We start from the raw sequence: 57,671 nt of genomic DNA on the forward strand, positions 1-57,671 counted from the left end.
GCTCGGGACGCGGGCCGAAGGCGATCAGTCGTGCCGGGATCCGCCGGAAGACGGGCACGTGGCGGCCCAGCCACAGGGCCAGCCGCGGCGCGCCGGAACGCTTGCCGGACAGCGCCGGGACAAAGACCAACCGGTGCAGGAGCCGCTGCCCCCACTGGATGACCACCGTGGGAAGCCATCGGCGCTTCTGCACGGCGGCCAGGTCGCTCTCTGCCAGCGTGCCCGCCAGCAGTGGTAGCGCCACGCGGGCGGCCGCGGCGACGGCGTCCTGGATGGCCAGGTTGATGCCCACGCCGCCGGCCGGGGACATGGCGTGCGCCGCGTCGCCGAGGATCAGCAGCCCGGGCAGGTACCAGCGGTCCAGCCGGTTCAGCTTCACGTCCAGCATGTGGAGGTCGTCCATGGAGCGGATTTCCCCCACCCGGTCGGCCAGGTCCGGACGCATGGCCGCGATCCGCGCCCGGAAGCGCTCCACGCCCTCGGCCCGCAGCCGCGCGTCGTCCCCCTTGGGCGCCAGATAGGCGATCTGGAAATAGCTGGTGCGGGTGAGGCTGAGCAGGATCTCCGCACCGCGGAATTGCGGGATGAGGCTGGCGATCAGGCTGCTGTCCCCGTCGGCCCGGGAGAGCCGGAACCACCAGGTGTCGAAGGGTACGGGGTACTCCCGGGGAGCCAGCCCGGCGGCCGCCCGCAGCGCCGATCCGCGGCCGTCGCAGGCCAGCGTGAGGTCGGCGTGCAGTTCACCCGAGCCGCCCTCGCGCGTGCGGAAGGCGACGCCGGTGACGGCGCCGTCGGCCCCGTGCAGCAGCCCGGTGGCCTCGGTGTCCATTCGGAGGCTGAACCCGCTCTCGCGCTGGCAGGCGGCCACCAGCAAGGTGAGCAGGTCCCACTGCGGGACCAGCGCCACGTAGTTGTAGGGAGCCGGCAGGGTGCCGAAATCGCCCAGCACCACCGTGCCGCCGCTCGGGTCCGGGAGGGCGAAGTTGGCCAGCCGGCTCTGCGGCAGCGCCCGGAATTCCGTCCCCAATCCGAGCTCGTCCAGCAGCCGGATGGTGGAGGCGTGGACGGTGTCGCCGCGGAAATCGCGCAGGAAATCGGAGTGCTTCTCCAGCACAGTGACCTCGACGCCGGCCCGGGCCAGCAGCAGGGCGCACATGATGCCCGCCGGTCCGCCGCCGGCCACCACTGCTGTGGCCATGGCTCCTTCTCCTTCGTTCAAAGGATGTTGGCTCAACACTGGCCCCCGGATGGCGCGCCTGTCCAGAGCCACAGGCACGGAGCCATCGCACTTGCATTATGGATACCGCGTATGTAGCTTGAACATACGCGGTATCCATACCGCCGCCGCGAATGGCCAATTGGGGGACATTCGCGGCCATGACTTCCAGGAGCTGCCATGTCCATCCGCCACTCCCTGCTGGCCCTCCTGCAGGATGCGCCGCGCTACGGCTACCAGCTGCGCAGCGAATTCGAGGAGCGCACCGGGGCCACCTGGCCGCTGAACATCGGGCAGGTCTACACCACGCTGGACCGGCTGGAACGCGACGGCCTGGTGCAAAACGACGGCGACGACGGCGAGGGCCACGTCATCTACTCCATCACCGCAGCCGGCGCCGCGGAGGTGGAGGGCTGGTTCGCCCAGCCCGTGCACCAGAGCCACCCGCCGCGCAATGAACTGGCGATCAAACTGGCCCTGGCCGTGACGCTGCCCGGGGTGGACGTCTCCGCCGTCATCGCGGCCCAGCGCAGCGCCTCGATGACGTCGCTGCAGGACTACACGCGCTCGCGCCGCGCCAGCCCGGCGGCCGAGGCAGGGGTGCGTCCGGCGCCGGGGGACACCGCCTGGCTGCTGGTCCTGGATTCGCTGATCTTTGCCACCGAGGCGGAGATCCGCTGGCTGGACCACTGCGAGTCCCGGATGGTGGCCCTGGCCAAGCTGCCGGCCCCGGCCGTGCCCCCGGGCGCGGCCGCCGGAGCGCCCGCCGCCGCCCGGAAAGGGGTCCGGGCATGAGCGGCCAGGTGCTCCAGCTTGAGCGGGTCAGCCGCACGCACGGCCACGGTGCAACGTCCGTGGCGGCCCTGCGCAGTGTGAGCCTGACGGTCAACGCCGGCGAGTTCGTCGCCGTCATGGGCCCGTCGGGGTCGGGGAAATCCTCCCTGCTGGCACTGGCCGGCGGGCTGGACCTGCCCAACGCCGGCGAGGTGTTTGTGGAGGGCACGCCGCTGGGCGGGCTCAGCCTCAACGAGCTCGCCCGGCTGCGCCGCCGGGCGGTGGGCTATGTGTTCCAGGACTTCAATCTGGTGCCCTCGCTGACCGCCGCGGAAAATGTTGCACTGCCCCGGGAACTGGACGGGATTGCCGCCAAGAAGGCGCGCCGGCAGGCCAAGGACGCGCTGCGGCAGGTGGGGATCGCGGAGCTGGCGGACCGGTTCATGGACGAGATGTCCGGCGGCCAGCAGCAGCGCGTGGCGATCGCCCGCGCCATCGTGGGGGAGCGGCGGCTGATCCTGGCGGACGAGCCCACCGGTGCCCTGGATTCGGCCACCGGCGACGGCATCCTGGAGGTGCTGCGCGGCCGTGCCGACGAGGGTGCCGCCGTCGTGCTGGTGACGCACGAGGCGCGCCACGCCGCCTGGGCGGACCGGGTGGTCTTCCTCAAGGATGGGCGCATCGTGGACCAGACCCGGACCGCCACGGATCCGTCCGTCCTGCTGGCCGGCGCGGGCCTCTAGGTGGCGCTTGGCCTCGGGCCCGTCCCCGGCGGCCGCCGGCACCGCGCCGCGCTGGCCCTGAGGTTGGCCTGGCGGGACATCCGCGCGCACCGCGGGCGCTCCGCGCTGGTCATGGCCCTGATTGCCCTGCCCATCGCCGCCTTTTCCGGAGCGGCCACGCTGGCCCAAAGCATGCTGCCCACCCCGGCCGAGGCCGTGGTGCGTGCGCTGGGCCAGACCCAGGCCCGGCTGGGCGACATGCATTCGAGCAATGCGCACGGCCTCCAGAACGTTGCCGGGGACGCCTTCACGAGCACCGACCACACCCCCGATCCGGACTTTGTGGCCACCCGGCCCGTGGACGCCGTGCCGGCGGGGTACCGGGCCCTGCCGTACGCGCGCTTCCAAACCACCGCCACCGCCGGCCGGGCCCAGGTGCCGCTGGCCGCCGTCGCCGCGGACGTCCTCGACCCCGCCTTCGACGGGCGGATGGCGCTGCTGTCCGGCCGCGGACCGGCCGCCAGCTCCGAGGCGCTGGCCTCGCCGGGGGTGCTGGAGCGGTTCCGCAAGGAACTCGGGAACGAGCTGGCGACGGCGGCGGGCACCTTTGTGCTGGTGGGCACGGTGCGGGACCTGCAGACGGCCGACAGCGGCTCGGTCCTCTACCTTGCCGCGGACCAACTTCCCGCGGCGGGTGCCGCCACCGTGGACACGGACGTGTATCTGGTGGGTCCGGCGCCCGTGGAGTGGGCCCAGGTGCGCGGGTTCAACGCCCGCGGCATCGACGTCACCTCGCGCCACGTTCTGCTGGACCCGCCCGCGGACACCGAGCTGGGGGCGGCGGCGGGGCTGGGCACCGGCGGCTACTCCAGCTACCGGGCACAGACGTACCTGTCGTTTGGGGCTCTGGCCGGAGTCCTTGCCTTGCTGGAGGTGGTTCTGCTGGCGGGGGCCGCGTTTGCCGTGGGTGCCCGGAAACAGCACCGGGATCTGGCCCTGCTGGCGGCCTCCGGCGCGGAGTCGGCGACCTTGCGGGCCGTGGTGACATCCTCGGGTGTGTGGCTTGGTGCGGCGGGCGGGGCCGTGGGCGCCGCCGTTGGCCTGGCGGCGGCGTCGGGCGTGGTGCTCTTGGCCGCGGGCCGCGCCGCCTTTGCCGGCCTCCACCCGCAGTGGCCCGCCGCCCTGGCCCTGGTGCTGGTCGGAGCCGGTGCGGGCTACCTTGCGGCGTTGGTCCCCGCCCGCGCCGTGGCCAAGGCGGCCGCGGCCGGGGCATTGGCCGCGGGACGGGGCGCCCACCGGCCGGCCAGGTGGCCCGCCCGGCTGGGGCTGGCCCTGGTGGCTGCCGCCGCCGTGGCATTGGCGGCCAGCGCCGCTGCCGCCCTGGCGACCCGCCAAACCGGCGCGGCCGAGGAGTGGGTGGTGCCCAGCAATGTCCTGGCCGTGGGCGGGGCCGCGTGCCTGGTGCTGGGGCTGGTGCTGCTGGCCTCGCGCATCATTGCGTTCGCGACCGCCCGCACGGGGTGGCTTCCGGTGCCCCTGCGCCTGGCCGCCCGCGACGCCGCCCGGAACAACACGCGCACCCCCCCCGCGGTGGCGGCGGTGCTGGCCGCGGCCACATTGGCGAGCGCCCTGATGGTCGGCGCCGCCAGCGCGGGGGAGCAATCGAGCCAGGACTACGCCTGGGCCTACAACCCCAACCAGACCGCCCTGCCGCTCCAGCCCATGGTCCGGGGTCCCGGGCCGGGACAAAACTACGACGTCAAAGAGCTGGACCCGGCGGCAGTGGCGGGGCTGCTGCGCCGCGAACTCGGCACCGGGACCGGCACCTTGGTGCTCCGCGCCGCCGCCACGCCGCACTGCCTCGGCGGCGAGGACAACAGGGAGGGGATCGGAACCACGCCGGACTGCACGGCGTACATGCTCCAAACCCCCGCGGGGAACCGCTGCGTGCAGGCACCGGACGGCAAGCCGGCGGATCTGGCAGACTGGCGCTGCACCGGCTCCCTGGGCGCCGGCAGGCCCGGGTCCCAGATCCCGCCCATTGTGGTGGGCGGCGCCCCCGAGCTGGCGGCACTGTTGGGCCGGGCGCCCGGCGAGGCGGCCCTGGCCATGCTGGCGCGCGGGGGCATGGTGGCCACCAACAAAACCTTCCTCGCCGAGACCGGCGCCGGGACCGCAACGTTGATCAGCTATGACATCCGCCAACCGCTGGTGCAGGGCCCCGCGCGGACGTTCATGCCGGAGTGGGAACCGCAAACCACCCGGGTGCTCGATGCGCTGGTGGAGGAACCCGGCAAGGCGCTCCCCTTCTACGGGGTCATCTCTCCCGCGACGGCCGCGGCGGCGGGGATGGATGTGGCGGACGTGGCCCTGCTGGTGGAGGTGGACAAGGCGCCGCCGGCTGCCCTTAACGACCAGGTGTCCTCGGCGCTCGCCGAGTTCTACGGGCCGTACCTGTCCTTCCGCGTGGAGACGGGCGGGGACAGCGCCGGCGTCGCCGTGACGCTGTGGCTGGCGGTGGCCGCGGGGGCGCTGGTCACCCTCAGCGCCGCGGGCATCACGGCGGGGCTGGCGCTGGCGGACGGCCGGGCGGACCACGCGGTCCTGGCCGGGGTGGGGGCCGGCCCGGGCCTTCGCAAATCGCTCTCCGCCGCCCAGACCCTGCTCACCGCCTGGCTGGGCACCGTCCTGGGGATCGGGGCCGGGGCCCTGCCCACCGCCGTCGTGCTCCTCCAGCAGCGGGGCATGCCGATCGTGCTGCCCTGGCTCCAGCTGGGCGCGCTGGCCCTGGCCGTGCCGCTGGTGGGCGCCGGGGCCGCCTGGCTGCTGACCCGCGGCAAAATGCCACTTCCGCGGCGCGGAACACTGGCCTGAGGGGTGGGCCGGTGGCCCGCCATCGCGGCGTCCGTTCGCCACGGCGGCGGGGGCACTCCGTGTGGCATTATGGGGCTATGAGTGAGGACGCGGATGTTCCGGTGGAAGGCAAGACGCTCGACAATGGCGCCAAGATCGGCGCCAAGAACGGCGCCAAGCCGCACCACCCGGACGTGGTGGATCTGGTGGACCAGCCGGCCAAGGTGATGCGCATCGGCACCATGGTCAAGCAGCTGCTGGACGAGGTCAAGAGCGCGCCGCTGGACGACGCCGCACGCTCGCGGCTGGCCGAAATCCACCAGCGCTCCATCGCGGAGCTGGAGGACGGTCTGGCCCCGGAGCTGGTGGCCGAGCTGCACCGGATCTCGCTGCCCTTCTCCGACAGCATCACGCCGTCGGATGCCGAGCTGCGCATCGCGCAGGCCCAGCTGGTGGGCTGGCTGGAGGGCCTCTTCCACGGCATCCAGACCGCCATCGCGGCGCAGGCCGTGGCCAACCAGCGCACGGCAGCGCAGCTGCAATTGCGCCAGCTGCCGCCCGGTACGGTGATTGCCCCGGGCGTGATTGTGGGCGAGAACGGCGAGCCGCAGCGCGCCCCCGCCGGAGCCCGCCCGCCCAAGGCCGGCGACGGCGATTCTTCCGGGCGCACGCCCGGCCAGTACCTCTAGAGCGCCGGTTCCATGGGGTTCCTTTCCGCCGCCCGGCAGGGCCGCAAGGACGACGCCGAGCTGGGCGTCGGTGTGTGGCGCCGGGCCCACGACCGCTTCGGGCGCGGGCTGGACCGCTTCCACCAGATGCTTGAGGGCATCGAGGACCCGGAGGTCTACGACGCGATGGTGCCCCTGGCCAACGGCTTGGCGGATCTGCTCCCCGCGGTCCGCGCCGTGGCCGTGGCCGCACAGGCCGTGGCGCCGAGCACCGGCACGGACATCCCCGCCAGCGAGGGGGCCTGGTTGAACGAGGTGCACCGGGAACTCTCCCGCAGCGGCAACGCCCTGGCCACCGCGGCCGAGGCCGTGGCCATGGTGCGCCTGGGCATGGGGGAGATCACCGCCGTCGAGCGCCGGGTCCTGGCGGTCCATGAACACGTGGAGCACGCGGCCGCGTTGCTGGCGGACCGGGGCGCCTGAGGCCCGGCCCGGCGGGATCGGCCGGCGGGGATAGGCAAGGCTGGGCACAGGTAGGCAAGGCATACAACACTTGCCCGTCTCCGCGGCGCCTGCCTAGGCTCAAGCCATGAGCACCCCCACCTTCACCGAGCTTCTGTCCACCCAGGTCGCCAACGAGTTTGCGGCCTCCCAGCAGTACATCGCCGTCGCCGTGTACTTCGACGGCCTCGATCTGCCGCAGCTGGCCCGGCACTTCTACCAGCAGTCGCTCGAGGAGCGCAACCACGCCATGATGATGGTCCAGTACATGCTGGACCGCGGCCTGCCCGTGGCCATTCCGGGCATCGCCCCCGTGCGCAACGATTTCAGCTCCGTCACCGAGCCCATCGCGCTGGCGTTGGCCCAGGAGAAGCAGGTCACCCAGAACATTGAAGACCTGTTCCGTGCCGCCCGCACCGAGGGGGATCCGCTGGGCGAGCAGTTCATGCTCTGGTTCCTCAAGGAGCAGGTCGAAGAGGTGGCGTCCATGACCACGCTGCTGAACATCGCCGAGCGCGCGGACAACCTGTTCGACATCGAGAACTACATTGCCCGCGAGACGGTCGGGGACAACGGCCAGGACTCGACGGCACCCGGTGCCGCCGGCGGCGCCATCTAGGCCCGAACCGGGCCGAGAGCCGGAAAATGCCACCGCTCCCGGTTCTGCCACCGGTAGACAGGTGGCAGAACCGGGAGCGGTGGCATTTCCTGCCAAGGATCTAGGCGGTGGCCGCACCCGTCATGATGGCGACGGCGTCAGTCATGGAGTGCGACTGCGGCGTGATGGTGGCCGCGCACTTGCCCAGGCGCTGGATGTGGATCCGGTCCGCCACATCAAAGACATGCGGCATGTTGTGGCTGATCAGGATCACCGGCAGGCCGCGGTCGCGCAGATCGCGGACCAGCTGCAGCACCTGGTTGGACTCGCGCACACCCAGGGCCGCGGTGGGCTCGTCGAGCACCACCACCTTGGAGCCGAAGGCCGCGGCGCGGGCCACGGCCACCGCCTGGCGCTGGCCGCCGGAGAGGTTCTCCACCGGGACGGTGACGTCCTGGAGCGTGGAGATGCCCAGCCGGTTCAGTTCCTCGCGGGCCTTGGCGCGCATGCCCTTGGTGTCCAGCATCCGCAACACCGATCCGAGCAGACCGGGCAGTCGCTCCTCCCGGCCCAGGAACAGGTTGGATGCCACATCCAGGGCCGGGGAGACGGCCAGGTTCTGGTACACGGTCTCGATGCCGTGGACGCGTGCGTCCTGCGGGCGCTTGAAATGGACCTGCTGGCCGGAGACGTAGAGGTCGCCGGAGTCGGGGATCTCGGCACCGGTGAGGCATTTGATCAGCGTGGATTTGCCGGCGCCGTTGTCGCCAATGACGGCCAGCACTTCGCCGGGGTAGAGGTCCAGGCTGACGCCGTCGAGCCCCACCACCCGGCCAAAGGTCTTGACCAGGTTCTTCGCCTGCAGGATGGGCTGGCGGGTCTCCGCCACAGGGGAATTCATCTGCGTGGCAGTCATGACTTGACCTTTCGGATCCACTGGTCGATCGAGACAGCGAGCACGATGAGGATGCCCACCGCGAGTGTTTGGTACAACACGTCCAGCCCGGCCAGGGCCAGCCCGTTGCGGAACACGCCGACAATCAGCGCGCCCAGCAGCGAGCCCCAGATGGAGCCGCGGCCGCCAAAGAGGCTGGTTCCGCCGATGACGACGGCGGTGATGGAGTCCAGGTTCAAATCCAGTCCCGCGTTGGGGCTGGCGGCGTTGGTCCGGCCGATCTGGATCCAGGCGCCGATGGCCAGGACCGCGCCGGCCACCAGATAGACGCTCATCAGGACGCGGCTGACCGGGATGCCGGCCAGGCGGGCGGCTTCCTTGTCATCGCCCACGGCGTAGACGTGGCGGCCCCAGGCGGTCTTGCCCAGGATGAAGGCGACAACAATGTAGAGCAGCAGCATCAGGACCACGCCGATGGAAATCCGTACGCCGCCGATGGGGAAGGTCCCGCCTGTCCAGGTCAGCAGGCCTGGCATGGCCGTTCCGCGAACCGTGGCGCCGTTGGAGTAAAGCAGCGTCAGGGCGACGAAGATGTTGAGGGTTCCCAGCGTGACGATGAACGGTGGGAGCCGCAGCTTGGTGACGAGGAAGCCGTTCAGCGCTCCCGCAGCCAGCCCGATGAAGAGCCCGCCGACGAGGGCCAGCAGGGCCGGCACGCCATTGTTGACCGCCAGCTGTGCCATCACCATGGAGGCCAGCACCATGACGGCGCCCACGGAGAGGTCGATGCCGGCGGTGAGGATGATGACGGTCTGGGCCACCGCCAGGGTGCCGACGACGGCCACCTGCTGGGTGATGAGTGAGAGGTTCTCCACCCGCAGGAACCTGTCGTTGAGGAGTCCGAAGACCACCACTGCCACCAGCAGCACGAGTGCCGGGCTCATGGCCGGGTAGCGGTGGAGGATGTTGCGGATCCGGCTCAACGGGGTCTGGCGGTCAAGGAATTCCTCGGCCAGGTCCACGCCGGCTGTGGCAGGGGGTCCTGCGGTGTGTTGCTGGGTCACTGTTGCTCCTGAACTTCTGTGTTCTGATCTTTTGCTCATGGTGATGATCGCCTAAATCTGGTGCGCAGGGCGGCCTTGGTTGGATCGTTGCGGCCGCTCTGCGGCTAAAGCCGGGGCAGGGGTTACTTGCCCCAGCAGAGCTGGGAGGCGGCGGTGGTGTCGATGCTCTCGAGCCCGCTGACGGGGGTGTCCGTCACCAGGGCCGAGCCGGTGTTGAAGAAGTCCAGGCCGTCGGAGGTGCTGGGCTTCTTGCCGGTCTTGGCGAGGTCGACGATGGCCTTGACGCCCAGGTCCGCCATCTTGATGGGGTACTGCTGGGCGGTGGCGCCGATGACGCCGGCCTTGACGTTGTTGACGCCGGAGCAGCCGCCGTCGATGGAGACAACCAGCACGCCCTTGTCCTTGCCTGCGGCCTTGAGGGCCTCGAAGGCGCCGGCGGCGGCGGGCTCGTTGATGGTGTAGACGACGTTGATGTCCGGGTTCTTGGACAGCAGGGTTTCCATGGCCGTGCGGCCGCCGTCTTCGGCGCCCTGGGAGGCCTGGTTGCCGACAATCTCGTAGTCGCCGCCCTTGCCTCCGGTGTACTTGCCCGTCTTGGCCTCGTCGCCGTTCTTGGTCTTGTCGGCCGTGTCAATGCCCAGCCCGGTCAGGAAGCCCTGGTCGCGGTTGTAGTCCACCGAGACCACCTTGTCATCGAACAGGTCAACGAGGGCGATGGTGGCCTTCTTGCCGTCCAGCTGGGCGGCGGTCCATTGGCCGATCTGCTTGCCGGCGGCGAAGTTGTCCGTGGCAAAGGTGATGTCGACGGCGGAGGTGGGGTCCGGTGCGGTGTCCAGGGCAATGACGTACAGGCCGGCGTCGCGGGCCTTCTTGATGGCATCAACCACCGAGGGGCCGTTGGGGGTGATCAGAATGCCCTTGTCGCCCTTGGAGATGGCGTTCTCGATGGCCTGGATCTGGGTGTCCTCGTCGCCGTCGGACTTGCCCGCGGCCAGATGCAGATCCACGCCGTTGGCGTCGGCGGCCTTCTTGGCACCGTCCTCCATGGAAACGAAATACGGGTTGGTGGTGGTCTTGACGATCAGCGAAACGCCGATCTTCTCGCCTGATCCGCCGGTGGATCCGGTGGCGGTGGATCCCCCGCTGCAGGAGGTGAGGGCAAGGGCGCCCAATGTCAGGGCCGTGCCGAGGGCGAAAAAGCGGGTGGCATTCTTGGAACTCGTGGTGCTGGGCATTGAATCTCCTGTGATTCGAAGCTCTGGTTGTCACGCTGACAACGTTGTCATATTATGTGTAACGCAGCTCACTCGATAGAGTCAAGAGTAATTGCAAATAAGGAGCATCAAGACGTGACAACGTTGTCTAATCGTGATCAACGGGCCCCCGCAGCCGGGCGGCCCACCATGAAACATGTGGCCTCCCTCGCCGGCGTGGGCATCAAGACCGTCTCTCGGGTCATGAATGACGAGCCGGGCGTTTCCGAGGACACGCGCCAACGCGTCCTGCGGGCCACCGAGCAATTGAACTACGAACTGGATATGGCGGCCGGCAGCCTGCGCCGCACCGGCCGTGCTACGGCGTCCATTGGCCTGCTGCTGCCCTCCGTGTCCAACCCGTTCAGTGCGGAAATCCACCGTGCGCTCGAAGACGCGCTGGCCGAGCGGGGGATAGCGGTCTTTGCGGCGAGCCTGGACGATGACGCCGAACGGGAGCGCAAGCTGGTTTCGGCCTTCATGCGCCGCCGCGTGGATGGGCTGATCCTCACCACCATTGCCCGAAGCCAGGCCTATTTGGCGCCGGAGCTGGCCCGGAACATGCCTCTGGTCTTCATCGACCGCGAGCCCATGGGCATTGACGCCGACGCTATCGTAGTCGACAACGCCGAGGGTGCTGCGGCGGCCACCAGGCACCTGATCGCCCACGGCCACCGCAACATCGCGTTCCTTGGTGACCGCACGGACATCCAGACCGCCCGGGAACGCCGTCGCGGCTTCTTGGAAGAACTGGGCAGGGCCGGGGTCGCCACGGTGGATGTGCCCATCCGGTCGGGCTGCCATGACGAAAACGCGGCCCGACAGGCCGTTGTGGAACTCCTCGCGTCGGACAACCCGCCCACTGCCATCTTCGCCAGCCAAAACCTGGTGACCTTTGGCGTCCTGCGGGCACTGCGGGAGGCCGGCGCAAGCAAACGTGTGGCCTTGGTGGGCTTTGACGATTTTCCGTTGGCGGATCTGCTTGATCCCGGAGTCACAGTGATCGCCCAGCATCCGGACCGGATCGGTGCGCTGGCCGCGGAACGGATCCTGGCCAGGATCGACGGTGACCGGAGCGAGCCGCGCACCTACATTGTGCCCACCGAACTCATTGCCCGCGGCTCCGGCGAAATCCACTCCAACCAGTAGTTTTCCCTCGGCACCGCCACCGTGGCGGTGCCACCTACCTGAACCCCTAGCGAGGACTTGAATGGCCAACACAGCAGTTGTCATCGGCGATGCCCTGATTGACGAGATCCAGGCGGAGGATGGTTCCGCCAGTTTTGTGGGCGGTGCCGGCCTCAATGTGGCGGTGGGCCTGGCCCGCTTGGGCGTGGACGCCACCTTTATTGGCACCGTGGGGGCGGACGACGACGGCGGCCGCATCCGCGCCTTCCTCACCGACCACGGGGTGGCGCCGCTGCTGCGGACCGTGGGGGAGAGAACGGCTCGGGCCGTGTCCGTACGCATCAACGGCGAGCCCTCCTATTTCTTCAACCGGGAGGCCATCGACCGCGGGATCCGGATCGGCGCCGCGGAGCAGCAGGCGCTGGACGCCGCGGACGTGGTGGTGGTGAGCTCCTTCCCCTTCGACAACCAGGCGCAGTACAGCGCCCTGGCCGCCGCCGTCGCCCGTTCCCGCCAGCGTTTGGTGGTCGACCCCAACCCGCGCCCGGGGCTGCTGGTGGACAAGGACCTGTTCAGCCGCAACTTCCGCACGCTGGCAGCACGTTCCCTGCTGGCCAAGGTCAGCGACGAGGACGCGCCGCTGCTGGGCTCCGCGGACCTCGACACCCTGGTGCGCGAGCTGCTGGACGCCGGGGCGGGCACCGTGCTGGCCACGGCCGGCCGCAATGGGGCCTTCATTGCCACCGCAGGGGGCGCACGGATCAGCGCCCCGATCGCGTCGCTGCCCGGCACCGTCGTGGACACCATGGGCGCCGGCGACGCCACGCTGTCCGCCACCGTCCGCGCCCTGCTCGACGGCGGCGTGCCCGAGGGCAGCCTGGCCTGGGCGGAACTGCTGGAATCGGCCATGCTGGTCGCGGCGGCGACCTGCCGCAGCCAGGGCGCGCTGCTGCAGATCCCGGCCGCCGCGGCACTCTGATCCGCCAACCAACCGAGAAATCCCAAGGAGCCCCCATGGCCAAAACCCTGTACGCCGAATTCACCGTCAAGCCCGGCTGCGAGGCGCGCGTGGCCGAGATGATGTGCACGCTCACCGAGCAGGTCCGCAACGAGCCCGGCAACGTCCTCTTCCTGCCCTACACGCGCGAAGCCGCCCCGAACGAGTACTTTGTCTTCGAGGTCTACGCCGATGATGCCGCGTTCAGCGAGCACATCACGGCCGATTACGGCAAGGTCTTCAATGACGAACTGGCGGAGCTGATCGAGGGCGAGGGGTCCGTCCTGACCTGGCTCACCGAAGCCGAGTAGGACGGTTCCGCGGCCGGGCCGGGGCCACCCCGGATAGGCCCGTGGCAGGCCCGTGGCCGGTGCCGGACCGGCGCAACCGCCCGGTGGTCCGGCACCGGCCACGGGCCTGCGCTACTTCTTCGGCAGCACTGCCGCCGTCTCGGTGGAGGAGAGCATTGCGGGCATCACGCCGGGGGCGGAACCGGTGGCCCGGACGCTGATCCGCTGCCCGAGCTGTGCGGTCGTTGGCGCGAAGGACTTTTCCGTCGCCCCGGCAATCTCCACGCCGTCGGCCAGCCACTGGTACGAAGTGTCCTTGGCCTTGGGCTGCCAGTCACCGGCATCGGCCTTGAGCGTCCTGCCCACCTTGGCCTCGCCCTTGATGGCGGGTGCGGCAGTGGTGGTGAATGCCGGCAGGAACATGGCGGCGTCCAGCGGCGTGACGGTCAGGGACTTCAGCCGGGCGGTGCCGCCGTCGGCGAAGAGCGAGACGCGGGTGGCGCCGGCGTTCGGGAACACCTGGTCCGTGAGCGTGGCCGCCCCGCCCTGGGCAAAGACCTCGACCGACGCGCGGTCCAGATACAGCGTTAGGGTGACGTTGCCTTGGGCATCCGGGGTGGCAGGTGCCGAGTCCACGGAGGCAAAGGCCGGGCTGAAGGCCGTGTTGCCGGAGTTGGTCCGGTCGATGAACACCTTGTGCGTGCGGGCGTCGTAGCCAACAGTGGTGGCGGAAGTGCCGTCGCCGAAGACCTTCACGCCGGAGCGGGCGGCGGTGCCGGGGTTGAAGGTGGCCTCGATCTTGGCCACGCTGCCCCACGCCTTGGCCGGCAGATCCTTTGTCCCCGCGGGGATGGATTCCGCGCCCGTGCGGTAGGCCACCTTGCCGGCCAGCTGGTCCACCTGGGCGACCGGCTTTTGAACCAGCCGCGGGCCATTGGCGGTCTGGGCCAGGGACACCTCGCGTGGCAGCGCCATCGAACTGCGCCACGTGCTGGTGGGGATGGTGTTGGCGTAGTCCCAATTGTTCATCCAGCCGAGCATGATGCGCTTGTTGTCCGGGGCGTTGGCGAAGGAGACGGAGGCGTAGTAGTCCTTGCCCCAGTCCAGCCAGTCGTAGGACTGCAACCGGGTGGTGGCGGCGGCCGGGCTGGCGGTGAACTGGTCCGCCAGGATGTGGCCCCAGCCGGAGCGGTTGTTGTCCACCACGGTGATGGATGCCGCCCGGCCGCGGAACTCCTTCACGTCCCAGGACGCCCAATCCAGCTGTTCGCTGTTGCTGCCCGTGGTGGAGCGGACCACCTTCCCGTCGACCACCAGGTTCACCGACTCCTCGTCGGAGCGCGGCACGGCCGGCGCGTCGGTCAGCATGGCGTGGTCCAGTGTGAGGTGGCCCCATCCGCCGGTGGCGGTGTCCACGATGCGGAGCTGGGCCGCCTGCCCGGCAAACTCCGACACGTCCCAGCCCTTCCAGTTCAGCGCGCCGTTCTCGTCGCCGGCGAGCGAGCGGACGGGCACGCCGTTGACCAGCAGCTGGGCGGCCAGGACCTGGTCCGAGCCGGCCGGCCGGTTGCCGCCGCCCACCAGCATGGACATGTAGTTCTTGGAGATGGTGAAGGCCGGGGAGGTCAGGGTTCCGGTGCGGTCATCGGAGGGGGACCCGCCGGTGTCAAATGTGTTGATGCGCTTGGCGCCAATCACAAAGTCGCCACCGGTGCTGGCCGGCTGGTAGTTGGGCGTGAGGTCCCCCGTCCCGGTCCAGCCGGAATCGGCCAGGGTGCTGCCGTCCGGCCCCTCAAATCCATTGAAGAGCAGCTCCCCGGCCGGGGGAGTGTTGTCCAGCTTGTCCGAGACGCGCGGATGGTTGCCGCCGCCCACGAGGAAGTTCAGGTAGTCGTCGCTGACCGTAAACGTGGGCGAGGCCATGGACCCCAGCGGCCAGTCGCCATCGTTGAAGGAATTGACCAGCCCGGTGCCGTGGAACCCGGTGACGGGACTCTGGCCGGGCAGGGCGCCCGTGGCCGGGGCCCCGGCGAACGGGCCGTCCTTCCAATTCCCGGGCTCGTTGGCGGTGGTCCACCCGTCGTAGCTGCCGCCGTCGAAGCCGAACAGGGGCGTCCCCGCCGGCACGGAGTCCAGAGCCTTGGTGGTGTCGGAGGTGAAGGTGGTGCCGTCAAAGGTGCCCACGAAGTACTGGCCGGCCGAGCCGCCGGCCACGCCACCGGGATTGATGTTGACCACCATGACCCACTTGACGTTGTTCGGGTCACCGTCCACGGCGAGCGGGAAGAGGTCCGGACATTCCCACTGGCCGCCGGTGGCGTTGGCGGGGCCAAATTCGCTCAGTTCCGTCCAGTCCTTGAGGTTGCTGGACTTGTAGAGCAGCACCTTGTGGTCCTGGGCCTCCACGGCCGCCATCACCCAGTACCCGGTGGCGGCATCGCCGTACCAGAACACCTTCGGATCGCGGAAGTTGGCGGAATTCCGGTTCAGGACAGGGTTGTTGGCGTACTTGGTCCAGCTCTGGCCGCCGTCCACGCTGTAGGCCAGGGACTGCGCCTGCAGGCCGTGCAGCGGCGAGGCATCCTTGTAGGCGCTGGTGAACACGGCCACCAGCGGCGGATTCTCCGCCGTGCCGAAGCCGCTGCTGTTGGTCGTGTCCACCACGACGCTGCCGGAGAAGATGTCCTGCGCCATGTCGGTGGCGATGGCCAGCGGCTGCTCGGTCCAGTGCACCAGATCCGGCGAGGTTGCATGGCCCCAGGACATGTTGCCCCAGGTGGTGCCGAAGGGGTTGTGCTGGAAGAACAGGTGGTACTGGCCCTGGTAGTAGACCAGGCCGTTGGGATCGTTCATCCAATTCTGCTGCGGCGAGAAGTGGATGGCCGGCCGGTATTGCTCCTGGCCACTGCCGGCCGGGGGTGTCGCCGGTGCCGGCGGGCCGGCCATCGCCGGTGCCGCCGCCAGACTGGCCGCCAGCAGCATTCCCGCCAGGGCTGCCCCGGCCACCGCAGGTCTTGCCCTGAACCCCATGTGGTGCGTCGTGTGTTTCCTCAAAACGTGTTCCGCCCTTCATTGCGCGTGCCGCTCCCGTGGGATGACAACGTTGTCAGTGGCTTGGACGGTACGGGATGTCCGCTGGACAAGTCAACGAGTGGGAACGGGCGCGGCCCCACCGGATCCGGGCACGAAAAAGCCCCTCCGCCACAAGGGCGAAGGGGCTTCAGGCCGGAGCCTCCAATCAGAATCGAACTGATGACCTTTTCATTACGAGTGAAACGCTCTACCGACTGAGCTATGGAGGCATGCGCCGTCCGGCGGCCCCTTTCGGAGCCGTACCTTCAACGCAAGATAAAACTCTAATGGAGGCCGCGGCCAAGTCAAAATCGGGCGGTCTGGAGATCGCCTGCCGGGCAAATGAAGACGATCCCCGCCAGCGAACATGCGGCCGCATGTTCGCTGGCGGGGATCGTCTTCGAAAGTGGTGCCGCAACCCGAATGGGCGGTGTTTCTAGCAGCGCAGGCCCTTGGCGGGCACCACACCGTCCACAAAATAGCCGTCGACGGCGTCGGAGATGCACTTGTTCGAGCGGCCGTAGGCCGTGTGCCCATCGCCGTCCCAGGTGACCAGCACACCCGAGCTCAGCTGGCTGCTCAGGGCCACCGCCCAGTCATAGGGGGTGGCCGGGTCGCGGGTGGTGCCGATGACCAGGATGGGGGCAGCGCCGTCGGCGGTGATCTTGGCCGGGGCGCCCACCGGCTTGTACGGCCAGTCCTTGCACAGCAGCCCCGTATAGCCCAGCAGCTTGCCAAAGGTGGGGGAGGCGGCCTGCAGGGCCGCGGAGTCGGCGCGCATGGCGGCCACATCCGTCACCATCGGGTAGTCCAGGCAATTGACGGCGTTGAACGCGAAGGCGGTGTTGGACTTGTATTTGCCGTCCTCGCCGCGCTCCGCGGAGTAGTCGGCGAGGACCATCATGGCGTTGGAATCGCCCTTGAAGGCGCTGGCCAGGGCCTGCGAGAGCAGATCCCAGAGGTCCGTGGAGTACATGGCGAAGGCCAGCACACCGGTGAACTCGCTCTCGGTCAGCACCCGGCCGTCCTTGGTGCGCTGCGGGTTGTCCGCATAGACGGCGTTGAGGTCGCGGACCTGCTGGACGGCCTGCTCGGGGGTGCCGCTGACGGGGCAGCCGGCCGTGGCGAGGCAGTGAGCGGCCCAGGCATGGATGGCCAGCTCAAAGCCCTTGGCCTGGCCCATGGATACGTCCTCGATGGACAGGGTCGGGTCCAGCGCGCCGTCCAGGGAGAACTTGCCCACCTTCGCCGGGAAGAGTCCGGCATAGGTGGCGCCCAGCTTGGTGCCGTAGGAGTAGCCCATGTAGTTCAGCTTGGCGTCTCCCACGATGGCACGGAGGATGTCCATGTCCTTGGCGGAGCTGACAGTGTCGATGTGGGCCAGCACCGGGCCGGTGTTCTTCACGCAGGCCGCGATGTCGTCCTTGGTTTGGGCCTCGTCGCGGGCCAGATCGGCGTCGTTGTCCAGGTTCAGGGACTCCTGGCGCTCCTTGTCCCGCGCGGCGTCGCCGATGCAGGTGACGGGTGCCGAGCGCTGCACGCCGCGGGGGTCGAAGCCCACGACGTCGTACGCGGCGCGGATCTTGTCCGTGAAGTAGGTCTTGGCGCCGTCCTTGACCATGTCATAGCCGGAGGCGCCGGGCCCACCGGGGTTGACCACCATGGATCCCAGCTTCTTGCCGCTGGCGGCCAACCGGATGACGGCCAGTTTGATGGACTCGCCGCCGGCCTGGGCATAGTCCAGCGGAACCTTGATGGTGGCGCACTGGAACGATTTCTCGCACGTGGTCCAGGTGACAGGCTGGGCGTAGAAGCCCGCCAGCTCCGCCGGGACGTTGCCAATCACTGCCGCCTCGGCGGTGGCCCCCCGGTCGGCGGTCTGCGGGAACAGCACCGAGCAGGAGGACAGCAGCATGGCCAGAGCCACGGCGGCGGCAGCGGCTGCCAGCGCGCGCGGGCGCCGCCGTCGGCCCTGGTGGTGGACAACGCTCATAGGTTTTCTCCTTGTGGTGCCACGGCCGGATGCCAGAGGCGGGCTACAGCAGGCTGACCGCCATGGCCTCAAGGGCCAGCAGCGGGGCGACATTGGTGGTGGTGATGCGCCGGCGGACCGTGTTCACGGCGTCCATCCGGGCCAGGGTGGTTTCCGGCGTGGACCGGGCGGCAAAGTGCGCCAGCTCCGTGCGGAGGGACTCGTTGACCAGCTCGACGGCGTCGCCCCCGGCGCGGGAGAGCTGGAGCACCAGTGCGTCCCGGTAGAAGGAGAGCAGGTCCGTCAGTGCGCGGTCCAGGGTGTCGGTGATGGAGCGCTTGGAGCGGCGCTTCTGGTCCTCCTCCAGGGCCCGGACCTGGGAGCGCATCGACGGCGGCAGGGTGCCCGTCTGCGGCGCCCCGAGGGAGCGCAGCAGGGATTCCTTCTCGGCGGCGTCGCGCTCCTCGTTGGAGGAATTGGCCTCCGCGGTGGCCAGCTCCACCAGGGCCGCCGCGGCGCGCACCGCGGCCGTGACGTCCACCAGGGTCAGCGGGAGCTTCACGATCTCCTGGCGCCGGGTGCGGGCGCCCTCGTCGCGGGCCAGCCGGCGGGCGATGCCCACGTGGCTCTGCGCGGCGCGGGCGGCCAGGTCCGCCATCCGGGGGTCGACGCCGTCACGGCGCACCAGCAGGGCCGCCACGTCGGCCACCGGCGGCACGCGCAGGCCGACGGCGCGGCAGCGGGAGCGGATGGTCACCAGGACGTCCGCCGGGCTGGGGGCGCACAGGATCCAGATGGTGCGCGGCGGCGGCTCCTCGATGGCCTTCAGCAGCACATTGGTGGTGCGCTCGGCCATGCGGTCCGCATCGCCCACGATGATCACCCGCCAGCGTGAGGACGAGGGCCGGTCCTGGGCCTTGGTCACCAGCTCGCGGGCCTCGGCGATGGTGATGGTGGTCTTTTCGGTGGCGATGAACGCGACGTCCGCGTTGGTGCCGGCCAGCGTGGTGTGGCAGGCGTGGCATTCGCCGCAGCCGCGTTCGGCGAGCTCCGGGCGCTCGCAGACCAGCGCCGCGGCAAAGGCCTTGGCGGCATTGGACCGGCCGGAGCCGGGCGGACCCGTCACCAGCCAGGCATGGGTGGGGGCATCCGAGGAGGCGGCGCGGCGCAGCTGCTCCACCACCGGCTCCTGGCCCTGGAGATCGTCCCAGACGCTCAAGGCAGCAGCATCCGCACGCGGTCAAGGATCTGGGCGGCCAGTTCCTGGATGGACAGCCGGGCGTTGAGCACCAGGTAGCGCCCTGGATGGGCCGCCGCGGCGTCGAGGAAGGCCGCCCGGATGCTCAGGTGGAACTCGTCCGGCTCCGATTCCAGCCGGTCCTCGGCCGCGTCGCCGGCGGTGCGGCGCACGCGGCCCTCTTCCGGGTCCACGTCCAGCACTATGGTCAGGTCCGGCCACAGTCCGCCGGTGGCCCACTCGTTCAGCGCGCTGATGCGCTCGGCGCCCAGGCCGCGGCCCACCCCCTGGTAGGCCACGGAGGAATCGATGTACCTGTCGGTGAGGACCACGTCGCCGCGGGCCAGTGCGGGGGCAATGACCTGGTCCCCGTGCGCGGCGCGGGCGGCGGCAAAGATCAACGCCTCGCAGCGGGCATCAATGGTGCCGTGCCCGTGGTCCAGCACCAGCGAGCGCAGCTTTTCCCCGATGGGCGTGCCGCCGGGCTCGCGGGTGCGCAGCACGGTGCGGCCCTGGGCAGCCAGTGCCTCGGCCAGCAGCGCGGCCTGGGTGGATTTTCCGGCACCGTCGCCGCCCTCAAAGGCAAGAAAGAGGCCGGGGCGGTGCTGCTGGAGAGGGGAAGTCACACTCACTAGCCTACCGACAACCTCCGACGGCGATGCCGGACGCACCGTCTCCGCCGCCGTCATGGTTTTGCGCCAGGCCCGGGCCTGCGGGCTACTGTGGGCTCATGAGCCCGACGCACCCGCACCCGTCCGACCTCAGCCCGGAAACCCTGGTGGTGTCCGCCGGGCGCCCGGAGCGCGTCCATGATGCGCCGGTGAATCCGCCCATCGTGCTCTCCTCCACCTTCGTGGGGACAGGCACAGTGGTGGATGGTGACCGCGCCTACGGCCGCTATTCCAACCCCACCTGGGATCCGCTCGAGGAGGCCATCTCCGCCCTGGAGGGCGCCACCGTGCCCTCGCTCGTGTTCGGCTCCGGCCTGGCCGCCGTGTCCGCGGCACTGTCGCTGGTCCCGGTGAAGGGCGTGCTGGTGATGCCCACGCATTCCTACCAGGGTGCGCTGGTGATGGCACAGGAGCTCGCGGCCAAGGGGCTGTTCGTCCTGCGCACCGTGGACATCGCCGACACCGACGAGGTCATCTCCGCCCTGACCGGCGCGGGGGAGCGCGCGGCGAGCATGCTCTGGCTGGAGAGCCCCACCAACCCGATGCTGGAGGTGGCGGACCTGCGCGTGCTGGCCCGCTCGGCCAAGGCCGTGGGTGCACTGGTGGTCACGGACAACACCTTCTCCACCCCGCTGGTGCAAAAGCCGCTGGAGCTCGGCAGCGACATCGTCCTGCACTCGGTGACCAAATACCTGGCCGGCCACTCCGACGTCGTGCTCGGCTCGCTGACCACCTCCAACGCGGAACTGCGCGCCACGCTGCACCACCACCGCTCCATCCACGGCGCCATCGCCGGCCCGTTCGAGGCCTGGCTGGCCCTGCGCGGGCTGCGCACCCTGGCCCTGCGGGTGGAGCGCTCGCAGGCCACGGCCGGCGAGCTGGCCCGCCGGCTGGAGGCGCACGGCGGCGTCGACGCCGTCCGCTACCCGGGCCTGGACAGCGATCCCGGACACCAGCGCGCCAAGGACCAGATGCACGGCTTCGGCTCGATCCTGGGCATCGAGGTCTCCGGCGGTGCCGCGGCCGCCGAGGCAGTGGTGGAGGCGCTGCGGATCTGGACGCCCGCCACCTCGCTGGGCGGTGTGGAGTCGCTGATCGAGCGCCGCCGCCGGCACGCCAACGAGCCCACCTCGGTGCCGGAGAACCTGTTGCGCCTGAGCGTGGGCATCGAAAACATCGAGGATCTGTGGGCCGACCTGGAACAGGCCCTGCGGCGGGGCGCCACCGGCTAGTCTTGAGGGGTGATCATCCTCCTGCTCCAATATGCACTGACGGGCCTGTTGGGCCTGGTGGCCCTCGGCATCCAGCTCTGGGCGCTCGCCGACTGCCTGCGTGCCACCCCGGCGGACTTTGAACGCGCCTACAAGCGGACCAAGCAATTTTGGTCGCTGCTGACCGGAGGGTCGGTGCTGGTGGGTGTGCTCTATCTGCTCACGCTCTCACCGCGCGGCGGCGGCATGGGCTTCACGCTGCTCCTGGACCTGGCCGCCGCCACGGCGGCCGCCGTCTACCTGGCCGATGTCCGCCCCGCACTGGCACAGGTGCGCCGCGGCGGCAACCGCAACCAGGGCCCGTACGGCCCCTGGTAGACCCCTGACGCTGGCCAGCTCAGTTGGCGGTCGACGGCGGTACGCCACGGCCGCCGTGGGTGGAGTCGTTGCCTACGTCGTCGTCGACGCCGTCCTGCAGCTGCTGCCACCGCATTACAGCGCTGTCCACGAGGCGGAAAGCAATCTCGCGGTGGGCCGGTTCGGCTGGATCATGGGCCTGAACTTCCTCGGCCGGGCGGCCACCACCCTGTGCATGGTGGCGGCCATCGGCGGGACGGGCCCGGTGACCGGGCCGCGGCGGACCGGGATGGTCCTTCTCGCCGGTGCGGCGGCGTCCTCGGCCACCTTGGCGTTCTTCCCCACCGATATCGCCGCGGGCGGCGGGATCGGTTCCGGGGACCACACCACCGGTGGACTCGTGCACCTCTGGGTGGCCGGAGCGGGATTTGCTGCCGCCTTGTCGGCCGTTCTGGTGCTCACGCCCTGGCTCCGCACCAGCCCCGGACTGGCGCCAGTGGCGCCCGCGGGAGTGGTTTTCGCATCGTTGGCGTCAGCCGGGCTCCTGTGGCTGGGACTGAGCGGTGGATTTGCGCTGGGGCTGCTTGGACTCGCCGAGCGGCTCTGCCTCACCGGGATTCTCGGCTGGGCGTTTGTGGTCTGCAAGGGCATCCGAGGGCTTCGGTAGCGCAGCGGTGCACCGCGGCCAGGGGTGGGAAAACGGAGCTGGCCGGCACCCTAGGGTGCGACGGCGGACCAGTCCACGCTGACCTCGCCCAGCCGCCACCGCGCCGGGCCGGCCTGGACGGGCCAGCCGTCGTCGCGCATCCTTTTGACCGATTCCACCCAGCGCTGCCGGTTGCCGAACGACGCCAGGGGGGCTGCGGCCAGCCATTTGGCGTCCAGCGCCTGCAGGAAGGTGTGGATCCTTTCGCCCGGGACGTTGTGGTGGATCAGTGCCTTGGGCAGCCGCTCGGCCACCTCGGAGGGCAGCTCGAAGCCGCCAAAGCGCAGGGACAGCGTCAGCGACAGCGGGCCGCCGCGGTCCAACGCCACCCAGGTGCTGCGCCGGCCTATCTCATCGCAGGTGCCGTCCACGAAGATGCCGTGGGTGGACAGCCGCGAGCACACCAGCGCCCAGATGGCCGCCACATCCGCCTCCTCGTACTGGCGCAGCACATTGAAGGCGCGCACCATGACGGGGTTGCCGGGCACGGGGACCTCAAAGCCGCCCACGTGGAAGCTCAGGCCCGGGTGCTCCAACGCCTTGGCGATGCGCACCCGCTCGGGCTCGATCTCGACGCCGGCCACGCGGACCGTGGGGCAGACCTTGGCCAGGCGCCCGTAGAGTTCGACGGCGGTGGTGGGGGAGGCGCCGTAGCCCAGGTCGATGACCAGGGGTGCGTCCTCGGTGCGCAGCCGCCAGGACTGCGGGCCAGCGAGCCAGCGGTCGACGCGGCGCAGACGGTTGGGGTTGGTGGTGCCGCGGGTGATGTTGCCGACGGGCCGCCCGGCGTTCCCGCCCCGTCTGACCCGCTCTGCCCGTTGCACCACGTGGTCAAGTTTATCGGTGCACTTGCACCTACGCCGAAACGGGGACCCCGCCCGTCCCCAGCTGCTCCCGCAGCTCGCAAGCTCGCGCCGGGGCCCTCGCCGCCGTGGCCCCATCGCGGGCGCCCGAAGCCGCTCCCGGGCCCCGTTTCGGCTCCGGTGCCGCGCCTCCCTGACCCCGGTCGGCTCCGTAGCAATTCGGCATGCACGCGGGAGGGCCGAGGGGCGTTGGATAGGATGGCCGTATGACTTACAAGCTGATTCTGCTGCGCCACGGCCACAGCGACTGGAACGCCAAGAACCTGTTCACCGGTTGGGTGGATGTTGACCTGAACGAGACGGGCCGCGGGGAGGCCGTCCGCGGCGGCGAGCTCCTGGTGGAGCACGACGTGCTGCCGGACATCCTGTACACGTCCCGCCTCAAGCGCGCCATCAACACGGCCAACCTGGCACTGGAAGCGGCTGACCGCGGCTGGATCGACGTCAAGCGCGACTGGCGCCTGAACGAGCGCCACTACGGCGCCCTGCAGGGCAAGGACAAGGCCCAGACGCTGGCTGAGTTCGGCGAAGAGCAGTTCATGGAGTGGCGCCGCAGCTACGACACCCCGCCGCCGGCCCTGGCCGACGACAGCGAGTTCTCCCAGGTGGGCGATCCCCGCTATGCGGACCTCGGCGACGCCGTGCCGCGCACCGAGTGCCTCAAAGACGTCCTGGTCCGCCTGCTCCCGTACTGGGAATCGGACATCAAGGAAGACCTGAAGGCCGGCAAGACCGTGCTGGTCACCGCCCACGGCAACTCCCTGCGCGCCCTGGTCAAGCACCTGGACGGCATCTCCGACGAGGACATCGCCTCACTGAACATCCCCACCGGCATCCCGCTGGTCTACGAGCTGGACGAGAACTTCGCCCCGATCACCCGCGGCGGCACCTACCTGGACCCCGAGGCCGCAGCCGCCTCCATCCAGGCCGTGGCCAACCAGGGCAAGAAGTAGCCCCAGCCAAACTGTGCAACAGAAAACGCTCCCATACCGCGGTATGGGAGCGTTTTCTGTTGCACGGATGAAGGCCTAGGCCATGAAACCCTCGGGCTGCCACTGGCCGGTGACCAGGTAGGAGACCTTGCGGGCCACGGAGACGCCGTGGTCGCCGAAGCGCTCGAAGTAGCGGCTGGCCAGGGTCACGTCCACGGTGGTGGCGGCGGATTCCTTCCATTCCGGGGCGGCGATGGCCTTGAACACGCTCGCGTGCAGGACATTGATGCGCGCCTTGGCCGTCTGGATGTCCACGACGTCGGCGAGCTCGCGGTTCTCCAGCAGCTCGGTGACCTTGCGGGCGATGAGGATGTCCAGCTCGGCCAGCTCGTCAAAGGTGGGCTTGAGGACCGCGGGAATGACGGTGGAGGGGTAGCGCAGGCGGGCCAGCTGGGACACGTGGCGGGCCAGGTCGCCCATCCGCTCCAGCGAGGCGCTCATCCGCAGCGAGCCGACAATCATGCGCAGGTCGCTGGCCACCGGGCCCTGCAGGGCCAGGACGTCGATGGCACGCTCGTCCAGATCGTTCTGCAGGAAATCGATCCGCGCGTCGGCGGCGATCACATCCTGGGCCAGCTCGACGTCGGCCCCGGCGAAGGCCCGGGCGGACTTTTCCATGGCATCGGTGACCAGCGCGGAGATCTCGATGAGCTCCTCGCCGATCTGGTGGAGTTCGGCCTGGAAGACTTTGCGCACAGGGCGTCCTTTCGGTGTGAGCCGCAATTGCGCGTACTCGTAATCGGTCACGTGGCTCAATGCACGAACGCCACGGCCTCGTGCCATAGCTATGGGGCCAGTTTTCCAGCCCCAGATGAACGGACCAGCACCGCAAGGTGAACGTTTGTTGAACGCCGCCCCACCCCGCCCGAAAGGGCCAAAGTGGGCCCTGCATTGAGCATAAGCTATGAGTGTGGACCCCCTGCTGATGGCTGTCGTGGCCGGCCTGATTGGCCTGGCGCTTGGTGTTTCCGGCATGCTCGCCTTCAGCGCCAGCGAGCGCCAGCGCCGGGAGGCCGTGGACGTTGTCGAACCGACGCTGCCCGATGGCGCGGCCGAGGTGCTCTCCGTCGTCGGACGCGCCTTCATTGTGGTGGACGGGACCGACGGCGTGGTCCGGGCCAGCCCCGGCGCCTATGCCTTTGGCCTGGTGCGAGGGCACACCGTGGTGCACCAGCAGCTGCGCGAGCTCACGGCGCGGGTGCGCCGCGACGGTGTCATCGAGGAACGCCAGATGGAACTGCCGCGCGGTCCGCTGGGCCAGGGCACACTGGTGATTGCCGTCCGGGTGGCGCCGCTGGGCCAGGAGTACATCCTGCTGCTGGCCGACGACCGCACCGAGATTGCCCGCACCGAAGCCGTCCGCAACGACTTTGTCGCCAACGTCTCCCATGAACTCAAGACGCCGGTGGGTGCCATTTCCCTGCTGGCGGAGGCCGTCGAATCGTCCCCCGACGACGAGGCCGCCGTGCGCCGCTTCGCCCGGCGCATGCAGAAGGAATCCGCCCGGCTGGCGGCCCTGGTCCAGGACATCATCGAACTCTCCCGGCTGCAGGGCACCGACGTCGTCCAGGCCGGTGCCGCCGTCAACCTCAATACAGCCATCGCCGACGCCGTCGACCGTTCCCGGCTGCCGGCCGAAAGCAAGAACATCACCCTGGTGGTGGGCAGCAATGTGGACGCCCCGGTCTTCGGCGACGCCAGCCAGCTGGTGACGGTGTTCCGGAACCTGATCGACAACGCCATCCGCTACAGCCCGGAGAACACCCAGGTGGGCATCGGGCTGCGGGCCGCTGACGGCCTGGTGACGGTGTCCGTTTCGGACCAGGGCGACGGCATGAGCCCCACGGACCAGGAACGCGTCTTTGAGCGCTTCTACCGGGTGGACGCCGCGCGCTCCCGGCATACCGGCGGCACCGGGCTTGGATTGAGCATCGTGAAGCACATCGTCGCCAACCACGGTGGCGAGGTGACATTGTGGTCCCAGCCGGGCAAGGGGTCCACGTTCACCGTCCGGCTGCCGCAGATGGAGGACGGCCAGGACGACGCCGGTCTTGGAACCGGTGCGGCGAAGGGTCCACAGGCGGAGAATTACATTGGTCAGGAACATCGAGGAGCCACTGCGTGAGCCGCATTTTGATTGTTGAAGACGAAGAGTCCATCTCGGACCCGCTGTCCTACTTGCTGGGCAAGGAAGGGTTTGAGGTGGAGGTGGTGGACAACGGGCTGGACGCCATCACCGAGTTCGACCGCAGCGGTGCAGACCTGGTGCTGCTGGACCTGCAGCTGCCGGGCCAGTCCGGCACGGAGGTCTGCCGCCAGCTGCGCCAGCGCTCCGGCGTGCCGGTGATCATGCTGACCGCCAAGGACTCGGAGATCGACAAGGTGGTGGGGCTGGAGCTCGGCGCGGACGACTACGTCACCAAGCCGTATTCCTCGCGCGAACTGGTGGCCCGGATCCGTGCCGTCCTGCGCCGCCAGGGCGAGCCCGAGGAACTGATGGCAGCCACCGTCCAGGCCGGTCCGGTCCGGATGGATGTGGAGCGCCACGTGGTCAGCGTCCGCGGCGAGCAGGTCTCTTTCCCGCTGAAGGAGTTTGAACTGCTTGAAATGCTGCTGCGCAATTCCGGCCGGGTGCTCACCCGCGGGCAGCTGATCGACCGTGTCTGGGGATCGGACTATGTGGGCGACACCAAGACGCTGGATGTGCATGTCAAGCGGCTGCGCTCCAAGATCGAGCCCGATCCCTCGGCCCCGGCGCACCTGGTCACGGTGCGCGGGCTGGGCTACAAGTTCGAGCCGTAGCCGGCCGCGGCCGCCAAGGCCGCACCGCGCATGCAGAAGGGCCCCGCTCCTGGATCCAGGAGCGGGGCCCTTCTGCATGCGCGGTGCGGAGCCTAGCTGTGCGAGGTTTCCGTCGCCGTGGCGGACGGACTGGCCGTCTCGGTGGGGACGGCGGTCCCGGTGGGGGTGCTGGTCGGCACCAGGTGCTTGTAGTCCTCCAGCGTGCCATCCACCACGGGAACGCTGAACTCCAGGGTCTGCTCGCCCGGGCCCGTCTGCGTCAGCTTCAGGGACTCCATCGTGCCCGGCGTGGCGGACACGGTGTCCAGGATGGCGGCGTCGGACTCGCCGGTCAGGTAGGACGGAACGCCCGGGGCGACCACCAGCTGGGTCTGGGACCCGGCGGCGCCGCTGATGGTCAGCGTGATCGGGGAGGTGGAGGTGTTGAACACGGCGCCCAGGACACGGCCGGGCTCGTCCTTGCCATTGGAGGCCACCAGGATGTTGCGCAGCTCCAGCTTGCCCAGATCCGTGCGCACGCCGTCGGACGGCGAGATGTGCATGGTGGTGCTCTGCGGGTTGATGTAGCTGCAGCCGGTGGCGGAAAGGGCCCCCAGGCCGATGGCCGCGATCAGGCTGATGCGCTGTACTCGAGTGGTTCCCCGGATGCCGGCGGCAAGTTTCACGTCAATGACTCCTCATGGAAAAGCAAAGCAATTTTCTCCCCCCAGCTTATCCGCACTTGACTCAAAAGCATGTTTCGGGGCATGCGCATGCGACGCACGGTGGACGGGAGGTGCACCTCGCGGAGGTTTCGTCAAGGGGTCGCCGGAATGTCATCCGGCGTCCACATTGCGCTCATGGCGTAGCTGTAGTGGCCCCTGACCTGCGAAAACTCAACGGACGGGCCCGTACTCCGTGGTAAACTGGAAACCGGGAAAGGGAGAATCCACATGCTTTTTGAGGTCGGCGAGACAGTAGTTTACCCCCACCACGGCGCAGCCAAGATTGAAGAAATCAAGATGCGCACCATCCGGGGCGAAGAGAAGATGTATCTCAAGCTCAAGGTGGCCCAGGGTGACCTAACCATTGAAGTACCGGCGGAAAACGTGGACCTTGTCGGGGTCCGCGACGTTGTGGGCAAGGAAGGCCTGGAGCATGTCTTTGACGTGCTGCGCGCCGAGTTCACGGAAGAGCCCACCAACTGGTCGCGCCGCTACAAGGCGAACCTGGAGAAGCTGGCGTCCGGCGACGTCATCAAGGTTGCCGAGGTTGTCCGCGACCTCTGGCGCCGCGACCACGACCGCGGCCTCTCCGCAGGCGAGAAGCGCATGCTGGCCAAGGCCCGCCAGATCCTGATCTCCGAGCTCGCCCTGGCGGAGAAGACGGACGAGGAAAAGGCAGCCACCGTGCTGGACGAGGTGCTGGCCTCATAAGGCCGCACCCCCGCGAAGAATTCCGCCCGCAACTGCGGGCCGGCCCCGGCACCGATGTGGTGCCGGGGTTTTTTTCTGCCCGGGGATACCCTTGGGGCATGAATGAATCGGTGCAGATGAAGATTGCAGTGGTGGTGGTGGCCGCCGGCTCCGGCGAGCGTCTGGGCCATGGCGTGCCCAAGGCCCGCGTTCCGCTCGGCGGCGAGCCGATGCTGGTCCACAGCCTGCGTGGCATCCTGGCCTCCGGTGTGGCCAGCCAGATTGCCGTGGCCATTCCGGCCGACGATGAGATCCTGCGGGGGATCTGCGGGTCCCTGTCGGCCGAGGCCGCCGGCGCGCAGGGCCCGGAGATCGTCGTCGTCGACGGCGGCGGCACCCGCGCCGAGTCCGTGGCCGCCGCGCTGGCCGCCATCGCGCCCGGCACCACGGCCGTGCTGATCCACGACGCCGCCCGTCCGCTCACGCCCGTGGAGGTCTACCACCGCGTGGTCAAATCCCTGGCCGCCGGTGCCCTGGCTGTGATCCCGGCCCTGGCCGTGGTGGACACCGTCAAGACCGTCACGCCCACCGCCCCGGGGGAGCCCGCCGTCGAACGCGTCTCCGGCACGCCGGGCCGCAGCCAGCTGCGCGCCATCCAGACCCCGCAGGGCTTTGACCTGGCGACGCTGCGCCGGGCGCATGAGGGCGCGGCCGGGATGAGCGCGGCGGAGTACGCCGCCATCACCGACGACGCCATGCTGGTCGAGGCCCTGGGCGAGCCGGTCTACGTGGTGCACGGGTCCCCGCACAGCCTCAAGATCACCACCCCGACCGACCTCTTGCTGGCCGAGGCCATGCTGCAGGGGCCGCTGGCACCGCGGTGGATCGAAGGATGATGCTGCCGCGCACGGGCATCGGGGTCGATGTCCACGCATACGCCCCCGTGGATGCCCCGGCACCGCTCTGGTTGGCCGGCCTCCACTGGGAGGGCGAGCGCGGGCTCGCGGGCCATTCCGACGGCGATCCCGTGGCCCACGCCGCGGCCGACGCCCTGTTCTCCGCCGCCGGGGTGGGGGACCTGGGCACGCACTTTGGCACGGACCGCCCTGAATTCAAGGGCGCCCACGGTGTGGTGCTGCTGGCCGAGGCGGCCCGGATTGTGCGGGCCGCCGGGTTTGAGATCGGCAACATCGCCGTCCAGTTTGTGGGCAACCGGCCCAAGTTCAGCCCGCGCCGCGCGGAGGCCGAGGCCGCGCTGAGCGAGGCCGCCGGGGCGCCCGTGTCAGTCAGCGCCACCACCAGCGATGCCCTGGGGTTCACCGGCCGGGGCGAGGGCATTGCCGCCATTGCCACGGCACTGGTCATCCAACGGCCCGCCGCGGACGCCGTGGGCTAATCTGGAGCGGTGACCCTGCGCTTTTATGATTCCGCCACCGCCGACGTCCGCCCGTTCATTCCGCTGGAAGCGGGCAAGGCCTCGCTGTACTACTGCGGTGCCACGGTGCAGGGCGAGCCGCACATCGGCCATGTCCGCTCGGCCATTGCCTTTGACCAGCTGACCCGCTGGCTGCGCTACCGCGGCCTGATTGTCACGGTGGTGCGCAACGTGACGGACATCGACGACAAGATCCTGGACAAGGCCGCGGCCAACGGCGAGCAGTGGTGGGCGCTGGCCTACCGTTTCGAGCAGTCCTTCGAGGACGCCTACGACGCCCTGGGCGTGCAGAAGCCCACCTACGAGCCCCGCGCCACCGGCCACATTCCGGAAATGCATGCGCTCATCCAGACGCTGATCGACGCCGGCCATGCCTACCCGGCGCTGGACGATTCCGGCGACGTCTACTTCGACGTGCGGTCCTGGCCCGCCTACGGCTCGCTGACCCGGCAGAAGATTGACGACATGCAGGCCGCCCCGGACGCGGATCCGCGCGGCAAGAAGGATGCCCGCGACTTTGCCCTCTGGAAGGGCCACAAGGCCGGCGAGCCGGAGACGGCGGCCTGGCCCAGCCCGTGGGGCGCCGGCCGGCCCGGCTGGCACCTGGAATGCTCGGCCATGGTCGGCAAATACCTGGGCAGTGCGTTCGACATCCACGGCGGCGGCCTGGACCTGCGCTTCCCGCACCACGAGAACGAGATGGCCCAGTCGCAGGCCGCCGGCAACGGCTTTGCCAATTTCTGGCTGCACAACGGCATGGTCACCTACGGTGGCGAGAAGATGAGCAAGTCCATCGGCAACACCGTGGGCCCGGCCGAGCTGATGGCCGCCGCCAAGGGACTGGTGGTGCGCTACTACCTGGGCCAGGCGAACTACCGCTCCGTGCTGGACTACCGCCCCGAGTCGTTGGCCGAGGCCGCGGCCGCCGTCGAACGCATCGAGGGCTTCCTGGCCAACGCGGCGGAGAGGCTGGGCCCGGACGCGGTTCCGGCCACGCTGGCCGGCGCACCGGAGGCCTTCGAGGCCGCCATGGATGACGACCTCAATGTGCCGGCGGCCCTGGCCGTGGTGCACGACGCCGTGCGCCGGGGCAACACCGCCCTGGCCGCCGGCGATGCCGAGGCCCTGGCCAGTGCATTCCGCGACGTCTACGTGATGACGGGTGCCCTGGGCATCAATCCGCTGCAGGCGCCGTGGAGGGAGCCCGACGGCGGCTCCGCCCAGGCGGCCCTGGCCGCCCTGGATTCCCTGGTCACCGCCCAGCTGGCGGCCCGCACCGCGGCCCGCGACGCCAAGGATTGGGCGGCCTCCGATGCCATCCGTGACGCCCTGGCCGCGGCCGGAGTGGAGATTGCCGATTCGGCCGCCGGGTCCAGCTGGTCGCTGCGCAAGGGCTAAGGCGCCGGAACAGCCGGAGCCGGCGGGACCGCCGCGGTGTGCGTTGTTGTGCGCGGAGCGCAAGCAATGTCACACGCCGGGGTGGGCGAAGAATTTGGCGCCGCCACGTAAACTGATTCTGCGGGCAAGAATGTTCCCCGCCCGACGCTGACAAAAGTTGCTAAGCGCAGTTCACTTGTTTTTGGGGTCCACACCAAGTCCCCGTATCAACCGTAAGGGTTTCAAGATGGCCAACAGTTCTCGCCCCGGCGCCGTGCGCAAGCTCAAGAAGGGCCCCAGCAAGGGCACCGGTGGGCTGGGCCGCAAGGCACTGGCAGGCAAGGGTCCCACCCCCAAGGCATCCGAGCGCACCTACCACAAGGCGTTCAAGAACAAGGAGCTGGCCGAGCGCTCCGCTGCCAAGCACGGCGACGGCGGGCGCACCGGCGGCACCGGCCGCGGCCGCAGCGGCCCCAAGGGCCGTGCCACCGAGGAAATGGTCACCGGCCGCAACTCCGTGGTGGAGGCCCTGCGCGCCGGCATCCCGGCCAAGGCCCTGCACGTGGCCGTGCGCATCGAAATGGACGACCGCGTCCGAGAATCCCTGAAGCTGGCCGCCGAGCGCGGCATTCCACTGATGGAAACGCACAAGCCCGAACTGGACCGGATGACCGAGGACGCCGTCCACCAGGGCCTGGTGCTGCAGATCCCGCCGTACGAGTACCAGGACGCCGTGGACCTGGCCCAGGAGACCATCGCCAAGTGGAAGAAGGGGTACATCAACAACGCCCCGCTCTTCGTTGCGCTGGACGGCATCACCGATCCCCGCAACCTTGGCGCCATCATCCGTTCCGTCTCCGCCTTCGCCGGCCATGCCGTGATCGTGCCCGAGCGCCGCAGCGTTGGCGTCACGGCATCGGCCTGGAAGACCAGCGCCGGTGCCGCAGTGCGCGTGCCGGTGGCCAAGGCCCCCAACCTGAACCGCGCGCTGGGTGCGTTCAAGGACATGGGCATCTACGTGCTAGGCCTGGACGGCGACGGCGACGTCTCCCTGCCGGCCCTTGAGCTGGCCACCGAACCCATCTGTATCGTGGTTGGTTCCGAGGGCAAGGGCCTCTCCCGCCTGGTGCGCGAGAACTGCGACCAGATCGTCTCCATCCCGATCGACTCGGCGATGGAGTCCCTGAACGCATCCATGGCCGTCGGCATCAGCCTGTACGAGATCTCCAAGCAGCGTTCCACAGGGGTCTAGCATGTCGCTCACGGTGTCCAACGCGGCCTCCACGCGGAGTTCCGTACTCTCGCGGCCCACGCCGCTGGGGCTCAGCACCCCGCGCCGGGGCGCGGTGGCCGCAGTGGACGCCGGCACCGTCAATGCCGCCGTCTATGCCCCGGACCTGGCCCAGGCGGTCCTGCATTGGCAGGCCCCGGGCCAGCCCTGGGTATCGGTGGCATTGGCCGGCAAGGACGACGGCGTGCACCACGGCGTCGTGCGGGGCATCCCGGTCGGCAGCCGCTACGCCTACAGCGGCACGGCGGTGGCGGACCCGGGGACGGAGCAGCTGCTCCTGGACCCCTACGGGCGGTACATCGAGAACTACGGGAGCGCCGAGGCGCCGCTGTACGCCTCGGTCCGGATGGACGGCGGCTTCGATTGGGGGCTGGACCTCCACCCCCGCATCCCGCCGCGCGACGCCATCTACTACGAGGCCCATGTGCGCGGCCAGTCCATGCTCCATCCGGACATCCCCCAGGAGCTGCGCGGCACCTATGCGGGCATGGCGCACCCGACCATGATCGCCCACCTGCGCGACGTCGGCGTCACCTCCGTCCAGCTGCTGCCCATCCACTTCCATCTGGATGAGCCGCACCTTCTCGAGGACAGGTTGGCCAACTACTGGGGCTACAACACGCTGGGCTACTTTGCCCCGCAGGCCTCCTATGCCACGGCAGCGGCCCAGGCCGCCGGACCGCAGGCGGTCCAGGCCGAGCTCAAGGGCATGGTCAAGCTGCTGCACGACGCCGGCATCGAAGTCATCCTGGACGTCGTCTACAACCACACCGCGGAGGGCTCCGCCGCTGCCCCGGCGCTGAGCTGGCGCGGCCTGGCGGAGGATGTCTACTACCGCAACGCCAACGGCGCCTACATTGACACCACGGGGTGCGGGAACACCCTGGACACCTCCAAGGAGCGGGTGCGGGACATGGTCCTGGACTCCATGCGCTACTGGGTGGAGGAGTTCCGGATCGATGGGTTCCGCTTTGACCTGGCCGTCTCGCTGAGCCGGGATGGCTCCCATGAATTCGACCCGCAGCACCCCTTCCTGCTGGAGGCGGCCAAGGATCCGGCACTGCGCGGCACCAAGCTCATCGCCGAGCCCTGGGATCTGGGCTACGGCGGCTGGCAGACGGGCCGCTTCCCGCGCGGCTGGGCGGACTGGAACGACCACTTCCGCGACTATGCGCGCCGGTTCTGGCTCAGCGACCAGGCCGCGCTGCGGGCGGGCGGCAACGGCGGCCCGGTGTCGGCACTTGCCGACGCCCTCTCCGGGTCCGCGGCGCTGTTCGGGCCCTCGGGCCGCAGCCCGCTGGACAGCATCAACTTCATCACCGCCCACGACGGCTTCACCCTGGCCGACCTCACCGCCTACAACACCAAGCACAACGAGGCCAACGGCGAGGACAACCGGGACGGCAACAGCGACAACCGCAGCTGGAACCACGGCGTCGAGGGCCCCACCACGGATCCGGCCATCACGGCGGCCCGCAGCCAGTCGGCGCGGAACCTCATGGCCACGCTGCTGCTCTCGCGCGGCGTGCCGATGATCACCGCCGGCGATGAGCTGGGCCGTTCCCAGCGCGGGAACAACAATGCCTATTGCCAGGACAACGAGATCACCTGGCTTGACTGGTCCCTGGATGCGGGCGCCCGGACCATGCTGGCGGCCACGCGGTCGCTGGTGCGGATCCGCCGGGCCTTCCTGTCCAGCCAGCCCGCCAGCTACCAGACCCCTGACACCGACGCCTATCTGCGCTGGTGCGGCGTGGACGGGGCACCCATGACGCCGGAGCGCTGGAGCGATCCGCGGGGCCGGGTCCTGCAAATGCTCATCGGTGCGCCCGGCGGACTGCTCGACGGCCTGTTGTTGTTCAATGCCTCCCCCGCGGAAGTGGAGTTCCGGCTCCCCGACGTGGACGGGACCGAGGACGGCACGGCCGCGGCCGGCGAGTGGACCTTTGTGTTCGACACCGCTGTTCCTGAGCCGGAGGCCGCCAACAGCTTCTGGCAAGGCACCGGGCAGGGCACCGGGCCGGGCGAAGGCCGGAACCCGCGCGGCGGGACCGTCCGGGTCGCGGCCAACAGCATCCGGATCTACCGGCGGCTGTCCCGCCGCTGATCCAGAGCTGATCTAGAATGGCGGCATGACACTGCAGGAACTGGCCAACCTTGCCCACCTGCGCCGGGCCCGCGACCTGATCGACCGTGAGTACGCCCGGCCCCTTGATGTGCCCACCATGGCCGCCGGCGCCCTCATGTCCCCGGCGCACTTCTCCCGCCAATTCAAGGCCGCGTACAGCGAAACACCGTACAACTACCTCATGACGCGGCGGATCGAGCGGGCCATGGCCCTGCTGCGCGCCGGGATGAGCGTGACCGATGCCTGCATGGAGGTCGGTTGCACCTCGCTGGGTTCCTTCAGCTCACGCTTCACCGAGATCGTCGGCATGACACCGAGCGCCTACCGGGCCCGCGAACACGATGCCGTGAAGGCCATGCCGTCGTGCATCGCCAAGGCGCACACCCGGCCCGCCCGCACCGCGCGGGCAACAATGAGCAGGATTGAAGAAGCACGGCCGCCGCAGCCTCAATAGTGTTGCTGTTATGAACATTTCACTGAAGTACGCACACGTCACCGTTAACGATCTGGACGAGTCCCTCGCCTTCTACCGCGACGCCCTTGGCTTGGAGGTCCGGAACGACGTCGGCTCGGACGGGCACCGCTGGGTCACCCTCGGCAGCGCTGCCCAGCCCGATCTTGAGATTGTCCTTTCCCCGCCGCACGCCGGCCGCTCCCAGGCCGACGGGGACGCCATCCAGGAGCTGCTCATCAAGGGCGTCATGCCCATGCTTGTCTTTGGCACGGACGATCTAGACACCACGTTCGAAACCCTCCGGGCCGCCGGCGCCGAGGTGCTGCAGGAGCCCATCGACCAGCCGTGGGGCCCGCGGGACTGCGCGTTCCGGGACCCGTCCGGCAACACGGTCCGGTTCAACCAGGCCTGAGCCGGCGACGTGCCCCGTCCCGCCGCCGGCTGCGCCGGCTGCCCGCACCCGGCGACGTGCTGCTACGCCAGCCGCGTCAGGTCCACGCCGACCTCCAGCGTGGAGCCCCCGCCGCCGGAGAGGATGCCCTTCAACGGCGGCACGTCGCTGTAGTCCCGTCCGCGGGCCACGCTGACGTGGAAATTGCCGGCGGGCGTGTGGTTGGTGGGGTCCCAGCTGCGCCATTCTCCGTCCCACCATTCGAGCCAGGCGTGCGATTCGCCCGCCACGCTCTCGCCGATGGGCGCCAAGGGGAGCGGGTGCAGGTAGCCGGAGACGTAGCGGGCCGGAATGCCGCGGGACCGGAGCGCGCCGATGGCCAGATGGGCCAGGTCCTGGCAGACGCCCTGGCGCAGCAGCCACGCCTCGGCGGCGTTGGTGGTGACCCCCGTCGTTCCCTTGACATAGGCCATCTCCCCGCGCATCCACTCGAAGACCGCCCGGGCGGTGGCCTGCGGGTCCATGCCCCGGGTGGCATCGGCAACAATGGCGGAGACCTCCTCGCCGGGGCCGCTGAGCGCGGATTGGGGGATCCAGTCGCTGAACCGGTCACGGGCCCCGGCAGCGGCAAGGGCATCCCACCCGGAGCTGCCCCCGCTTCTCTCCTGCGCACGGTGGACCTCCACGGTGGTGGCCGCACGGACCTCCAGCCGGTCATGGGGAGCCTGCATGTCAAAGGCCGCCACCCGGGTGCCCCAATAGTCCCGGAAGTTGCTGATGGAGGCCTGCGGCGGGGACACCTGCAGCGAGGCCTCCAGCAGCACCTGGGACGGCTCGGCCAGCGGAGTCATCCGGGCCTCGTTGTAGGAGATCCGGACCTCGGTGTTGTACAGGAAGCGGGTCGTGTGGACAATCTTGAGCCTGGTCATGAAACCTCTCCCACCCATTCCAGATCGACACTCTGGTTGAAGTACTTGCGCGAAATTGCATCGGACGCCTGCGCCACGGCCTCCTGGACCCGTTCCATGTGTTCGGGCAGCTCCGGCAGCAGATTGTCGGTGCGGTGGAACTCCAGGAAGGTCCGCGCCTGCCCCACGATCCGGCGGGCGTCGTTGAGGAACCCCACCCGCTGCGCGGAGGGATCGAGTTTGGCCAGGCACTCCTCGGCGTCGCGCAGGGCGTACACCACCGAACGCGGGAACAGCCGGTCCATCAGCAGGAATTCGGCGGCATGCTGGTCGCCAAAGGCGGCCCGGCCGGTCCGCAGGAATGACTCGTAGGCCCCGGCACAGCGGAGCATGTTCACCCAGGTGGTGCCCGCGGGGAAGACATCGCTGGTGGAGAGCATGCGTGCGCTCATGTCGGCGCGTTCCAGCGAGCGGCCCAGGACCAGGAACAACCACCCCTCATCGTGGCTGACGGTGGTGTCGGCCAGCCCGCTGACCATGGCCGTCCTGCCACGGACCCAATTGCAGAACGCATAGGTGCCCACGATGTCCTGCCGGTGCTCGGCGACCCCGTAGTACGTGGTGTTCAAGGCCTCCCACAGGCTCGAGGACACCGTCTCGCGGGCGCGGCGGGCGTTCTCGCGCGCGGCACCCAGCGAACCGGTGATGGAGAACGCGCTGTCCTTGTCGTAGGCCAGGGTGTGCAGCAGCCCCTCCAGGCCCGCGCCGGAGCTCCCCGCGGCGACGCCCATGACGGCCAGCAGCTCGCCGGCGGCGCAGCGCTGTTCATCGGCCGGCAGGTGGTTGAGCCGTTCCAGATGGACATCGAGGATCCTGGCGGTGCCGTCGGCGCGTTCGACATAGCGGCCAATCCAAAACAGGGATTCGGCAATGCGGCTGAGCATCGGATGCTACCTCCTGGAAACGGTGTGGACGGGGGTGGGGCCCGTGGCGGGAGTCATTGCTGCGCCGCCCTGGCCTGCTGGCCGCGCCAGGTGCTTTCCACGGGCCAGACCGAGACGCGCTCGGTGGCGGCCCGGGCCGGGCGGGACGGGCCCGGGGCCGTGGCGGGGGCGGCACCGGCCAGCACCCAGGTGTCCTTGGAGCCGCCGCCCTGGCTGGAATTGACGATCAGGGAGCCCTCCTTGAGCGCCACCCGGGTCAGGCCGCCGGGCAGGACCCAGACGTCGTCGCCGTCGTTGACGGCAAACGGGCGCAGGTCAACATGGCGGGGGCCGAAGCCGGCGCCGTTGAGCGTGGGGACGGTGGAGAGCTGGACCACCGGTTGGGCGATCCAGCCGCGGGGGTCGGCCACCAGCCGCGCCCGGAGCGCCTCCAGTTCCGCCCTGGACGCATCGGGGCCGATCACCAGGCCCTTGCCGCCGGAGCCGTCCACCGGTTTGACCACCAGTTCGTCCAGCCGGTCCATCACGTGCTCGAACGAGGCCCGATCCTCCAGCCGGAAGGTGTCGACATTGGCGATGATCGGCTCCTCGCCCAGGTAATACCGGATCAGATCGGGCAGGTATGTATAGACCAGCTTGTCGTCGGCCACACCGTTGCCCACGGCATTGGCGATGGTCACCCCGCCCGCCCTGGCCGCATTCACCAGGCCCGGACACCCCAGCATGGAATCGGAGCGGAAATGCAGCGGATCCAGGAACTCGTCGTCGATGCGCTTGTAGACCACATCCACCCGGCGCTCACCGCCGGTGGTGCGCATGTAGACGCGGTTTGCCCGGCAGATGAGGTCCCGGCCCTCGACCAGCTCAACACCCATCAGAGCGGCCAGCAGCGCGTGCTCGAAGTAGGCGCTGTTGAACACCCCGGGTGTAAGCACGACGACGGTGGGGTCCTGCGCGCCGGAGGGGGCCGTCTTGCGCAGCGCCGCGAGCAACCGGCGGGGATACTCCTCCACGGGGCGGACCAGCTGGTGGCCGAAGGCCTCGGGGAGGCCCTTGGCCATGGCCCGCCGGTTCTCCAGCACATAGCTGACACCCGAGGGGACGCGGACGTTGTCCTCCAGCACCCGGAAGGTGCCCGCTGCGTCGCGGACGACGTCGATCCCTGACACATGGACCCTGACGCCACCGGCAGGTTCGAAACCGTGCACGGCACGGTGGAAGTGGGCGCTGGAGGTCACCAGCCCACGGGGAATGACGCCGTCGGCGACCACCCCCATGGCGCCGTAGACGTCGGCCAGGAAGGCATCAAGGGTGCGCACGCGCTGGGCGACGCCGCGTTCGAGCACGTCCCATTCATCCGCGGCAATGATCCGCGGCACGATGTCCAGGGGAAAGGGCCGTTCCTCCCCGGCGAAGTCAAAGGTGACGCCACGGTCCAGGAAGGTCCGGGCCATGGAATCGGCCCGTGCGGCCACGTCCGCCAGCGACAGCCCGCCCAGCGCCGCCGCAACCTGCCCATAGGCCGCGCGGACGCCGGCGTCCGGTTCAAACATTTCGTCAAACGCCCGGGCATGTCCCGGAGCTTGGAAATATGGGCCAAAAAGTTCTGGCATTGTCCCCCCCACTCGTCGAGTCATTCGATTAGAGCAGGAACGGCATTTCCGGCGGATTTCCCCGCCCTCACGGGGCGCAACGGCCCGGCAACCCGGAGCATTTGCCCCGGGCGGGCTGCCGAAGGCACCCGGAACACACGCCGCAGGTGCCGGACACGCCAAAGGCGGTGCCGGAGTGTCCGGCACCGCCTCCAATGTATTGCGGGTCAGGCGTTGACGATGAGGCCCAGTTCGGCCGCGGACGCGAGTGCCGGGTGCTTGGGCAGCACGCGCACGGTGTAGCCGAAGCTGCCCGAGCGGTCGATGAGCACACCGGCCTCGAACAGGTGGCGGCCGTTGCCCAGATCGCGCACCGGTGCCAGCGGCGCCAGGGTGGTCTCGCTGAGCTCGTCGTTGTCCAGCGCGCGGCCGTAGGCCACCTCCACGCTGACGTCGTCGGGGCTCAGGGAGCCCAGGGCCACATAGGCCTGCACCTGGATCGCATCGCCAATCTGGGGATCGTCCGTGACGCCCACCGAGTCGACATGGTCCACGGCCACCCGCGGCCAGCCGGTGCGCACGCTGCCGATCCAGGCCGCCAGCGATTTGGCCTCGGCGTAGCCGTCCGCACGGGCACTGCGGCCGGACTCCGCTGCCGGGCGGTACAGCCGGGTGACGTAGTCCTGCACCATGCGCTCGGCGGAGACCGCCGGGCCCAGGTGGGCGAGCGTGTGCTTGATCATCGAGATCCAGTGCGTGGGCACACCGCCCGGGGCGGGCAGGGATGGTCCGGCAGCACCGGCGCTGTCGGCCACGGTGTCGCCGTAGAAGCGCGGCGCCACCTGGGTCTCCAGCAGCTCGTAGAGCGCCGCCGACTCGATGTCGTCACGCTCCTGGGGGCTGGCGCCGTTGTTGGCCGTGGGGATCGCCCAGCCATTCTCGCCGTCGTAGAGCTCGTCCCACCAGCCGTCCATCACGGACAGGTTGAGCGAGCCGTTGATGGCGGCCTTCATGCCCGAGGTGCCGCAGGCCTCCAGGGGGCGCAGCGGGTTGTTCAGCCAGACGTCGCAGCCGGGGAACAGCGTGCGGGCCATGGCGATGTCGTAGTTGGGCAGGAAGACAATCCGGTGCCGCACCTCGGGATCGTCGGTGAAGCGGACCAGATCCTGGATCATCTTCTTGCCGGCGTCGTCGGCCGGGTGGGACTTGCCGGCGATCACCAGCTGGATCGGGTGGTCCTCATCCAGCAGCAGGCGCTTGAGCCGGGCGGGATCACGCAGCATCAGGGTCAGTCGCTTGTACGTGGGCACACGGCGGGCAAAGCCGATGGTGAGCACGTCGGGGTCCAGCACGTTGTCCGTCCAGGCCAGCTCCGCGTCGGAGGCGCCGCGCTTCTTCCACGCCGCGCGCAGGCGCTTGCGGGCATCCTCCACCAGGGCCAGGCGCATCTGCCGGCGCAGGTCCCACACGTCCTCGTCGCTGATGTCGTACACCTTGGCCCAATCGGGGCCGGCGAGCACGTCATGGCCCAGCCGTTCGGCGGCCAGGGCGCTGACCTTGGGGTCCACCCAGGTGGGCACGTGCACGCCGTTGGTCACGGAGCCGATGGGCACGTCTTCGTGGTCGAAGCCCGGCCACAGCCCGGAGAACATCTCGCGGGACACCACGCCGTGCAGCTTGGCGACGCCGTTGGCCCGCTGGGCCAGCCGCAGCCCCATGACGGCCATGTTGAACATGGCGGGATCCCCGCCGTCGTAGTTCTCGCCGCCCAGCGCCAGCACCTTCTCCAGCGGTACGCCCGGGGCCAGACCGGCATCGAAGAAGTGCTTGACCAGGGCGCGCGGGAACCGGTCGATGCCCGCGGGCACAGGGGTGTGGGTGGTGAACACCGTCGAGGCCCGGCCGGCCGTCAGCGCCTGGTCCCAGTCCAGCGGGTAGGCCGTGACGGCCGGGTCCATGAGCTCACGGATGCGTTCGATGCCCAGGAAGCCGGCATGGCCCTCGTTGGTGTGGAACACCTCCGGTGCCGGACCGCCGGTGAGGCGGGCGAAGACGCGCAGCGCCTTGACCCCGCCCATGCCCAGCAGCAGTTCCTGGAGCAGGCGGTGGTCGCCACCGCCGCCATAGAGCCTGTCGGTGATGGCGCGGGCGGCGTCGTCGTTGCCGGGCACATTGGAATCAAGGAGCAGCAGCGGCACCCGGCCCACATCGGCACGCCAGATGTACGCGAGCAGCCGGCGCCCGTCCGGCAGCGGCAGGGACACCTGGGCCGGGGAATCGTCGGCCTCGCGCAGCAGCGTCAGCGGCAGTCCGTCCGGGTCCAGCAGCGGGTAGGTCTCCTGCTGCCAGGCGTCGCGGGAGAGGGACTGCTTGAAATACCCGGCCTGGTACAGCAGCCCGACGCCGATGAGCGGCACGCCGAGGTCGGATGCGGCCTTGAGGTGGTCGCCGGCCAGGATGCCCAGACCGCCGGAGTACTGCGGCAGCACCTCCGTGATGCCGAATTCGGGGGAGAAGTACGCAATGCACTCCGGCGCTTCCTCGCCCAGCGTCTGGTACCAGCGCGGGGACTGGAGGTAATGGTTGAGATTCTCGTCGGCGGCACGGACCCGTTCGACGACGGCGGGGTCGCCGGCCAGCTGCTGGAGCTGCTCGCGGCTCACGGTGCCCAGGAAGGTGACCGGGTCCTCGCCGCTTTCGGCCCAGATGGCCGGGTTCAGGGAAGCAAAGAGCTCGCGGGTGGGCAGGTGCCAGGACCAGCGCAGGTTGGTTGCCAAACGGGACAACGGCGCGATGGGCTCGGGCAGAACGGTGCGGACGGTGAATCTACGGATCGCCTTCATCTGCGCCACACTAGCGCAGAAGAAACGTCTTTCCTCCAGCGCTTGGTTACCAAACGGTAAATTTCACGGGCTCCCGCGCCACGGCGCGGATCCGTGCCCCGTGGCGCGGCGCCACGGACTGTAATACAACGCGGGCCTTATGAATCGGCGCCCGTTCTCGCTAACGTCTAGGGTGTGACTACCTCCCAGGCAAACACCACCGCCCGACCCGCCCCGGCGGCCCGCACCAAGGCCGCCCCGTCCGATCCCCGGGAGGGGCTGCGCGTGGGCCGGATCCCGATCACCGGCGTCTTCCCCGTGGTGGACAACGGCGCCGTGCCGGCCAAGGCGGTGCCCGGCGCCGACCTGCGCGTTGGCGCCACCGTGTTCCGCGAGGGCCACGACCTGCTCGGCGTCAGCGCCGTCCTGACCGATCCTTCCGGCACCGAGGTCCAGCGCACGCGGCTTGCCGCGGCCGGGGCCGGCACCGATGGTTGGACGGGAACGCTCACCCCCACGGCCCCGGGCCTGTGGAGCTTCCACGTGGAGGGCTGGTGCGATGTCTACGGCACCTGGGAGCACAACGCCACCGTCAAGATCGAGGCCGGCGTGGATGTGGAGGTCATGCTGGCCGAGGGCGCGGCCGTGCTGTCCGCGGCGTCGGCCGACCCCGCCCGCAGCCCGGAGGACGCCCAGCTGCTCTCCGCCGCCGCCGGCGCGCTTGCCGATTCCGCCCAGTCCATCCCTGCCCGCCTGGGTGCTGGCACGAGCGCCGCGGTGCGCGCCGCCGTCGAGCGCCACCCCGTGCGCGACCTCGTGACGGCCAGCCCCGCCTACCCGATCAACGTCGAGCGAGACGCGGCCGGCCGCGGCGCCTGGTACGAATTCTTCCCGCGCTCCGAGGGCGCCATGCGCCAGCCCGATACAGGTGAGTGGACCAGCGGCAACTTCCGCACCGCCGCGCACCGGCTGGGCGCCGTCGCCGCCATGGGCTTCGACGTCATCTACCTTCCGCCCATCCACCCGATCGGCACCATCAACCGCAAGGGCCCCAACAACACCCTGGTGGCAGGGCCCGCGGACCCGGGCTCGCCGTGGGCCATCGGCTCGGCCGAGGGCGGACATGACGCCATCCACCCGGACCTGGGCAGCTTTGCCGATTTCGACGCCTTTGTGGCCAAGGCCGCCGCGGTGGGCCTGGAGGTGGCGCTGGACCTGGCGCTGCAGTGCGCCCCGGACCACCCCTGGGCCACCTCGCACCCGGAGTGGTTCACCACCCGGGTGGACGGGACCATCGCCTACGCCGAGAACCCGCCCAAGAAGTACCAGGACATCTACCCGCTGAACTTCGACAACGATCCCGCCGGGCTGAGCGCGGAGGTCCTGCGGATCGTCGAGCTGTGGATCGGCCACGGCGTGAAGATCTTCCGCGTGGACAACCCGCACACCAAGCCGGTGTGGTTCTGGGAATGGCTCATCGGCACCGTCAACGCCGCGCACCCGGACGTGGTGTTCCTGGCCGAGGCCTTCACCCGGCCGGCCATGATGGCAGCCCTGGGCCGGGCCGGCTTCCAGCAGTCCTACAGCTACTTCACCTGGCGCAACACCAAGGAGGAGCTGGGGGAGTACCTGCAGCACGTCAGCACGGTCTCGCCGTCGTACTTCCGGCCCAACTTCTTTGTCAACACCCCCGACATCCTCACCGAATACCTCCAGTACGGCGGCCCGGCGGCGTTCAAGATCCGCGCCGTGGTCGCGGCCATGGGCAGTCCGCTGTGGGGCATGTACGCCGGCTTCGAACTGTGCGAACATGTGGCCCGTCCGGGGGCCGAGGAGTACATCGACAACGAGAAGTACGAGTACAAGGAGCGCAACTTTGCGGCGGCCGAGGCCTCCGGCCGTTCGCTGGCGCCGTACATCACCGCCCTGAACAACATCCGGCGGGCCCACCCGGCGCTGCTGGACCTGGAGAACCTCACCCTGCACCACTCCTCGGACCCGGCCACGCTGGTGTTCAGCAAGCACAAGAACGTCCCGGCCACCGCGCAGCGGCGGGCCTACAAGGACACCATCATCGTGGTGGTCAATGTCGATCCGCACAGCGCCAGGCAGGGCACCATCACCTTGGACCTGCCCGCCCTGGAACTGGAGCACTTCAACGCGGACGGCAGCTTCGTCGTCGAGGATCTTCTCACCGGGGAGGTGTGGAACTGGGGGAGTGAGAACTACTTCCGGCTCGACGCCCACCAGGAACCGGCCCACATCGTGCACGTGAGGAGATAACAGTGCCCTTCAGCCCGGCAGGCAGTGGACAGCAGTTCAACCTCAATGCCCCGGGCCTGCAGCACGATCCCCATTGGTACCGCAAGGCCGTCTTCTACGAGGTCATGGTGCGCGGCTTTGCCGATGCCAATGGGGACGGCTCCGGGGACTTTTCCGGGCTGATCGAGCGGCTGGACTACCTGCAGTGGCTGGGCGTGGACTGCCTGTGGCTTCCGCCGTTCTTTGATTCTCCGCTGCGCGACGGCGGCTACGACATCCGCGACTACCACGCAGTGCTGGACGAGTTCGGCACCATCGGCGATTTCAAGCGGCTGGTGGCCGAGGCCCACGCCCGGGGTGTGCGCGTCATCATCGACCTGCCACTGAACCACACCTCCGACCAGCACCCCTGGTTCCTGGCCTCGCGGGAGGACCCGGAGGGCCCCTACGGCGACTTTTACGTCTGGAGCGACACGGACCAGAAGTACACGGATGCCCGCATCATCTTCGTGGACACGGAGGAGTCCAACTGGAGCTTCGACTCCGTGCGCCGGCAGTTCTTCTGGCACCGGTTCTTCTCGCACCAGCCGGATTTGAACTTTGAGAACCCCAAGGTGGTCCAGGCCATCTTCGCTGTCGTGCAATTCTGGCTAGACCAGGGCATCGACGGTTTCCGCGCGGACGCCATCCCGTACCTCTTCGAGGAGGAGGGCACCAACTGCGAAAACCTGCCCGCCACGCATGCGTTCCTGCGCGAGCTGCGGGCCATGGTGGAGGAGAAATACCCCGGCCGCATCATCGTGGCCGAGGCCAACCAGCCCCCGCATGAGGTGGTGGAGTACTTCGGTACGGACGAGGAGCCGGAATGCCACATGGCCTTCCACTTCCCGATCATGCCGCGGCTGTACTACGCGCTGCGCGACCAGAAGGCCGCGCCCATCATCGAGACCATGAAGCACACCCCGGCCATTCCGCGCGGGGCGCAGTGGGGCACGTTCCTGCGCAACCACGATGAGCTGACCCTGGAAATGGTCACCGCCGCCGAACGCGAGGCCATGCTGGGCTGGTACGCGCCGGACTCGCGGATGCGGGCCAACATCGGCATCCGGCGGCGCCTGGCGCCGCTGTTGGACAACTCGCGGGCCGAGCTGGAAATGATCAATGCCCTGCTGCTCGCGCTGCCGGGCAGCCCGTTCCTGTACTACGGGGACGAGATCGGCATGGGCGACAACATCTGGCTCGACGACAGGGACGCCTCCCGCACACCCATGCAGTGGAACCCGGACCGCAACGCGGGCTTTTCGACGGCGGATCCGGGCAAGCTCTACCTGCCGGTGGTCCAATCGCTGGTCTACCACTACAACCACGTCAACGTGGAGTCGCAGATGGCCCACGCCAGCTCCCTGCTGCACTGGAACCGGCGGGTGCTGGCCACCCGCAAGGCGCACCCGGCCTTTGGCCTGGGCGACTACCAGCAGGTGGAGGCGAGCGCGGAATCGGTGCTGGCCTTCCTGCGGGTGCTGCCCGAGGACAATCCGGAGAGCGAGCAGCCCGAAACGCTGCTGTGCGTCTTCAATCTCTCCCAGCACCCCGCCGCGACCGAGCTGTTCCTGCCGGAACTGGCCGGGCGCGGCCTGCGCGATGTCTTCGGCGGGACGGCGTTCCCGGCCGTTGGCGCCGACGGCAGGCTGGTGCTGACCTTGGGATCCTACGATTTCTTCTGGCTGCGGCTGCGCAGCGCAGGCTCCAACCCATCCTCACCGCAAACCATGGCGATGGCCGTGGTTCCCGCCGGGGGCGTGACCTCACTATGACCGGACCCGCCGCACCGTCGCTTTCCGAACTGCTCGCCGCGTGGCTGCCTGCCCAACGCTGGTACCCGCTGCACGGGCCCAGCGTGGATCACAGTGCCGTGGATGCCGGGATCGACGACGGCGGCGCGGCCGGCGGTGCCGGCGTGCACCTGCGCGCCGTGGGCACCATCGGGCTGGTGGACCCCAGCGGCGGGGCCCGGCTGGGGATCCTGCTGCTGGCCGTCGACGCCGGGGGCCGCACCGTGCACCTGCAGCTGCCGCTGAGCATCCGGAGGGAACCCTTGCCGGACGCGGCGGAGGGCCTGATCGGCCGTGCGGCCGGCCTGGACTGGGCCGGCCTGGCCGCGTCCGGCCTGCCTACGTCCGGCCTGCCTACGTCCGGCGCGGCCGGACCGGACACAGGGCCGGGCGCGGCGTACGTGTACGACGGCGTGCACGACCCCGCCTTCATCGGCGCCTGGCTGGACACTATCGCCGCCGGCTCCGATCCGGCCGGGCAGTCCACCGCCGAGGCCGTCCCGGCGCTGCGCAGCGCCCCCGGCCCGGGGGCGTGCCGGCGATCCGGGTCTTCGCGGGGGAGCAGACCAACACCTCGGTGCTCGTCCCCGGCGGAGACCTGCCGCTGATCATCAAGTTCTTCCGCGTGCTCCAGCCCGGCACCAACCCCGAGGTAGAAGTGGGCCGGGCCCTCTCCGCGGCCGGCAACGTGGACTCACCGGCCCTGCTGGGGTCGGCGTCGGGCCGGTGGAGCGCCGGCATCGGAACCGAATCCGGAAGCCTGTGCACCGTGCACGCCCTGGTGCCCGATGCCGCCGGCGGCTGGGACCTGGCGCTGGCCAGCGCCGCGGCCGGAACCGACTTCAGTGCACAGGCCCGGGCCATCGGCGCCGCCACCGGGCGCGTGCACCGGGCCCTCGCCGCGGGTCTGGGCACCCACGCCCCCGATGCCGGCCAGTGGCGGGCGGAGGTGGAGGCCATCGCGGCCCGGCTGCACTGGGCCTGGGCGGAATGCGGCAGCCTTGTCGGACCGTATGGCCCGCAACTGGAAGCGGCCATCACCGCGCTGCGCACCTCGGCCGCGATGCCGGCCCTGCAGCGCATCCACGGCGACCTCCACCTCGGCCAGCTGCTGGCCGCCCCCGGGCCCGACGGCACCCCGGGCGCCGGCGCCTGGCAGCTGCTGGACTTTGAGGGCGAGCCGCTGCGGCCCGTGGAGCAGCGCAACCAGCCCGATCTGCCGCTGCGCGACGTGGTGGGTATGCTGCGTTCCTTCGACTACGCCGAGGCTACCGCCGGTGGGGCCACAGGCTGGGCCCAGCGTGCGGGCGAGGCTTTCCTGAAGGGCTATGCCACTTCACAAAACGGTGCCGTTGACATGGCATCGGAGTTGTTTGTGGCATTGTGGCTGGACAAGGCGTTATACGAGGTTGTCTACGAGCAGCGCCATCGGCCGGGGTGGGTCCATGTACCCCTCGCGGCCGTGCGCGCAGCGCTCACATCTACTGAAAAGAGTGCATCCATGGGTTCCAATTCCACCACCGCGCCACGTCCGGTTGATCCGGCGGTCTTGGCAAGCGTGTCGGAGGGCACCTACTACGCACCCCATTCCGTGTTGGGTGCCCATCTGGGCGACGACGGCGCCGTCACCATCCGCACGCTGCGCCACCTGGCCGAGTCCGTCGTCGTGCTGCTGGCCGACGATGTGCGCGTGCCCATGGTCCACGAGTCCGGCGGCATCTTCACCGCCGTGCTGCCCGCCGCCGTGCCCGGCCATGTGCCGGACTACCGGCTTGAGGTGTCCTACGCCGGCGCCCCGGCCCTGACGGTGGATGACCCGTACCGCTACCTGCCCACCGTGGGCGAGATCGATCTGCACCTGATTTCCGAGGGCCGGCACGAGACCCTGTGGACGGTGCTCGGTGCCCACGTCCAGCGCTACCACTCCAGCCTGGGCGATGTCCGCGGCGTCAGCTTCGCCGTCTGGGCCCCCAACGCACAGGCCGTGCGGGTCAAGGGTGATTTCAACAATTGGGACGGCCGCCAGCACGCCATGCGTTCGTTGGGTTCCTCGGGCATCTGGGAACTGTTCATCCCCGACGCCGAGGTCGGCGCCTGCTACAAGTTCGAGATCCGTGCCGGCCACGGTGGCTGGGTGGAAAAGGCCGACCCCATGGCCTACGGCACCCAGGTGCCGCCGCTGACGGCCTCGCGCGTGGTCGAATCCAACTACGCCTTCACCGACCAGGAATGGATGGCGGCGCGGGCGGCCAAGGATCCGCAGAACGCACCCATGAGCGTCTACGAGGTCCACCTGGGCTCGTGGAAGATGGGCCTGAGCTACACGGAGCTGGCCCGCGAGCTGGTCGACTATGTGAAGTGGATGGGCTTCACCCATGTGGAGCTGATGCCCGTGGCCGAACACCCCTTCGGCGGATCCTGGGGCTACCAGGTCACCTCCTACTTTGCGCCCACCTCGCGCTTTGGCCACCCGGACGAGTTCCGCTTCCTGGTGGATTCCCTGCACCAGGCCGGCATCGGCGTCATCATGGACTGGGTTCCGGCCCACTTCCCCAAGGATGAGTGGGCGCTGGCCCAGTTTGACGGCCAGGCCCTGTACGAGCACGCGGACCCGAGGCTGGGCGAGCACCCGGACTGGGGCACGCTCATCTTCGATTTCGGCCGCAACGAGGTCCGCAACTTCCTGGTGGCCAATGCCCTCTACTGGCTGGAGGAGTTCCACATCGATGGGCTGCGCGTTGATGCCGTGGCGTCCATGCTGTATCTGGACTACTCCCGTGAGGATGGCCAGTGGAGCCCCAACCGGCACGGCGGGCGCGAAAACCTCGAGGCCATGTCCTTCCTGCAGGAAATGAACGCCACCGTCTACAAGCGCAACCCCGGCGCCATCACCATTGCCGAGGAATCCACCGCGTTCCCCGGCGTCACGGCGCCCACCAGCGACGGCGGCCTGGGCTTCGGGCTCAAGTGGAACATGGGCTGGATGCACGATTCCCTGACCTACATGGCCGAGGACCCGGTCAACCGCGGCTGGCACCACAACCAGATCACCTTCTCCATGGTGTACGCCTTCACGGAGAACTTCCTGCTGCCCATCAGCCATGACGAGGTGGTGCACGGCAAGGGGTCCATGCTGCGCAAGATGCCCGGGGACCGCTGGCGCCAGCTGGCCAACCTCCGCGCCTACCTGGCGTTCCAGTGGGCGCATCCGGGCAAGGCCCTGATCTTCATGGGCACCGAGTTTGGCCAGGAATCCGAATGGAGCGAGGCCCACGGACTGGACTGGTGGCTGGCCGACATGCCCGACCACCACGGCGTCCAGCTGCTGGTCAAGTCCCTGAACGAGACCTACCGGTCCACGCCGGCGCTCAGCGACTTGGACAACACGCACGAAGGCTTCACCTGGATCAACGGCGGGGATACCGAGCACAACGTGCTCTCCTTCATCCGTTGGGACAGCGAGGGCAAGCCGCTGGTGGCCGTCATCAACTTCGGTGGCAATCCGCACCTCGACTACCGCCTGGGGCTGCCATCTGTGGGGGAGTGGACCGAGCTGCTGAACACCGACGACGCCAAGTTTGGCGGCTCCGGTGTGGGCAATGGCGGATCCGTCACCGCCACCAAGAAGGACTGGGACGGCCAGCCGGCCTCGGCCGCGGTCAACCTGCCGCCGCTGGGCGCGCTGTACTTTGTGCCGAAGGCAGCTGCGGGGAAGCGGCGCAAGTAGCCGCATAATCCGCACGACGGCGGGGCGGGGCGGGTCCACTGGGACCTTCCCCGCCCCCGCTTTGTTTCTCCCGCTGATCGGTGCTAGAGTTAGTAACCCGCCGAGCGAACAGTTTGGCGGGAACAATCCACCATGATGAAGCTCTGAACAGCCGATTTGTGCGCCCCGCGGCTTCTCGCCGCAGAGGGATGGAGAATCTGGATTTGACTTCCTGGAAGTCGATCCGGTAACTTTGGAAAGTTGCTCCGGCACTGATCGCCGCGGAAACCACCGGTTTCCTGCAGGTGCGTGTTGGCCGGAAGCTCCTGTTGTTTGAGAACTCAATAGTGTGCCAAGTTTTATTGATACCAATGAATCATTGATTGGTTGAACGGGCCCGTCCATCCCACCCCCGTGGTGGTGGCGGCCCGAACAGCCGGTTTCAAATTTAGTGCACCGTGTGTCCGCCCTTTTCCGGCGGTCCGGGGTGTGTCTGTAAAAACATTTATGGAGAGTTTGATCCTGGCTCAGGATGAACGCTGGCGGCGTGCTTAACACATGCAAGTCGAACGATGGCCCCCGCTTGCGGGGGTGATTAGTGGCGAACGGGTGAGTAACACGTGAGTAACCTGCCCTTTAACTCTGGGATAAGCCTGGGAAACCGGGTCTAATACCGGATATTTACCCTCCTCCGCATGGCGGGGGGTGGAAAGCCTTGTGCGGTTTTGGATGGACTCGCGGCCTATCAGCTTGTTGGTGGGGTAATGGCCCACCAAGGCGACGACGGGTAGCCGGCCTGAGAGGGTGACCGGCCACACTGGGACTGAGACACGGCCCAGACTCCTACGGGAGGCAGCAGTGGGGAATATTGCACAATGGGCGAAAGCCTGATGCAGCGACGCCGCGTGAGGGATGACGGCCTTCGGGTTGTAAACCTCTTTCAGTAGGGAAGAAGCGAAAGTGACGGTACCTGCAGAAGAAGCGCCGGCTAACTACGTGCCAGCAGCCGCGGTAATACGTAGGGCGCAAGCGTTATCCGGAATTATTGGGCGTAAAGAGCTCGTAGGCGGTTTGTCGCGTCTGCCGTGAAAGTCCGGGGCTCAACCCCGGATCTGCGGTGGGTACGGGCAGACTAGAGTGATGTAGGGGAGACTGGAATTCCTGGTGTAGCGGTGAAATGCGCAGATATCAGGAGGAACACCGATGGCGAAGGCAGGTCTCTGGGCATTAACTGACGCTGAGGAGCGAAAGCATGGGGAGCGAACAGGATTAGATACCCTGGTAGTCCATGCCGTAAACGTTGGGCACTAGGTGTGGGGGACATTCCACGTTTTCCGCGCCGTAGCTAACGCATTAAGTGCCCCGCCTGGGGAGTACGGCCGCAAGGCTAAAACTCAAAGGAATTGACGGGGGCCCGCACAAGCGGCGGAGCATGCGGATTAATTCGATGCAACGCGAAGAACCTTACCAAGGCTTGACATGAACCGGAAACGCCTGGAAACAGGCGCCCCGCTTGCGGTCGGTTTACAGGTGGTGCATGGTTGTCGTCAGCTCGTGTCGTGAGATGTTGGGTTAAGTCCCGCAACGAGCGCAACCCTCGTTCCATGTTGCCAGCGGGTTATGCCGGGGACTCATGGGAGACTGCCGGGGTCAACTCGGAGGAAGGTGGGGACGACGTCAAATCATCATGCCCCTTATGTCTTGGGCTTCACGCATGCTACAATGGCCGGTACAAAGGGTTGCGATACTGTGAGGTGGAGCTAATCCCAAAAAGCCGGTCTCAGTTCGGATTGGGGTCTGCAACTCGACCCCATGAAGTCGGAGTCGCTAGTAATCGCAGATCAGCAACGCTGCGGTGAATACGTTCCCGGGCCTTGTACACACCGCCCGTCAAGTCACGAAAGTTGGTAACACCCGAAGCCGGTGGCCAACCCCTTGTGGGAGGGAGCTGTCGAAGGTGGGACCGGCGATTGGGACTAAGTCGTAACAAGGTAGCCGTACCGGAAGGTGCGGCTGGATCACCTCCTTTCTAAGGAGCACCAAGCACGCGACGGTGCACCGCATGGTGTCCTGTCGCTGTGAGGAAGCAAAGCCCATTGCGAGAACGATTGTTTCTCGGTGGGTGCTCACGGGTGGAATTTCAATGGAACAGACCCCTGGCGGGTTTGGCCGGTTTTCCAAGTACGGATGTCCGCACGCTTGCGTGGGGTGTCCTGGAACGGAGCGTGACCGGCCTTCTTCGTGGGGGGATCGTTTGGCACACTGTTGGGTCCTGAGGCAACAGGAACCGTTGGTGCTTAGGCATCACCGGTTGGCTGGTTGGCTTGGTTTCCCGCACACGACCCCGTCCCCGGGGTCCGCCGGCACGCCCGAAAGGGTGGTGTTGGTTCCGGGGTGTGGTGTGTGACGGGGTTGTTGGTTGAGAACTACATAGTGGACGCGAGCATCTTATAAAGGAAGCAATTTCTTATGAGTTGATGAACCTGGATCTGGCACGCCCTTGGGTGTGTCTGTTTTCATGGTTCTCTCGAAATATTATATTGAATTCTGTGATCTAAGTGGTCAAGTTTTTAAGGGCACACGGTGGATGCCTTGGCATTAGGAGCCGATGAAGGACGTAGGAATCTGCGATAAGCCTCGGGGAGTTGATAACCGAACGGTGATCCGAGGATGTCCGAATGGGGAAACCCCGCCACGCGCCGCAAGGTGACGTGGTGACCCATGCCTGAACACATAGGGCATGTGGAGGGAACGTGGGGAAGTGAAACATCTCAGTACCCACAGGAAGAGAAAACAACAGTGATTCCGTCAGTAGTGGCGAGCGAACGCGGACGAGGCTAAACCGGTCCATGTGTGATAGCCGGCGGGCGTTGCATGGTCGGGGTTGTGGGACTTTCCATTCCAGTTCTGCCGGACTGGTGAGGTGAGAGTGTAGGCATAGGTGAACGGTCTTGAAAGGCCGACCGGAGAGGGTGCGAGTCCCGTAACCGAAATGCTTGTTACACCGCCTGGGAAGCATCCCAAGTAGCACGGGGCCCGAGAAATCCCGTGCGAATCTGTCAGGACCACCTGATAAGCCTAAATACTACCTAATGACCGATAGCGGACAAGTACCGTGAGGGAAAGGTGAAAAGTACCCCGGGAGGGGAGTGAAATAGTACCTGAAACCGTGTGCTTACAAACCGTCAGAGCAGGCTTGGTTCCTGTGATGGCGTGCCTTTTGAAGAATGAGCCTGCGAGTTAGTGTTACGTCGCGAGGTTAACCCGTGTGGGGAAGCCGTAGCGAAAGCGAGTCTGAATAGGGCGAGTGAGTGGCGTGATCTAGACCCGAAGCGAAGTGATCTACCCATGGCCAGGTTGAAGCGACGGTAAGACGTCGTGGAGGACCGAACCCACTTCAGTTGAAAATGGAGGGGATGAGCTGTGGGTAGGGGTGAAAGGCCAATCAAACTTCGTGATAGCTGGTTCTCCCCGAAATGCATTTAGGTGCAGCGTTGCGTGTTTCTTGCCGGAGGTAGAGCTACTGGATGGCCGATGGGCCCTACAAGGTTACTGACGTCAGCCAAACTCCGAATGCCGGCAAGTGAGAGCGCAGCAGTGAGACTGTGGGGGATAAGCTTCATAGTCGAGAGGGAAACAGCCCAGACCACCAACTAAGGCCCCTAAGCGTGTGCTAAGTGGGAAAGGATGTGGGATTGCGAAGACAACCAGGAGGTTGGCTTAGAAGCAGCCATCCTTAAAAGAGTGCGTAATAGCTCACTGGTCAAGTGATTCCGCGCCGACAATGTAGCGGGGCTCAAGTACACCGCCGAAGTTGTGGATTTCCGGTACCAGGCAAGCCTTCGTGGTTCAGCCGCCGGGAGTGGTAGGGGAGCGTCGTGTGGGCAGTGAAGTCGCGGTGTAAACCAGCGGTGGAGCCCACACGAGTGAGAATGCAGGCATGAGTAGCGAAAGACGGGTGAGAAACCCGTCCGCCGAATGATCAAGGGTTCCAGGGTCAAGCTAATCTGCCCTGGGTAAGTCGGGACCTAAGGCGAGGCCGACAGGCGTAGTCGATGGACAACGGGTTGATATTCCCGTACCGGCGAAAAACCGCCCATGCCAAGCGGGGGACACTCACCGCCCGAAGCCTGCCCGGACACCCTTGTGGTGGAAGGGTTTTGGTGGAGCGCGGGAGAAGATCCCGGGAGGCAAGCGTATTAACAGGTGTGACGCAGGAAGGTAGCCGAGCCGGGCGATGGTTGTCCCGGTCTAAGGATGTAGGGCGGGCCGTAGGCAAATCCGCGGCCCTTAAATGCCTGAGATCTGATGGGACCCCCGTCAAGGGGGGATTCGGTGATCCTATGCTGCCTAGAAAAGCATCGGCGCGAGGTTTTAGCCGCCCGTACCCCAAACCGACACAGGTGATCAGGTAGAGAATACTAAGGCGATCGATCGAGAGAATTATGGTTAAGGAACTCGGCAAAATGCCCCCGTAACTTCGGGAGAAGGGGGCCCCAACCTTGAACCACCCGCGCGGTGGGGAGGGGATCGGGGCCGCAGAGACCAGGGGGAAGCGACTGTTTACTAAAAACACAGGTCCGTGCGAAGTCGCAAGACGATGTATACGGACTGACTCCTGCCCGGTGCTGGAAGGTTAAGAGGACCGGTTAGCCGCAAGGCGAAGCTGAGAATTTAAGCCCCAGTAAACGGCGGTGGTAACTATAACCATCCTAAGGTAGCGAAATTCCTTGTCGGGTAAGTTCCGACCTGCACGAATGGAGTAACGACTTCCCCGCTGTCTCAACCATAAACTCGGCGAAATTGCAGTACGAGTAAAGATGCTCGTTACGCGCAGCAGGACGGAAAGACCCCGAGACCTTTACTATAGTTTGGTATTGGTGTTCGGAGTGGCTTGTGTAGGATAGGTGGGAGACTGTGAAGCGCCAACGCCAGTTGGTGTGGAGTCATCGTTGAAATACCACTCTGGTCACTTTGGACATCTAACTTCGGCCCGTAATCCGGGTCAGGGACAGTGCCTGATGGGTAGTTTAACTGGGGCGGTTGCCTCCTAAAGAGTAACGGAGGCGCCCAAAGGTTCCCTCAGCCTGGTTGGCAATCAGGTGTCGAGTGTAAGTGCACAAGGGAGCTTGACTGTGAGAGCGACAGCTCGAGCAGGGACGAAAGTCGGGACTAGTGATCCGGCGGCACATTGTGGAATGGCCGTCGCTCAACGGATAAAAGGTACCTCGGGGATAACAGGCTGATCTTGCCCAAGAGTCCATATCGACGGCATGGTTTGGCACCTCGATGTCGGCTCGTCGCATCCTGGGGCTGGAGTAGGTCCCAAGGGTTGGGCTGTTCGCCCATTAAAGCGGTACGCGAGCTGGGTTTAGAACGTCGTGAGACAGTTCGGTCCCTATCCGCTGCGCGCGCAGGAAATTTGAGAAGGGCGTCCTTAGTACGAGAGGACCGGGACGGACGAACCTCTGGTGTGTCAGTTGTACTGCCAAGTGCACCGCTGATTAGCTACGTTCGGATGGGATAACCGCTGAAAGCATCTAAGCGGGAAGCTCGCTTCGAGATGAGATTTCCATGAACTTTGGTTCGAGAGGCCCCCAGCCAGACCACTGGGTTGATAGGCCGGATGTGGAAGCGAGGACTAACGACTCGTGAAGCTGACCGGTACTAATAGGCCGATAACTTACACCACCCCACACCTGGGTGAACCCGTTCTTCAAAAGGGGTTTACCACCTAAGGGTGTGGAGGTCACTGCATGCTTGCGTCCACTATGTGGTTCCCGGCCAACAACTTCCGTTGTTGCGCGGGGGACGAACACCCGCCACGGGTTTCCCCTCGGAAGCCCCGGCACGGGTGATAAATGAATGAAACGACACACGTTTCCCTGGTTTTCCCGCACCACCCCGCCTGAAAAGGCCAGGGTGTGGTGTGTGGAGGTAGAGTTACGGCGGTCACAGCGTGGGGGAAACGCCCGGTCCCATTCCGAACCCGGAAGCTAAGGCCCACAGCGCCGATGGTACTGCACTCGTGAGGGTGTGGGAGAGTAGGACGCCGCCGGACACCCATTAGGGCAGGCCCCGCACCGTTGGTGCGGGGCCTGCCCGCATTTAACACCCGTTTTGGGGGCGGGGGCGCGGCGCACGGTGCGTGGCCCGGATCCCCGGGACCGGCCGCACGGGCCGGGGGCGCGGCGCCGAACCCCACGGAAAGGCCGCGCCCCGCCACGCCCGGCAGCAGCCGGAGCATGGTCGGGCCGCCCGGCGGGCGGTGGCTGTGCGCAGAAACACGCCCCGTGCAGCCGGTTCACAGCCGGCAGCCTCAGGACTCCGGTCATGGTCGGGTGACGGGTTTGCGGGTTTGTTGATTTTTCGGGGTTCTTGGTCGGTGAAGGGCTGTTAATTCCCTACCGATATTCGATATAATAGATTCAAGAATCCGTATCGATTGGAAGGGTGGAATGATGGGTGTCGTGACTACCCAGCCTCCCCTTCCCGTGGCGATGGTCCTGGATGCCGCGCCCCTGGGATTGGCTGGTTCCCTGGAACGCGATGGTGCCGGCGGCGGTGCCGTTTACCTCCACGGCCAGGTGGTGTTTTCCTGGGATGCCGGCGATGAGGCCGCACGCCGGTGGGCGGCGGTGAAGCTGGCGCAGATGAAGGCCGCTCCGGTGGGTGAGGTCGCCGCCGCTTTCGAGGTCACTCCCGGAATGGTGTGGCTGTGGGGACAATTGCTGGCCGCCGGCGGCATCGTGTCCCTCGTTCCGGAAAAGAAAGGCCCCAAAAAGGCATCCCGGCTCAGCGGCGACGTCATCGCCCGCATCGTGGAACTGCGCGGCACCGGCCTGTCCCAGCAGGCCGTCGGCGATGCGGTCGGCGTCTCCGAGTTCAGTGTCCGCCGGGCCCTGAAACTCGCCGCCGGGCAGGGGGCCGAAGCCGCGCAAACACCCACTGGGGAACCGGAACCGGCACCGGCGCCCGTTGCCGCGGAACTGCCGGTCCTGCCGGCACCGGTGGCCCGTTCCGTGGAGCGTGCCGCCGCGGGCGTGCCCGGGTGCGCTGCCCCGGTGTTTGCCCCGGCGGCCCGCATCCCGCATGCCGGGTTGTTCCTGGTGTGTTTCGTCAAGTCTAAGTAGGCCGTTTCAGCGCTAAGAATTAGGCCACCTCGGCCCGTTTCTGGTCCATTTCAGCGGTTGGCTATTTCATGAGGGCATTTTTGACCCGGTAGGACTCGCCGCGGAATTGCAGAAGCCGTCCGTGGTGGACCAGCCGGTCGATGACGGCGGCGGCCATGTTGTCGTCCCCGAACACTGTTCCCCAGCGGGAAAACTCCAAATTTGTGGTGATGATCAGGCTGCGTTTTTCATACCCGTCAGCGATCACCTGGAAGAGAAGCCTGGCCCCTTCGGTATCGATCGGCAGGTAGCCCAGTTCGTCAATCGCCAGGAGCTGGTTCTTGGCCAGGGCGGCCAGTTCCTTGTCGAGGCGGTCTTCGTCCTTGGCGCGGCGCAGCATCATGACCAGGGCGGAGGTCGTGAAGAACCTGGCCTGGATGCCCTGCCGGCAGGCTGCGGCCACCAGGGCGGTGGCCATGTGGGTCTTGCCCGTGCCGACGTCCCCGTAGAGGACCAGGTCCTGGGCCCGGTTGATGAAATCCAGGGATTCGAGGGGTTCGCGGCCGTAGTCCTCCGGGAACCGGACACTGCCGTAGTCGAACCCGGTGAGTGTTTTCATGGCCGGCAGCCTCGCTGCCTTCAGCAATCGTTGGCGGCGTGACTCCTGCCGGGATTCGTGCTCGGCCAGCAGGACCTCGTGGAGGTATTCGCGTTGTTTCGGGGTGCCCTTCTCGGCCCATTCGGTCAACACGCTGCCGGTCAGCGAGGCATGCTTGCCCGCTTCGAGGATGTCTTGGACGGTGATCGGGTTCATGCGACTTCTCCGGTGGTGGTGTTCAGGGTGGTGAAGGTGTCATAGACACTCAGATCCACGTTGGCTGCCGGCGGTTCGGTGCCGTCAGCCAGACGGCGGGCCAGCATGCCCAGCATGGCCATGTCCGGTGCATCCCCGCGCTGGATCAGGGTGTCGGCAGCGGCCACCGCGGCATCGAATCCCGCCGCCGACGAGGCGGCGTCCACGGCGTTGAACAGGCGGCGCCGCCCGGTGGCGGTGGCTTTGTCCAGCCAGTCACGCACGGGGTCGGTGACCAGGGCCCGCAGCGGGGAATGGGACCACGCCCCGGGCTTCGTCACGAGCAGCGGCACCAGGGAAGCCGGGTCGAAGACCGTCTCGGCCTGCT

At 68.0% G+C, this 57,671-nt stretch carries 43 protein-coding genes, 1 tRNA gene, 3 rRNA genes and 1 pseudogene (2 of these 48 only partly in view); 30 read left to right on the plus strand and 18 right to left on the minus strand.

Annotation, left to right across the window (positions count from 1 at the left end):
- Positions 1-1,198: the 5' portion of an FAD-dependent oxidoreductase gene (locus ACQCSX_RS16600; RefSeq protein WP_427016360.1), read on the minus strand. Its footprint begins 47 nt before the window's first position; 1,198 of the gene's 1,245 nt are visible here — the first part of the coding sequence; it begins with the start codon at positions 1,196-1,198; the stop codon falls past the left edge of the window.
- 198 nt (positions 1,199-1,396) lie between these two features.
- Between ACQCSX_RS16600 and ACQCSX_RS16605 the strand changes: the two genes are divergently transcribed.
- The 6 genes from ACQCSX_RS16605 to ACQCSX_RS16630 all read left to right on the plus strand — a co-directional run bounded on the left by ACQCSX_RS16605 (position 1,397) and on the right by ACQCSX_RS16630 (position 7,353).
- Positions 1,397-2,011, plus strand: coding sequence for a PadR family transcriptional regulator (locus ACQCSX_RS16605; protein WP_427016361.1), 615 nt, complete (start codon positions 1,397-1,399; stop codon positions 2,009-2,011).
- Positions 2,008-2,733 (plus strand): ABC transporter ATP-binding protein, encoded by a 726-nt coding sequence (locus ACQCSX_RS16610; protein ID WP_427016362.1) that lies wholly within the window; start codon positions 2,008-2,010, stop codon positions 2,731-2,733. Before ACQCSX_RS16605 ends, ACQCSX_RS16610 begins: the two co-directional genes overlap by 4 nt.
- Positions 2,734-5,586 (plus strand): hypothetical protein, encoded by a 2,853-nt coding sequence (locus ACQCSX_RS16615; RefSeq protein WP_427016363.1) that lies wholly within the window; start codon positions 2,734-2,736, stop codon positions 5,584-5,586.
- A gap of 77 nt (positions 5,587-5,663) precedes the next feature.
- Positions 5,664-6,254, plus strand: coding sequence for a bacterial proteasome activator family protein (locus ACQCSX_RS16620; protein ID WP_427016364.1), 591 nt, complete (start codon positions 5,664-5,666; stop codon positions 6,252-6,254).
- Between the two features lie 12 nt (positions 6,255-6,266).
- Positions 6,267-6,716 (plus strand): hypothetical protein, encoded by a 450-nt coding sequence (locus ACQCSX_RS16625; RefSeq protein ID WP_427016365.1) that lies wholly within the window; start codon positions 6,267-6,269, stop codon positions 6,714-6,716.
- 106 nt (positions 6,717-6,822) lie between these two features.
- Entirely contained in the window at positions 6,823-7,353 is a 531-nt protein-coding gene (locus ACQCSX_RS16630; RefSeq protein WP_427016366.1) for a ferritin, read from the plus strand.
- Positions 7,354-7,453: 100 nt separating this feature from the next.
- On the opposite strand, the gene ACQCSX_RS16635 is transcribed toward ACQCSX_RS16630, so the two are convergent.
- The 3 genes from ACQCSX_RS16635 to ACQCSX_RS16645 form a co-directional block, all read right to left on the minus strand.
- A complete protein-coding gene (locus tag ACQCSX_RS16635; RefSeq protein WP_427016367.1) occupies positions 7,454-8,248 on the minus strand; it encodes an ATP-binding cassette domain-containing protein in 795 nt (264 codons plus the stop codon).
- Positions 8,245-9,291: an ABC transporter permease gene (locus ACQCSX_RS16640; RefSeq protein WP_427016368.1), complete on the minus strand. Its 1,047-nt coding sequence runs from the start codon at positions 9,289-9,291 to the stop codon at positions 8,245-8,247. Before ACQCSX_RS16640 ends, ACQCSX_RS16635 begins: the two co-directional genes overlap by 4 nt.
- Before the next feature lie 122 nt (positions 9,292-9,413).
- Entirely contained in the window at positions 9,414-10,526 is a 1,113-nt protein-coding gene (locus ACQCSX_RS16645; RefSeq protein WP_427016369.1) for a substrate-binding domain-containing protein, read from the minus strand.
- Positions 10,527-10,694: 168 nt separating this feature from the next.
- Here ACQCSX_RS16645 and ACQCSX_RS16650 point away from each other — a divergent pair, with 168 nt between their 5' ends.
- The 3 genes from ACQCSX_RS16650 to ACQCSX_RS16660 all read left to right on the plus strand — a co-directional run bounded on the left by ACQCSX_RS16650 (position 10,695) and on the right by ACQCSX_RS16660 (position 12,980).
- Positions 10,695-11,693, plus strand: coding sequence for a LacI family DNA-binding transcriptional regulator (locus ACQCSX_RS16650; RefSeq protein ID WP_427016370.1), 999 nt, complete (start codon positions 10,695-10,697; stop codon positions 11,691-11,693).
- Between the two features lie 61 nt (positions 11,694-11,754).
- Entirely contained in the window at positions 11,755-12,651 is an 897-nt protein-coding gene (locus ACQCSX_RS16655) for a carbohydrate kinase family protein (RefSeq protein WP_427016371.1), read from the plus strand.
- 35 nt (positions 12,652-12,686) lie between these two features.
- On the plus strand, positions 12,687-12,980 hold the full coding sequence (locus ACQCSX_RS16660) for a putative quinol monooxygenase (RefSeq protein ID WP_427016372.1): 294 nt from the start codon (positions 12,687-12,689) through the stop codon (positions 12,978-12,980).
- A 111-nt stretch (positions 12,981-13,091) separates the two neighbouring features.
- Here ACQCSX_RS16660 and ACQCSX_RS16665 read toward each other — a convergent pair whose 3' ends face one another.
- From ACQCSX_RS16665 to tmk, 5 genes are all read right to left on the minus strand, one after another.
- Positions 13,092-15,905, minus strand: coding sequence for a GH32 C-terminal domain-containing protein (locus ACQCSX_RS16665; RefSeq protein WP_427019082.1), 2,814 nt, complete (start codon positions 15,903-15,905; stop codon positions 13,092-13,094).
- 283 nt (positions 15,906-16,188) lie between these two features.
- Positions 16,189-16,261: transfer RNA gene (locus tag ACQCSX_RS16670), tRNA-Thr, on the minus strand.
- A 206-nt stretch (positions 16,262-16,467) separates the two neighbouring features.
- Positions 16,468-18,024, minus strand: a complete 1,557-nt coding sequence (locus tag ACQCSX_RS16675) for an alpha/beta hydrolase (protein WP_427016373.1) — start codon at positions 18,022-18,024, stop codon at positions 16,468-16,470.
- Between the two features lie 43 nt (positions 18,025-18,067).
- Positions 18,068-19,222, minus strand: a complete 1,155-nt coding sequence (locus ACQCSX_RS16680) for a DNA polymerase III subunit delta' (protein WP_427016374.1) — start codon at positions 19,220-19,222, stop codon at positions 18,068-18,070.
- Entirely contained in the window at positions 19,219-19,866 is a 648-nt protein-coding gene (gene tmk / locus ACQCSX_RS16685; protein ID WP_427016375.1) for a dTMP kinase, read from the minus strand. Before tmk ends, ACQCSX_RS16680 begins: the two co-directional genes overlap by 4 nt.
- Before the next feature lie 104 nt (positions 19,867-19,970).
- Here tmk and ACQCSX_RS16690 point away from each other — a divergent pair, with 104 nt between their 5' ends.
- Genes ACQCSX_RS16690 through ACQCSX_RS16700 form a run of 3 tightly spaced genes read left to right on the plus strand, consistent with a single transcriptional unit; the run spans position 19,971 to position 22,146 of the window.
- Entirely contained in the window at positions 19,971-21,143 is a 1,173-nt protein-coding gene (locus ACQCSX_RS16690) for a trans-sulfuration enzyme family protein (protein ID WP_427016376.1), read from the plus strand.
- A 9-nt stretch (positions 21,144-21,152) separates the two neighbouring features.
- On the plus strand, positions 21,153-21,500 hold the full coding sequence (locus ACQCSX_RS16695; RefSeq protein ID WP_427016377.1) for a DUF2516 family protein: 348 nt from the start codon (positions 21,153-21,155) through the stop codon (positions 21,498-21,500).
- A 55-nt stretch (positions 21,501-21,555) separates the two neighbouring features.
- Positions 21,556-22,146 carry a DUF998 domain-containing protein gene (locus ACQCSX_RS16700; RefSeq protein ID WP_427016378.1) on the plus strand — a complete coding sequence of 197 codons (591 nt, stop codon included), beginning with the start codon at positions 21,556-21,558 and terminating at the stop codon, positions 22,144-22,146.
- A 50-nt stretch (positions 22,147-22,196) separates the two neighbouring features.
- Here ACQCSX_RS16700 and ACQCSX_RS16705 read toward each other — a convergent pair whose 3' ends face one another.
- The gene (locus tag ACQCSX_RS16705) at positions 22,197-23,012 is read right to left on the minus strand and encodes a class I SAM-dependent methyltransferase (protein ID WP_427016379.1); all 816 of its coding nucleotides are present in this window, start codon (positions 23,010-23,012) and stop codon (positions 22,197-22,199) included.
- 242 nt (positions 23,013-23,254) lie between these two features.
- On the opposite strand from ACQCSX_RS16705, the gene ACQCSX_RS16710 reads away from it, so the two are divergent.
- Positions 23,255-24,001: a phosphoglyceromutase gene (locus ACQCSX_RS16710; RefSeq protein ID WP_427016380.1), complete on the plus strand. Its 747-nt coding sequence runs from the start codon at positions 23,255-23,257 to the stop codon at positions 23,999-24,001.
- Between the two features lie 75 nt (positions 24,002-24,076).
- Here ACQCSX_RS16710 and phoU read toward each other — a convergent pair whose 3' ends face one another.
- Positions 24,077-24,736 (minus strand): phosphate signaling complex protein PhoU, encoded by a 660-nt coding sequence (gene phoU, locus ACQCSX_RS16715; protein WP_427016381.1) that lies wholly within the window; start codon positions 24,734-24,736, stop codon positions 24,077-24,079.
- A 208-nt stretch (positions 24,737-24,944) separates the two neighbouring features.
- Between phoU and ACQCSX_RS16720 the strand changes: the two genes are divergently transcribed.
- Both ACQCSX_RS16720 and ACQCSX_RS16725 read left to right on the plus strand, forming a co-directional pair.
- Positions 24,945-26,165, plus strand: coding sequence for a sensor histidine kinase (locus ACQCSX_RS16720; RefSeq protein ID WP_427016382.1), 1,221 nt, complete (start codon positions 24,945-24,947; stop codon positions 26,163-26,165).
- Positions 26,162-26,842 carry a response regulator gene (locus ACQCSX_RS16725; RefSeq protein WP_427016383.1) on the plus strand — a complete coding sequence of 227 codons (681 nt, stop codon included), beginning with the start codon at positions 26,162-26,164 and terminating at the stop codon, positions 26,840-26,842. The genes ACQCSX_RS16720 and ACQCSX_RS16725 overlap by 4 nt, the downstream gene beginning before the upstream one ends.
- Before the next feature lie 92 nt (positions 26,843-26,934).
- On the opposite strand, the gene ACQCSX_RS16730 is transcribed toward ACQCSX_RS16725, so the two are convergent.
- Complete coding sequence (locus ACQCSX_RS16730; RefSeq protein ID WP_427016384.1) at positions 26,935-27,507, minus strand: hypothetical protein; 573 nt, start codon at positions 27,505-27,507, stop codon at positions 26,935-26,937.
- Between the two features lie 267 nt (positions 27,508-27,774).
- Here ACQCSX_RS16730 and ACQCSX_RS16735 point away from each other — a divergent pair, with 267 nt between their 5' ends.
- From ACQCSX_RS16735 to ACQCSX_RS16770, 8 genes are all read left to right on the plus strand, one after another.
- Positions 27,775-28,257: a CarD family transcriptional regulator gene (locus tag ACQCSX_RS16735; protein WP_125616131.1), complete on the plus strand. Its 483-nt coding sequence runs from the start codon at positions 27,775-27,777 to the stop codon at positions 28,255-28,257.
- A gap of 98 nt (positions 28,258-28,355) precedes the next feature.
- Entirely contained in the window at positions 28,356-29,132 is a 777-nt protein-coding gene (gene ispD, locus ACQCSX_RS16740; RefSeq protein ID WP_427016385.1) for a 2-C-methyl-D-erythritol 4-phosphate cytidylyltransferase, read from the plus strand.
- Positions 29,129-29,632: a 2-C-methyl-D-erythritol 2,4-cyclodiphosphate synthase gene (gene ispF / locus ACQCSX_RS16745; protein WP_427016386.1), complete on the plus strand. Its 504-nt coding sequence runs from the start codon at positions 29,129-29,131 to the stop codon at positions 29,630-29,632. Before ispD ends, ispF begins: the two co-directional genes overlap by 4 nt.
- Positions 29,633-29,641: 9 nt before the next feature.
- Positions 29,642-31,069, plus strand: coding sequence for a cysteine--tRNA ligase (gene cysS, locus ACQCSX_RS16750; protein WP_427016387.1), 1,428 nt, complete (start codon positions 29,642-29,644; stop codon positions 31,067-31,069).
- Positions 31,070-31,295: 226 nt separating this feature from the next.
- Positions 31,296-32,300 carry a 23S rRNA (guanosine(2251)-2'-O)-methyltransferase RlmB gene (gene rlmB, locus ACQCSX_RS16755; RefSeq protein WP_427016388.1) on the plus strand — a complete coding sequence of 335 codons (1,005 nt, stop codon included), beginning with the start codon at positions 31,296-31,298 and terminating at the stop codon, positions 32,298-32,300.
- A 1-nt stretch (position 32,301) separates the two neighbouring features.
- Positions 32,302-34,446 (plus strand): glycogen debranching protein GlgX, encoded by a 2,145-nt coding sequence (gene glgX / locus ACQCSX_RS16760; RefSeq protein ID WP_427016389.1) that lies wholly within the window; start codon positions 32,302-32,304, stop codon positions 34,444-34,446.
- 25 nt (positions 34,447-34,471) lie between these two features.
- Positions 34,472-34,921: a helix-turn-helix transcriptional regulator gene (locus tag ACQCSX_RS16765; RefSeq protein WP_427016390.1), complete on the plus strand. Its 450-nt coding sequence runs from the start codon at positions 34,472-34,474 to the stop codon at positions 34,919-34,921.
- A gap of 10 nt (positions 34,922-34,931) precedes the next feature.
- On the plus strand, positions 34,932-35,333 hold the full coding sequence (locus ACQCSX_RS16770) for a VOC family protein (protein ID WP_427016391.1): 402 nt from the start codon (positions 34,932-34,934) through the stop codon (positions 35,331-35,333).
- Positions 35,334-35,395: 62 nt separating this feature from the next.
- Here the strand turns inward: ACQCSX_RS16770 and ACQCSX_RS16775 are convergent, their stop codons facing one another.
- The 4 genes from ACQCSX_RS16775 to glgP form a co-directional block, all read right to left on the minus strand.
- Positions 35,396-36,241, minus strand: a complete 846-nt coding sequence (locus ACQCSX_RS16775) for a transglutaminase family protein (RefSeq protein ID WP_427016392.1) — start codon at positions 36,239-36,241, stop codon at positions 35,396-35,398.
- Positions 36,238-37,164 (minus strand): alpha-E domain-containing protein, encoded by a 927-nt coding sequence (locus ACQCSX_RS16780; RefSeq protein ID WP_427016393.1) that lies wholly within the window; start codon positions 37,162-37,164, stop codon positions 36,238-36,240. The genes ACQCSX_RS16775 and ACQCSX_RS16780 overlap by 4 nt, the downstream gene beginning before the upstream one ends.
- A gap of 53 nt (positions 37,165-37,217) precedes the next feature.
- Positions 37,218-38,777, minus strand: coding sequence for a circularly permuted type 2 ATP-grasp protein (locus ACQCSX_RS16785; RefSeq protein WP_427016394.1), 1,560 nt, complete (start codon positions 38,775-38,777; stop codon positions 37,218-37,220).
- A 206-nt stretch (positions 38,778-38,983) separates the two neighbouring features.
- Positions 38,984-41,599 (minus strand): alpha-glucan family phosphorylase, encoded by a 2,616-nt coding sequence (gene glgP, locus ACQCSX_RS16790; RefSeq protein WP_427016395.1) that lies wholly within the window; start codon positions 41,597-41,599, stop codon positions 38,984-38,986.
- Positions 41,600-41,857: 258 nt separating this feature from the next.
- Here glgP and ACQCSX_RS16795 point away from each other — a divergent pair, with 258 nt between their 5' ends.
- The 7 genes and pseudogenes from ACQCSX_RS16795 (at position 41,858) to ACQCSX_RS16825 (ending at position 56,511) form a co-directional block, all read left to right on the plus strand.
- Positions 41,858-43,861 (plus strand): alpha-1,4-glucan--maltose-1-phosphate maltosyltransferase, encoded by a 2,004-nt coding sequence (locus ACQCSX_RS16795; protein WP_427019083.1) that lies wholly within the window; start codon positions 41,858-41,860, stop codon positions 43,859-43,861.
- Between the two features lie 2 nt (positions 43,862-43,863).
- Positions 43,864-45,654: a maltose alpha-D-glucosyltransferase gene (gene treS, locus ACQCSX_RS16800; RefSeq protein ID WP_427016396.1), complete on the plus strand. Its 1,791-nt coding sequence runs from the start codon at positions 43,864-43,866 to the stop codon at positions 45,652-45,654.
- A pseudogene (gene glgB, locus ACQCSX_RS16805) lies at positions 45,651-49,399 on the plus strand (1,4-alpha-glucan branching protein GlgB). Before treS ends, glgB begins: the two are co-directional and overlap by 4 nt.
- A gap of 483 nt (positions 49,400-49,882) precedes the next feature.
- A 16S ribosomal RNA gene (locus ACQCSX_RS16810) occupies positions 49,883-51,407 on the plus strand.
- Positions 51,408-51,938: 531 nt separating this feature from the next.
- A 23S ribosomal RNA gene (locus ACQCSX_RS16815) occupies positions 51,939-55,070 on the plus strand.
- A gap of 252 nt (positions 55,071-55,322) precedes the next feature.
- Positions 55,323-55,439 (plus strand): 5S ribosomal RNA (gene rrf / locus ACQCSX_RS16820).
- Together the 16S, 23S and 5S rRNA genes form the textbook arrangement of a ribosomal RNA operon.
- A 409-nt stretch (positions 55,440-55,848) precedes the next feature.
- The gene (locus ACQCSX_RS16825; RefSeq protein ID WP_427016397.1) at positions 55,849-56,511 is read left to right on the plus strand and encodes a hypothetical protein; all 663 of its coding nucleotides are present in this window, start codon (positions 55,849-55,851) and stop codon (positions 56,509-56,511) included.
- A gap of 61 nt (positions 56,512-56,572) precedes the next feature.
- Here the strand turns inward: ACQCSX_RS16825 and istB are convergent, their stop codons facing one another.
- Together istB and istA are read right to left on the minus strand one after the other, a co-directional pair.
- Entirely contained in the window at positions 56,573-57,304 is a 732-nt protein-coding gene (gene istB / locus ACQCSX_RS16830; protein WP_427015968.1) for an IS21-like element helper ATPase IstB, read from the minus strand.
- On the minus strand, positions 57,301-57,671 hold the final stretch of the coding sequence (istA, locus tag ACQCSX_RS16835; RefSeq protein ID WP_427016398.1) for an IS21 family transposase. Its footprint extends 1,096 nt past the window's final position; 371 of the gene's 1,467 nt are visible here — the last part of the coding sequence; its start codon lies beyond the right edge, outside the window; its stop codon occupies positions 57,301-57,303. Before istA ends, istB begins: the two co-directional genes overlap by 4 nt.

Source organism: Pseudarthrobacter sp. P1 (assembly GCF_050156935.1).
GTDB lineage: Bacteria > Actinomycetota > Actinomycetes > Actinomycetales > Micrococcaceae > Specibacter.

What these genes read in the sequence shown, in the direction of transcription:
- ACQCSX_RS16605 (WP_427016361.1), top strand. Translation starts at nt 1,397, where the DNA reads ATGTCCATCCGCCACTCCCTGCTGGCCCTCCTGCAGGATGCGCCGCGC.
- ACQCSX_RS16610 (WP_427016362.1), top strand. Translation starts at nt 2,008, where the DNA reads ATGAGCGGCCAGGTGCTCCAGCTTGAGCGGGTCAGCCGCACGCACGGC.
- ACQCSX_RS16620 (WP_427016364.1), top strand. Translation starts at nt 5,664, where the DNA reads ATGAGTGAGGACGCGGATGTTCCGGTGGAAGGCAAGACGCTCGACAAT.
- ACQCSX_RS16625 (WP_427016365.1), top strand. Translation starts at nt 6,267, where the DNA reads ATGGGGTTCCTTTCCGCCGCCCGGCAGGGCCGCAAGGACGACGCCGAG.
- ACQCSX_RS16630 (WP_427016366.1), top strand. Translation starts at nt 6,823, where the DNA reads ATGAGCACCCCCACCTTCACCGAGCTTCTGTCCACCCAGGTCGCCAAC.
- ACQCSX_RS16635 (WP_427016367.1), bottom strand. Translation starts at nt 8,248, where the DNA reads ATGACTGCCACGCAGATGAATTCCCCTGTGGCGGAGACCCGCCAGCCC.
- ACQCSX_RS16645 (WP_427016369.1), bottom strand. Translation starts at nt 10,526, where the DNA reads ATGCCCAGCACCACGAGTTCCAAGAATGCCACCCGCTTTTTCGCCCTC.
- ACQCSX_RS16650 (WP_427016370.1), top strand. Translation starts at nt 10,695, where the DNA reads ATGAAACATGTGGCCTCCCTCGCCGGCGTGGGCATCAAGACCGTCTCT.
- ACQCSX_RS16655 (WP_427016371.1), top strand. Translation starts at nt 11,755, where the DNA reads ATGGCCAACACAGCAGTTGTCATCGGCGATGCCCTGATTGACGAGATC.
- ACQCSX_RS16660 (WP_427016372.1), top strand. Translation starts at nt 12,687, where the DNA reads ATGGCCAAAACCCTGTACGCCGAATTCACCGTCAAGCCCGGCTGCGAG.
- ACQCSX_RS16665 (WP_427019082.1), bottom strand. Translation starts at nt 15,905, where the DNA reads ATGGCCGGCCCGCCGGCACCGGCGACACCCCCGGCCGGCAGTGGCCAG.
- ACQCSX_RS16675 (WP_427016373.1), bottom strand. Translation starts at nt 18,024, where the DNA reads ATGAGCGTTGTCCACCACCAGGGCCGACGGCGGCGCCCGCGCGCGCTG.
- ACQCSX_RS16690 (WP_427016376.1), top strand. Translation starts at nt 19,971, where the DNA reads ATGAGCCCGACGCACCCGCACCCGTCCGACCTCAGCCCGGAAACCCTG.
- ACQCSX_RS16710 (WP_427016380.1), top strand. Translation starts at nt 23,255, where the DNA reads ATGACTTACAAGCTGATTCTGCTGCGCCACGGCCACAGCGACTGGAAC.
- ACQCSX_RS16720 (WP_427016382.1), top strand. Translation starts at nt 24,945, where the DNA reads ATGAGTGTGGACCCCCTGCTGATGGCTGTCGTGGCCGGCCTGATTGGC.
- ACQCSX_RS16735 (WP_125616131.1), top strand. Translation starts at nt 27,775, where the DNA reads ATGCTTTTTGAGGTCGGCGAGACAGTAGTTTACCCCCACCACGGCGCA.
- ispD (WP_427016385.1), top strand. Translation starts at nt 28,356, where the DNA reads ATGAATGAATCGGTGCAGATGAAGATTGCAGTGGTGGTGGTGGCCGCC.
- ispF (WP_427016386.1), top strand. Translation starts at nt 29,129, where the DNA reads ATGATGCTGCCGCGCACGGGCATCGGGGTCGATGTCCACGCATACGCC.
- rlmB (WP_427016388.1), top strand. Translation starts at nt 31,296, where the DNA reads ATGGCCAACAGTTCTCGCCCCGGCGCCGTGCGCAAGCTCAAGAAGGGC.
- glgX (WP_427016389.1), top strand. Translation starts at nt 32,302, where the DNA reads ATGTCGCTCACGGTGTCCAACGCGGCCTCCACGCGGAGTTCCGTACTC.
- ACQCSX_RS16765 (WP_427016390.1), top strand. Translation starts at nt 34,472, where the DNA reads ATGACACTGCAGGAACTGGCCAACCTTGCCCACCTGCGCCGGGCCCGC.
- ACQCSX_RS16770 (WP_427016391.1), top strand. Translation starts at nt 34,932, where the DNA reads ATGAACATTTCACTGAAGTACGCACACGTCACCGTTAACGATCTGGAC.
- ACQCSX_RS16775 (WP_427016392.1), bottom strand. Translation starts at nt 36,241, where the DNA reads ATGACCAGGCTCAAGATTGTCCACACGACCCGCTTCCTGTACAACACC.
- ACQCSX_RS16780 (WP_427016393.1), bottom strand. Translation starts at nt 37,164, where the DNA reads ATGCTCAGCCGCATTGCCGAATCCCTGTTTTGGATTGGCCGCTATGTC.
- ACQCSX_RS16785 (WP_427016394.1), bottom strand. Translation starts at nt 38,777, where the DNA reads ATGCCAGAACTTTTTGGCCCATATTTCCAAGCTCCGGGACATGCCCGG.
- glgP (WP_427016395.1), bottom strand. Translation starts at nt 41,599, where the DNA reads ATGAAGGCGATCCGTAGATTCACCGTCCGCACCGTTCTGCCCGAGCCC.
- istB (WP_427015968.1), bottom strand. Translation starts at nt 57,304, where the DNA reads ATGAACCCGATCACCGTCCAAGACATCCTCGAAGCGGGCAAGCATGCC.